Origin of the sequence: Cohaesibacter gelatinilyticus, from assembly GCF_900215605.1 — a bacterium.
Classification (GTDB): domain Bacteria; phylum Pseudomonadota; class Alphaproteobacteria; order Rhizobiales; family Cohaesibacteraceae; genus Cohaesibacter; species Cohaesibacter gelatinilyticus.
In genome coordinates this window covers 1-57,101 of sequence record NZ_OBEL01000006.1, presented here as the reverse complement: position 1 = coordinate 57,101, position 57,101 = coordinate 1, and the positions used below count along the sequence as shown (strand labels likewise).

The following is a 57,101-nucleotide window of genomic DNA, read 5'->3' as shown; positions in this document are numbered from 1 at the left end:
CTGCAATTGGGTCCAGCATTCGGCCGAGAGCGGATTGGACATTGAGGATACGGGCAAGATAGCCATCAAAGAAGTCGGTGATAGCGGCTGCTGCGAAGATACCCAGGGCAGTCCAGCGAGCAGTGTCCGAATCTGGCCAAAGCATGCAGATAACCAATGCGGGAACGGCTAGAATACGGCCAAATGTCAAAAGGTTCGGCAAGCTGAACGTGGTTGACTTTTTCATGAAAGGCTTTGGTCCTCTCTGTCCGCCGGTCTGGCATGGAATTGGGGTGTTGCCCGATCTTGCTTCCTTCAAAGCATGATCCAAGGATCAGGTCAATGCGACTTGTCTCAAGCAATTGGACTGAGGTGTTTTTTTGCCAAATGACGTTGTATAACTTATCGTTATATCAGGGCGAGTGATGGAGATCGAGCCTAGTCATCTTGAAAATAGGCATGGATGGTGCGGGCCATTTGGTCGGAAATGCCCTCCACGGCCAGAAGATCTGAAAGAGCGGCCTTGGTTACAGCTTTGGCGGTTCCAAAATGATGTAACAGAGCCCGTTTTCTGGCGGGGCCGATGCCGGGAACATCGTCAAGGCCTGTTTTGCTGATCTGGTTTGAACGGCGGGTACGATGGCTGCCAATGGCATAGCGATGGGCTTCATCACGCAGACGCTGAATGTAATAAAGAACAGGGTCACGTAAGGGCAGCATGAAACTGTCCCGACCCGGCATGAAGAATTTTTCACGCCCTGCGTCCCTATCCGGACCTTTGGCAACGCCAACAAGTGGTAGATCCGTGATACCCAATTCCTCCAATGTTTCGCGCACTGCATTGAGCTGACCAAGACCGCCATCGATCAGTAGCAGGTCCGGCCATGGAGGAGCGTCATTGGATGGTTCTGAGTGTGGATCGGTATCGGAGCTCTCTCCCTTGGGACGTGGACCATTTTCTTTGAGAAGCCGGGAGAAGCGGCGGGTCATGACTTCGCGCATCATGCCATAATCATCACCCGGTGTAATGGTCTCCGATTTGATGTTGAACTTGCGATATTGGCTTTTCATGAAGCCTTCGGGGCCGGCAACAATCATACCACCTACGGCATTGGTGCCTTGTATATGACTGTTATCGTAGACTTCAATGCGGCTCGGAGCTTCCTGCAAGTTCAGAACTTCGGCCAGCCCTTCCAACAGGCGCTGTTGGGATGCTGTCTCTGCCAGCCGTCGTCCCAATGCTTCGCGTGCGTTGGTCATGGCGTGATCGACTAGCTCTTTCTTCTCTCCACGTTGTGGCGTTACGATCTGAACCTTGAAATCAGATCGCGAGGTTAGAGCATCTCTGATCAATTCGGCTTCCGGCAACTCATGAGAGAGCAGGATTTGACGTGGAATTGGCTTGTTGTCATAGAATTGTACCAGAAACGGGCTGAGAATGTCGACTTCATTCAGGCTTTTGTCTGCGCGTGGGAAATAGGCACGGTTGCCCCAGTTCTGGCCGGTTCGGAAGAAGAAAACCTGAATACAGGTCTGGCCGCCTTGCTGGTGACAGGCAAAGACATCGGCTTCCTGCAAGGTTTGCGGATTGATTCCTTGATGAGCCTGAATTTGTGTCAGGGCTGCGATACGATCGCGGAACATTGCAGCCTTCTCGAAATCCAATTCATCCGATGCCTGTTGCATCTGATCTGCCATGTCCTTCTGCAGATCCTGACTTTTACCTGAGAGAAATTGATGAGCCTGATCGACCAGTTCGGCATAATCTTCCAGAGAGATCTCTCCGGTACATGGGGCTGAACAGCGTTTGATCTGATATTGCAGGCAAGGCCGAGTTCGGCTCTCATACATGGAATCGGTGCAATTGCGGAGCAGAAATGCTTTTTCCAGTATATGAATGGTTTTGTTGACTGCACCAGCAGACGCGAATGGACCATAATATTTGGCATCTCGCTTACGAGCACCACGATGTTTGGCAATTTGTGGGGCTTCGTGATCCTTGCCAATCAGAATGTAGGGAAAGCTCTTGTCATCTCTCAGTAAAACGTTGAAGCGTGGTTTTAGCCGTTTTATGAGATTGGCTTCCAGCAACAGGGCTTCTGTTTCTGTTGCTGTATTGACAAATTCCATTGAGGCAGTGAGGTGAATCATCCTCAGGATGCGTGTGGATTGGTTGTTATGGCGTGCATAGTTTGACACGCGTCTTTTCAGATTACGAGCCTTGCCGACATAGAGAACATTCTCTTCTGAATCCAGCATGCGATAAACGCCTGGCGTATTGGGCAATCGGCGTACGAAATCTGCGATCACACCAAAGCCTGTAAGCTTCAGTTCTGAAGCACTTTCACCATTGTCAGGAATCTCGTCGGAAATTTCGCTCATAGCACCATTTTAGAATGCGTCCCTGAAAAGTAGAAGCACTTTTCGGATGAGGACTTGCTTCAATAGGAGGGCTTAAAAGACTTCTGACAATTGGGTCATCCAGAAATGCTTCAAGCGGGACAAGGCCGCCAGGACGATCCAAATGCAGCCGTAACAACACGGCCACATTGTGATCTACGAACGGACCTAGTGATCAAAGACCAGAATGATATAAACGGCATAAATTGCCAGCATTGCCAAACCTCTGATCTTGGTCAGGCGCATGCACCAAAGCGCCACAGGTAACATAAGTGCCGAGCTTGCCAACATGATCCATAGGTCAAATTCCAGAATTTCATCTGGTACCGGAATATCGATGACAGTTGCTGTCAGACCCATGATTGCCAGGATATTGAAAATATTGGAGCCAACCACATTGCCGATAGCGACCGCTGACTGGTTGCGGATCGCCGCGACCATGGTGGTAACCAATTCTGGTAAGGACGTGCCGATGGCGACGACTGTCAGGCCGATTGCAGCTTCCGAGACACCCCAGGTTCGGGCGATCGCGCTTGCTCCATCAATGGTGAAGTGACCGCCAATGGGCAGGCCAATCATGCCAACAATGGTAAAGAGAATGGCAAGGCCAAGGTTTTTTGGCGCTTCTTCCAGCATATCCTCATCCACAAGGTCACTTCCCTGGCAGTTTTTCGCTCGGCGAGACGTCCAGACTGTCCAGGATAAAAAGAAGCCCAGCAAGGCCAGAAGAATGATGCCTGCGGTGATGTCCAGGACCCCCTGCCAGCACAATGCAGTGAAGATGATGGAGACCGCCATCATGAAAACGGTGGAAGATCGAGTGCCACTTTCAGAACATTGCGTGACCCGGATCAAAGCTGGCATACCCAGAACGAGCAAGACATTGGCAATGTTGGAGCCGACCACGTTACCAATTGCAATGCCAGGGACACCTTCAAAGGCAGCTTTCATGGAAATGATCAATTCGGGTGCAGAGGTGCCAAAGGAGACAATGGTCAGGCCAATCACCAAAGGCGGGATTCCAAACCTGGTAGCAAGTGCGATTGCGCCTCTTACCAGAAGATCACCTGCGATGAGCAGCAGGATGAGCCCCCCAATCAAGCTAAAATACATGAGCATCTGTCAGCAATGGTCCATTTTTACCGGTTTTAGGAGCAATGGGTGATCTTGCGATCATGAAATGCTCCAGTTTTTGTTCGACGTGCTTCCTTATCCAAAAAATTGTGCAATTTTTTGAGAAGGTGCCTAGGCAGATGGGCTGGTTTTCTCCTCTGCCATGCTTTGCGGATTGTCGTTCATATATAGGAGGTAGGGTGCCGGTTTGAAACCGTCTGCGGACTACATCTGCATAATATTTAAAAAAATCACAGACTTTGGCGTTAACCGGCAAAGTCTGCTCTGATTGTTGCGTCGGTGAGGCCATGATTTTGCGGCTATTATCAATTGTCTCCATCCAGGATGTCACCAATGCCACCGAGAATCGAGCCTTCGCCCTGGCGGGAGCCGCCACCCTGAGGCATGGACATATACATGCGACCTGCCAACCGGGAGAAAGGTAAGGATTGCAGCCAGACCTTGCCGGGTCCACGCAGTTTGGCAAAGAAGACGCCTTCACCACCAAAGATCATGCTTTTGACCGACCCAGCCCGTTCGAGATCAAAATCGACGCCAGCAGTATAAGCCGCGATACAGCCTGTATCGACATGCAGTTCTTCACCGGGCGCCAATTCCTTTTCGATGATGGTGCCACCAGCATGGATGAAGGCCCAGCCATCACCTTCCAGTTTTTGCATGATGAAGCCTTCACCACCAAACAGACCGGTCATCACTTTTTGCTGAATGTGAATGCCAATGGATACACCCTTGGCGGCAGCAAGGAAACTGTCTTTCTGGGCAATGATCGTGCCGCCGAACTCGTCCAGCTTCAAAGGAACAATGTGACCTGCATAGGGAGCAGCAAAGGCTACACGCACCTTGCCGGAACCATTATGGGTGAAGACTGTGGTAAAGAGGCTTTCGCCGGTGATCAGACGTTTGCCCGCGCCGACAAGCTTGCCGAAAAAGCCACCACCCTGCGGCTCTGATCCATCACCAAAGACCGTGCTCATTTCGATGTCGGGATGCTTGAACATCATGGACCCGGCTTCAGAAATGGCAGATTCACCCGGGTCCAGTTCAATCTCGACAAATTGCATTTCGCTGCCTTTGATCTCGAAATCGATATCATCGGCGATCTGACCTGACTTTACATGGCGGTTGGACTGGATGGAGGGAATGCGGCTCAGTGACATGGGACAATCCTTATAAGATAAGAATGAGAGTTGGTTTTGCAGCTTTTCTTGTGTCAAGACCAGTTCTCAAATTCCATAGGTAAAACGTATCGTTTTTATGACGCGTCAGGATTGAGTTTGGTTTGCTCAAAAGCAGGAATTTTTGCTTCAAATTCATCTAACCAGCTTGCTAGCTTTGGGTGGCTATCACGCCAATGGCTTGAGAAGCGTAAATCACGATAGCCAAGAGCGCAGGCGAGAGCTATATGACCAATATTGATGCCGTTTTCCATGGATGGACAATTGTCTTCCAGCCAGATCATTGCGCGATCCACTTTCTCGGTCTGATAATCAACCCAATCCTGGCTGCGCTCATTTTCGGGCCGCAGGCGGCTTTCATAGACAATCAGGATTGAAGCATCCATGATTCCATCAGCCAGAGAGTGCAAAGTTTGAGCCTGACGGCGCGCTGCGCCACATGCGGGAATAACAGACTTTTCAGCAATCTCATCGAGATAGTCGATAATCACGCGGGAATCATAGATGGCTTCCCCATTGTCCAGAATGAGGATGGGAATTTTGCCCAATGGGTTTTGCTGACGCAGGCTGTCATCCGGGTCTTTGGTATCGCTATTCTCGACAGTGATCTGGTCATACAGACCCAGGATCTTGGCGGCGATTTTGACTTTGCGACCAAAGGGAGATGGGGGAGAGGAGCGAAGTTTCATAAAATCTCCAGTGGTTTGTGATGCCAGCTGATAAAGGTTCGGGAATTGGTGGGCTTGGGACGAAATACCTTGTGCGCTTTGTTTAGCGAACAGAACGGCAATAGGCTCCATGGATTTTCCATGGATCACGGCCGGAAATACAGGCTTCTACTCCGTAAGAAAAAGATGCGAACCCCGTATGTTGCTCGATCACATAATAGACGGTCTTTTTGCGGCCATGTTCTGTGTAACCTTTTGCACGACAATAGCGCTGAGCGATGGTCCGGGGACCATTTTCGCGAAGCTTTGTCTGGCGGGTTTTGGTGAGTTGAGTGATTGGGTCCCCTGATTGGACAACATTCTTCTCCCCGATAAATAACTGGTGACTGACTTTGGCGAGCACGCCTGAATCGTCGCAGGAGGGAAGGGCATGAGCATGGGCTGGGCTGCTGGTGATGAGTGCGCTTGAAATTGCAGCGCAAGCCAAGGTAGATAATTTGAAATTGGTCATGAAAAACTCCGATTATTCTCCCGTTTTATCTCAAGCACAGTGGGTGCTTCGCGATCATGCGTCAAGGCTCAATTCGCCTGCAACAAGGCAGAATTGGCAATTGAGGCCGTGAGATTAGCGAGCGGAGAGAATGCGCAGTTTGTCCTTGTTGCGGCACATGCCGCGCAGAGCTGAGCGACTACAGGATTTATAGTTGCCCTGTTTGTCCATACAGATGCGAATTTCGCGTAACTTTTGGCGTTTGCAGGTCACGACGATGCCATCCGATGGTATGTTCGGATTGGCTTCCAGCAGATCATTGCGGATCTGTCTGACAGTTTTCAGAATTGGGCGATCAAGGCTGACGAGGCTCTCCGGGCGCTTGAGCTTTTTGAAGCTTTTTACCGCCAGACGGAAATATTCCAGGGATGATAGGCCTGTGCAGGTACCATGCTTTTTCCATTCATGATGAATGAGACCACGGCTTGGTGAGAATTTCAGCATCTGGTCGACAAGTTTTCGTGATGGCTTCTTGAAGCTGGTATCGCAATATTCAGGGTAGCCTTTATCATATTGTGGCCAGAGACCATGCACCACAAATCCATAGCGCCGATCCGAATAGCATTGCAGCTTATCCCGTCCCTTCTTGCCATCATCCGCACAATAAGAAGGAGACCAAGACAGTGCGAGCAGATAATAGTCAAAATCGCCTGCTTTTTGTGCGCTGGCTGATGATCCAAGGGTCAAACCAACCAACAGGGTAGAGAAAAGGGATAGCAATCGGAGCATGGCGGCCTCTTATTGTCTGATACGAACCGTTATATGGATTTGTATTCAGCGATCAGGATCAGTCACACGCCTTGAGATTAGCTATTTTGGCTCTGAAATCCACTCAAGATGATGACGATTAGCGGTTTGCCCCAGTCTTTTTGCGAGGAAGGGCAGCAAAATCTGCAATTCATTGTAAAGCGAATAGGGGGGATTGATGATGAACAGGCCAGAACCATTCAGACGCTTTGCGGTATCCAGCTTGTTGATGACCAGCTCGGCTCGAAGTATATTTGGCTGGTCCATATCTTTCAGATATTGTACGGCTTCTTCGATCTCCCGGCGCGCCTTGATGGGATACCAAAGGCAGTAGATGCCAGTTGCGAAACGTTTGAACCCTCTTTGGAAGTGATGGATCATGCGCTGGTATTCATGTTCTTCCTCGAACGGGGGGTCGACCAGAACAATGCCCCGGCGCTCCTTGGGTGGAAGATCCGAGCGTAGTGATACCCAACCATCGTCTTCGCGGATATGAGCCCGACGATCACGGCCGATATTGATTTTCAAGGTTTCAACGTCATCTGGATGCTTCTCAATGAAGGTGAAGCGATCTTGTTCACGGGTCAATGACTGAATGAGGGCGGGAGATCCAGGATAAGTGGACAGGGATCCATCGGGATTAAAGCCTTTGACCTCATCCAGATAAGGGATCAGCAGTTCCATAACATCTGCCGGAATTGCTTCTGCCTGATCTCCGATGATACGACCCAAGCCGTCTTGCCATTCATTGGTTTTGCCTGCTTGCTCGCTTTTCAGATCGTAAAGGCCGATTCCAGCATGGCTATCCAATACATAGTAGGGTTTTTCCTTCTTGTTCATGTAAAGGAGGATTCGGGACAGGATGACATGCTTGAGAATGTCAGCGAAATTGCCGGCGTGGTAGATGTGGCGATAATTCATGGCTGACAGGTCCTTATCATAGCGATCGCAGCACTGCTTGGAGTTCGAGCGCCATGAGTTAGCATTCTCTCAATGGAATTCCAACAGAAATGAAGTGCCCAATGACCTTATTGTATATATTTGAATATACGTAATTTTCTATTTCTGCTTTATACTTGCTTTTATTTGAAACTATAAATTGATGTTCGTTAAGTATCAACTCGCCGATTTTGGGTTTTATATCATTTTATATTCAAGTTTTGCTCCAGCAAAAAAGGTGGATGGAATGCGGAAATCCGGAATTTTGGCAATGGGATTGGGCCTGATGATGTTGAATATGGGTTCAGCAATGGCCTGGACCGATAACATCAGACCTGATCAGGATGTGAATACAATCTGCGAGTTGAAAGCTGGCGGACAATGTACCGGTGCAGTTCGCATCGAAGCCAATCTGGAAGGTCAGGATCTGAGCTATGCGTCCATGCCGACCATGCGCTTGGATCGGGCAAACCTGAAGCGAGCCAATCTGTTTGGTACCATTTTGCAATTGTCCAATTTGAAGGAAGCCGATCTGACGCTGGCCAATCTGGAGCGTGCGCATTTGCATGCAGTGAATTTACAGCAGGCAAATTTGAGTTTTGCCAATTTGAGCCAAGCGAACTTTCTGGATGCAGATTTGCGCGGAGCGAATTTGACAGGCGCAAACTTGACCGGAGCGATCTTTACCAGTGCCAAGCTGGGTGGCGCGCTCTGGCCGGATGGTCGTGTCTGTTCAGATCAATCTGTTGGGACGTGCGACTGAGTGATAGAAAAACGAGACGAATGAAAGGGCCTCAATGGTTGATCCATTGGGGCCCCTTTTATCAAGTGATCTGAAAATTCTGATCAGAGTGTCAAAAAGTGCTTTGGCATGAAGGGCACATCCGTATCACTTGGTTTGACCCCCGCTGCTGTCAGCATGGCATGAACTTGACCGCGATGATGGGTCTGATGGTTGAAGAGCTGAATGACAAGCATGTTTTTGGGTTTTGTCACCTGACAACCCATTGCCCCCGAAAACCAGCTTAAATCTCCATCAAACCAACTTGCATCTACCTCGTGAGCCCATTGCAAGATACGCTCATCAAAGGTTTTGCGCTCTTCACGGAAGCTTTGCCAGTTCTTGATGTTTCTGGCGGATTCCGGAATACCTCCTGCTGGTTCCGGAGTGCCTGCGAAGCGGTGCATCCAAATTCTGTCAGCCCAATAAAGATGGGACAGGGTTTTCTCGATTGAACCGAAGAATGCACCCCGATCCAGCCGTCGGTCTGAGCTGGACAGACTGTCTGTGGTTGAGAGAAGGTTTTCATTCTGCCAGAGATTATATCTGGCCATCATCAATACATAGTCTTTGTTGGTCATGATTAATCCTTGGCTCGTAGTCGAGCGCCTTGGATGGTAATGGAAATGGTGAGCAGAGTTTGGTCAGATTTAACCTTCGGGGGCGGTTGCTTTTCCCGCAGCCTGACCTTTTTCGACTTCTTCTACGAATGGAAAGATGATCATGTCGCCTTCGCCGGTATTGTCCTCGCAATCACCAGACAAACCGACCTGAATGATATGGAAGTGGCCTTTTTTCCAGCCATACAGGGAGAATTGGCGGCAAGAACTGGCCTCGCCCTGTTTCGGGACTTCCGAGCGTAGATATTTGTTCTTTGGGTCCCAGACAGGTTTTTGCAATTGGGTAGAGGCGAACCAGCCCAGCTTTGTATCCAATTTGGGGAAAGATAGAAGCTTGGCCCATTTGGGGCGTTCATCTTCTACCTGATAGAAGCGATAGGAGTCGCCAGACAGGCCAGTGGAGCAGACGAAGCCATATAATTTATGAACGCCCAGATCAATGATGAGTGCTTTATCCAGAAGTTCGTCATTGTCGATATCGGCCAGCCAGCAACCCATGGTCTGGCGGTGACCATCCAGCAATGTTGCGGGAATTGTACTGTCCAAAGCTTGAGCAGAACCAACTGATGTCAAGCCTGTGAACAGGGCAAGAAGAGGTGCGATGTGGCGTTTCACCATGAAGTCTCTCCACCAGCGGAATGGCATATTCAGAGCCTATAGCCTAGAATCACTTCAACCCATGGTCGGTTATTCCTACTTGTGTGGCAAGAGCTTGCTGGGAATTTCTTGTTTGCTATGACGTCTTGGTCAGATCGTTGCTGCCATTATGACAAAGGAGACGAGAATTGGCAGGATGGACCATTCCAGCAGAGCGGTTTTGTCACCAAAAGAGCATGGGAGGACTGTTTGCTCTCTGGTGTCGTGGTTCTCTTGTTCTGTCATGATCATCCTGCCTCCTTCTTTGCTTTCATTCTTTAGACGATGCGAAGTGACTATTGGTTCACTGTCTTGTTTTCCGGTTTGCTTTTCTCTTTCACTGGGCTAAGCATGAGGTAATAGAAAAGGCCAAAAGCTGGTGAACGCGTATGTTTGCCTAAAGCTACTTGTCATTCATGAAGACAGGAAGACATTATGAAAGTTGCCATTATTCCCGTAACGCCGTTTCAGCAGAATTGTACCCTTGTTTGGGATGAAGAAACCGGCAAGGGCGTCGTGATTGATCCGGGTGGGGACATGGACAAGATCCTGTCGGTTCTGGAAGAGGAAAAGATCGATGTTGAACGGATCCTGATCACCCATGGCCATATTGATCATGTCGGTGGTGCTGTGGAGCTGCGCGATGCGCTGGATGTCGATGTGGAAGGTCCCCATGAAGCGGACCGGATGCTTATGGAACGCGTAGCAGATCAGGCTATTCAGTTCGGCCTGCCAAGTGCGAAACCATGTGAGCCTGATCGTTGGCTCAATGAGGGTGACCAGGTCGATATTGCTGGTATGTCCTTTGACGTATTACATTGTCCGGGCCATGCGCCGGGACATGTGGTGTTCGTCAACAAGGACGCCAACTTCGCTATCGTTGGCGATGTCTTGTTCAATGGCTCAATTGGCCGCACCGATTTGCCTGGTGGCGATCATCAGACCTTGTTGAACTCCATTCGCGACAAGTTACTCCCATTGGGAGATGATGTGACCTTTCTGTGTGGTCACGGCAATCATTCCACGATTGGTGAAGAACGGCGCAACAATCCATTCCTGCAGGGCTTGTAAGGGAATCCAAGCGGAAAATCCCGTAACCTTTCACCTGAAAAGGAGACGCTATATGAGCAAGATTGTTTTCTCCAAAGAGGAACGTGCCATATTGGTGGAGAAGCTGCAGGGCTATTTTCGTGAGGAAATGGATCAGGATTTGGGGCGATTTCCAGCAGAATTTCTGCTCGATTTCCTGATTGAGGAAATGGCTCCCTATTTCTATAATCGCGGGCTATATGACGCCCGTGCGGTGCTTATGAAGCAGATAGATGCCATCACGGATGGCATCTATGAAATCGAAAAGCCAACGGACTTTACGCCTCAATAAGAGCGCTCTCCGTTCAATATATCTTATTTGATAATTTGCAGGCAGACTTTGGTGGTGCCCGCATTGATGAAGCCGAGCTTGCCTGCAGCTGCCTTGGTCACGTCAATGATACGTCCTTTGATGAAGGGGCCACGGTCATTTATGCGCAAGGTCACGGCTTTGCCATTTCGCATATTCTTGACGCGTACCTTTGTGCCGAATTTCAGGCTGCGATGCGCTGCTGTCATCTTGGCTGGGTTGGCATATTCACCAGATGCGGTTTTGGATGTAAGAGCATACCAGGAAGCCTTGCCGCATTGCTCGGATGCCTTGGCATGACTTACGTCAGCAAGGACGGTCACAAAGAGGAGGCCGGCGCTCATCATCAGGGCAGCTATGGTCAGCATTTTCATTGCGGGTGTCCTTTTAGCTCGTTGTCTGCCTTCTTGATCGGGCAGAGCATTGGGCGTCGCAGAGACAGAGCTAGGGATACAAAATGGCGAGAGTGTGATGCGGTGCAACATCGTTCGATTGTTTGGTGATTGCCCGTCGGCTTGTTACACTCAAAGATAGATTGATTGTTCCATGAGAGGGGGAGAGATCATGGAAAGGAAAAGACAACTTTTGAGGTTGGGAGTGGCTACACTGATTGCAACGGCTTGTATTCTGCCTACTGGGGTGCAGGCCGCTGAACTGCGCTATGGATCAGATCAATGTTTCATACGCACCTATAATAAGGCGCATTTAGCGAAAAACCCTGCTCAGCAAGTGACGCAAATTCGCTTTGTGCATCGACCAAGCGCCTATAATTTCGATGAGGCTGCGCTGTCACAAGGCCAAGGCGGCCGAGTGAAAGAGCAGGTTGCCTTGGTTGACGTGAGATTCCGAAACCAACGTCGTCTGAAGCAAACTGTTTATTGCACCAATGAGAGTGGCGCACGATTGTGCGGTGTTGAATGTGATGGAGGCCGTTTCGCCTATCGCTTCAAGCCCAACGGATCAATGTTGATTGACTTGCGCAAGACTGGTGGCATGCTGCTTGGCAGTTTTTGTGGCGAAGAGAGTGCTGATCAATCCCATTGGTTTGGAACGAATAAGGATGATCAGCTCTTTCGGCTGGACCCGGCCGATATGTCTGCCTGTTCCGATTTGCAGTGATATCGAAAAAGGGTAGGGGGAGCGGTTATCCGCTCCTTGTTATTTTGTGGCAGTCAGGAAGAAGCCGCTTGGGCTATCTGAACTGTTTGAACGCGGCCATAGATTGGCAAAAACGTGATTCAGGCACATGCCCAGTGCTGCGTAGCGGAAGGATGTGGTGATGATATCCCAGATCACGTGGACGCGATTGCCATATCCTTCGATTGAGGTTTTGCTGAACTTTTCGAAGTGGGTTTTCAGGCCGCTTTTGGTGAAGCGGGTGAAGTCATATGGATCGCCGTGTACCCGAAACAGGAATGGGGTGGAGATCATTGCTTTGCCGCCAGGTTTAAGAACACGACGCACTTCCTCAGCTGCCTTGTGAGGGTATTGCAGATGCTCGAACACCTCAATTGCGATGATGGTGTCGTAGCTGTTGTCATCGAACGGAAGATCGTGCGCATCAGCAACCATATCAATATCATATTCATCTTCGATATCAGTACGGGTTACATCACATCCGTCCGGGATCAGATGACCATATGGATCATAGCCGGTACCCAGAACCAGAACTTTGCCGTGTGCTTTGGGAATTTCTGTGCGCAAGATGCGTTCCAACAGCAGTCGATGGCTGGTCGGAAAAATTCGCATTTTCAAGGATTGTGGTTTGCTTGGCATGGGTTCCTCCCCGACACGTTCAGTGGTGGGATGACCATAGCATATATTTTGGACTTTTCGGCTTTGACTTTGGAAATTGGTTAATGTCAACAAATGGTTAATGCGAATTTCGGGTTTTGTAATGATACAGGCTGAGGCCTGCGAGAAAGCATAAAAGCGCGCATCCCATGACTAATTCCGACAGGAGCACAAGCGGAATTTGGCTCCAGATATTGCTGTTGTTCGCAAACTGTAGAAGTTGCTTGCTGATTAGTGCGAGTGGGGTCAGTGTTACCAAGCATATAATAAAAAGAGATATGGCAGATGAAATTGGAATGTTCTTCCATTCCAATTTCCAAGGTCGATCTGGAATTTTATCCGTCGCTAAAGAGGGAAGGGTTGGCAGCCATTTACAGCTTGCGACCAATATGAAAAGCAATGTCGGCATCGTAATCAGTCGACTGGCGACCTTCTCTTCTTGCGAGACTAGCGGTGCCAGAGCTGCGGCCAAGGTGTTGGTGCCGAATAGAGCGATGGCAATGGTCATCAGGATACTGCCTGAGAGAAGCAGGCTATGCAGGGCATAGCGGCGGCTGGTTACATTCAGTTTGGGCGTCAGTGCCTGTTTCAGGCCCTCCTGGTTCAGTGTTGCCTTGTGCCAGGTAATGGCTACGGAACTGAAGGTGATGACATAAACCAGAATTTTGGCAAATGTGAAGAGGAAGAACTTGCCGGAAAATTTCATGTCCAGCCATTGGTCTTCAATTTCCAAGCTTATCCATTCAATCAGGCTGGCGCTGGTCAGGGTTGCGACAAGCCTGATCGTAGCCAATTTCCATAGGTGATGCAGATTGGTGAGCAGAAAGCGATAGCTTTCAAAGGCGAGCCGAAGTGGGGTGGTGAAGCTGGACATGGTCTGTTTGGCTCTGGCTGGAAACATGAACAAATTTAAGCCAAGACTTAGCCAGTCTGAGACGGGAATGAAAGTAGAATATGGTCAAAGCGGTCAGGCCCGCTTTGATGGATGTAATAGAGATTGAGGCTTACAGCGCTTTGTCGAGCAAGGCCTTGATCTGGCTCTGGCCGGTGCCTGCAACAATACGTCCCAGTTCTTCGTTGCCTTTGAGCAACAGTAAGGTGGAGCGGCGTGGGACATTGCGGGAAGTCGTAACTTCGTGATCGCCATATTGATCCCAATCGACATTGATGAAGGTGATGGCTTTATCATAGGCTGGGTCGCCTTTGCGCAGGCTCTCGATCACGCGTTCCTGACGAGCACAGGTGGAGCACCAGCTGGCTTTGTAATCTACCAGAACAGTTTTTCCGTCCGCGAGTGCTTGTTTGATCAGACCAGGTTTGTAATCAGTACCTTGCCCGGCAATGGCCATCGGTGCGAACGTGATGAGGGCAAGAAATGTGAGAAGAAAACGACGTGTCATCATGATGCTTTCCTTGAAGAATGAGCGAGAGTGAGTGTTTCTATAAGGCAACCGACAGATCCTGAAGCCAGATGGGTAATGCCTGAATTGCCCAGGCTTCCAGCACATGGTGGATCTTGAACAGGATCATCAGGCCAACCGTAATGAAGAGGATGCCCATAAGAGGTTTGGACTTTTCGGCGATGGTGCGTAGGGCATTGGTGCGGGAGCGGATTGCATTGCCAGCACCGAAGCCCAAGCCAAGAATGAGAGTGGAGATGCCAAGGGCGAAGAAAATCATGATCAAGGCAGCCCAAAGCAGACTTTCACCTTGAGACGCCAGTGCGATGGCACCGCCAAGTGTTGGACCGATACATGGTGACCAGACGGCGCCAAGCAACAGACCGCCAAGAAATTGACCTTTGAAGCCGGATAGATCCATCCCATGCAATTTGGCATCCGCACCAGATGCCATGCCAGCTGTGGCCAACTCGAAGCGGCGACCAAAGGTCGGGATCAGCAGGATAGCTCCAAAGACCAGCATCAGGAAGGCTCCTGCACGAGACAATGTGTCTTCGGTCAGACCAATGGAATGACCGAGTGTTGCAACCAGCATGCCGAGTGTAACAAAGGAGAGAGAAAGGCCAGCTGCAAGAGCAAGGGGGCCGCGTTTGTCTTTCGATAATGCCGAAGCCAGAACAATAGGCAGTACTGGCAGAACACAAGGATTGATGAGGGTAAGCAGGCCAGCGCCGTAGGCGAGCAGAAGTTCGGTCATTTCTATATTCAACGGAGTTGGGATGGTACGTGCCTCTGTATAGCATCCGATCTGATACACAGTGGAATCACATTCGCGCTATGTGAATGTGTTCAGGAAGTGAGTGGATAATTGATTTGCAATTGGTCAAAACCTCAGCTTCTAGATCAGTAGATGGGCATGGGAACGGAAAAGGTATGCGATTGACAGGTGTCAATTGCAGGAAATTCCGGCGCTCATATGGTGATACATGACACAGATTTACGACCTAATCTTGTGAAAGCAGGTGCAAGATGACCACTGATCGACAGAATGATCCAGAATTTGAAGCACTGTTGCAGACTTATCTTGAAATCTGCAATCATTCGCTTGCGCAAATCCAGTCGCCAGAAGTGAAAGCCATATTGGAGGCTGCTCTTTCTGAGGGAGAGGGGCAACAAACAGAGTTTTTGTTGCGGGATGATCGACCTCAAGCCAGCGTTGGCATTCATGTTGGTTCAGAGGGACTTATGGAAAGTCCAAGTAAGGGCGATAGGGATGAAAAAGCTGAACAAAAATGGGTATTTGATTATAGCTACCTGAAGTCTGTGATTGACCAGAAAGAGCTTTATATCAAAGAGCCTGAACGTCTTGACTGGTCCTGGCTCTATATGCTTGCCAAATCAGAGTGATCTGGTGAGTTAATCGCGCTCTTCGTCGTCACCATCACATGGGAAGAAACTTGAGCAAGCCTGACAAGAATAACTGGTGAGGGAATCAACATCATCGATATGGATCGTTGATTGTTTGACCGTGATATCCGTGTTTTTCTTCAGGGCTTTGAGCGCACGAGAGAAGGTTTCTGGGGTCATTCCCAAGCGTGTTGCCACCAATGCCTTGTTGTATGGCAGATTGATTGGTGGACAGGGTGTCTCACCATCCCATGCAGACTGGGGCACCAGTTTGAGCAGGAAACATCCGACCCGTTGTGGTGCGTTTTGCAGCATGAAACGCTCGATTTCACCATCCAGCTTGCGTCGATGTTCCGACATGGCCGTGATCATGTTGACGGCTACGCCCTGATGGTTCTTGATTGCTTCTTTCAGAATGCTGACAGGAATGGAGAACAGAGTGGTGTCTTCGACTGCTTCTGCGTACCAGCCATAGTCGCTCTTGCCAAAGAGGCTGTTTTCGCCAAACATTCCAAAGGTACTGAGGATATCCAGCACGGCTTCCTGACCGTCCTGTGTATCACGGAAAAGCTTTACCCAACCTGATTGTACGATGTAGAAATTGTGCGCGACATCATCCGGAGCACAAATCATTGTGCCCTTCTTGATCTGTCGTTGATTTGTATGAGCGCAGAAATGGTCAATTATCTGCTCATCAAGGCCATTGAACAATGGCACCTGATGCAACAGCTCAGATGTTTGCACTGGTCTACTCGCACTATGATCTTATGATCCCGAGATCGACCATATACGGCTTTCTGCTTAGAAAGCAAGTTATTGTTTTAAATTGCAAAGCTTTTATTTTGTTATTTTTCAGTCACTTAAATGACATAAAATAACAATCTATAGTTGTATTTTATGTTTTTCGTCTCTTGGGTTTTGGATAGGAGCGCCCACCTTTGGGTATAGTGCGGTCGGTACCAGGACCCATATCATCCAGATCAGGCTCCTGGATGCGGGTGCCTTTGGGCAGGTTGGCCGACTTGCCGTATTTTTTGTCGCCCTTGTAGCTACCTGCCTGATTTTCAATGGAAGATTGGCGAGCAAGGGGATCATCGGCAATGGCAAGTTCGGTTTCGCGCAGGCGCTTGACCTCGTCGCGCAAACGGGCCGCCTCTTCGAATTCCAGATTACCAGCGGCCTCTTTCATCCGATTTTCCAAGTCCTCGATATGGGCTTCCAGGTTATGGCCAATGGAGGCCGGGCCTTCTTCTGCCATGCCTTTGTCAACGGTGACATGATCGCCCTCATAGACCGAGCCAAGAATATCGCCGATATTTTTCTTCACTGTTTGCGGCGTGATTCCGTGTTCTTCGTTATAGGCTGTCTGCTTTTCACGACGGCGATTGGTTTCGCCAATGGCGCGCTCCATGGAGCCAGTCATGCGGTCGGCATAAAGAATGACCTTGCCGTCTGCGTTACGGGCTGCACGACCAATGGTCTGAATGAGGGAAGTTTCCGAGCGTAGGAACCCTTCCTTGTCTGCATCGAGAATGGCGACAAGACCACATTCGGGAATATCCAGACCCTCGCGTAGCAGGTTGATGCCGATGAGAACATCAAAGGCACCAAGGCGCAGGTCGCGTATGATTTCGATCCGCTCCAGCGTATCGACATCGGAGTGCATATAGCGCACGCGGACGCCTTGCTCATGCAGGTATTCAGTCAGGTCTTCTGCCATGCGCTTGGTCAGAGTTGTGACTAACGTTCGGAAACCAGCAGCGGCCTTTTCTTTCACTTCACCCAGTAGATCATCCACTTGCGTGGTGGCAGGGCGGATCTCAATGACTGGGTCAATCAAGCCAGTTGGACGAATGACCTGTTCGGCAAAGACGCCGCCTGTCTCTTCCATCTCCCATTTTCCCGGGGTGGCGGAAACGGCGACGGTTTGCGGGCGCATGGCATCCCATTCCTCAAAGCGCAAAGGACGATTGTCCATGCAGCTTGGAAGGCGGAAGCCGTATTCGGCCAAGGTTGCTTTTCGTCTGAAGTCACCCCGATACATGGCGCCGAGCTGGCCTATGGTGACATGGCTCTCATCGATGAAGATCAGAGCATTGTCGGGCAGATATTCAAACAAAGTGGGAGGTGGTTCACCTGGAAGACGTCCGGTGAGATAACGGGAATAGTTCTCAATGCCAGCACATGCACCGGTTGCTTCCATCATTTCCAGATCGAAGCGGCAACGCTGCTCGAGTCTCTGGGCTTCCAGTAGACGGCCATGGGCGTTAAGTTCTTCGATGCGTTCAGCCATCTCCTTCTTGATGCTTTTAATCGCCTGATTGAGCGTTGGGCGTGGGGTTACATAGTGTGAGTTCGCATAGAGCTTGACGAATTCGAGCTCCCCGGCCTTTTTGCCGGTGAGAGGGTCAAACTCCATGATTTCTTCGATTTCGTCGCCAAACATGGAGACGCGCCAGGCGCGGTCCTCATAGTGGGCTGGGAAGATCTCGATGATGTCACCGCGAACACGGAAGTTGCCGCGCTGGAAAGCTTGATCATTGCGTCGATATTGAAGCGCGACCAGATCAGCCATCAATTGGCGCTGATCAATCTGGTCACCAACCTCAATCTTGAAGCTCATCTCGGTATAGGTCTCAACCGAGCCGATACCATAGATGCACGAAACCGATGCGACGATGATTACGTCATCGCGTTCCAGTACTGCACGGGTGGCGGAGTGGCGCATGCGGTCAATCTGTTCGTTGACGCTGCTGTCCTTCTCGATGAAGGTATCGGTGCGCGGCACATAGGCTTCTGGCTGGTAATAGTCATAGTAGGAGACAAAATACTCTACCGCATTGTTCGGGAAGAAGCTTTTGAACTCGCCATAGAGCTGTGCTGCCAGTGTCTTGTTTGGTGCCAAAATTAACGCCGGGCGCTGGGTCTTGGCGATGATCTGCGCCATGGTGAAGGTTTTACCAGACCCAGTCACCCCAAGCAGAACCTGTGTGGCTTCACCATCCTTTACACCTTCTACCAGATCGGCAATGGCGGTGGGTTGATCGCCAGAAGGCTCGAATTCGGTAACCAGATCAAAGGACACACCGCCTTCGGATTTTTCCGGTCTGTCCGGGCGATGAGGGCGCCATGGTTCGGCATCCATGAATTCCGGACGGCCATGCTCGATCAGCTTCTCCAGAGCGGTGACGGTTTCCGTGACCCCCGAGCGATCAGAGCTTTTCTTTTTCTTCTGAGCCTTTTTGCGTTCCTTGGTGACACGTTCCAGCTCTTCAGCTTTTTCCAACGAGATATCAAGACCGGCAACAGGATTCTGACCGCCAGCAGCCTTTTGGCGGGCGGTGACATCCTTATCATCTGGCTTGGCTTTGCGGGTGCGCTTTGGTTTGGCGGGGGGCGTTGTTTTTGTTTCTACGCTTTGGGCTATCTCGTCAGCCCAGCTGGAAATGGAATCGGACAGAGGCACGCCTTCAAATGCGGCTTGTGGGGCTTCTCCCATGCCGTCTGGTTTTGTTGTTTTCCCAGAATTGCTGTCTTTTTTCGATGCCATGAAAGCCCCTTTGCTCGTGGGTTATTGGATCAAGCGAGCATGAAACAGAATTGCCCATCAGATGGGCGAACCTCGGTCAATATAAGGGAACAAAGAGGGAATAAGAAGAGCCATTCCATAGGAATGGGGAAATTTATGTCTCGTCTGGCTGTCGGAACGGAGATGCCAGCTAAGACTATTGAAGACATTTGCAAAAGATCTTTTTATTATGTATATTCGAAATATATAAAATATCAGTACAGATGAAGATTGGATCTGATTGCTGATATTTGATGCCGACATTTTGGAACTCTCTGGAGTGGTGACAAAGCGGTTCTCCGTTGCCATTCCGACAACTGAGGCTGCTTCTTAAACCTTCTGGTTGGAAGCAGCCTTTTCTTTTCAGTTATTTTGCTCGGCGAGTTTTTTGGATTTAATGAATTTTTGGAATTGTGGCAGCAATTCCACCAGCAGAATGGAAGAAAAGATCATGGCGCAGCCAAGCCATTGGTCGCCTGTCAGGGTTTCTCCGAGAATCAGGGCACCAAACAATGCGGCAAACAGGCTTTCTGTGGAAAGCAGAATAGCAGCATCGGACGGAGCAGTATAACGCTGCGCAATTGCCTGCAGGGTGAAGGCAAGCCCAACGGACATGAAGCCTGCATAAAGCAGTTCTTTCCAAGCTCCTACGATATTCTGCGTGGACAATGGTTCGAGCATCAATCCCAGAACCAGCCCTATGATGCCGGAGGTCAGGAATTGCAGGAAAGCGACGCTTAGCGGATTTCCATAGGTGCTGACCAGTCGTCCAAGCAATAGAATCTGCAAAGCCCAGAAAAGAGCTGATGCGATCATCAGCAAGTCACCTTCAACAAGGCCATTCAGACCACCTGCCAGCAGATAAGTGCCAGTCAGGGAGATGGTGACGATTACCCAGATAATGGGGTTTGGTGCCTGACGGAACAGAATTAAGCTCAGCAAGGGTGTCAAGATCACATAGAGTGCGGTCAGGAAACCCGCATTGGTGACCGTGGTGGTCAGGAAGCCATATTGCTGAATGATCGTCGCGATGAAGAAGATGACGCCGACAAAAATGCCTTGATAATGTCCTTTGGCCGGGATCGGGTTGGGGCTTCTTTTCCATTCCCAATAGGCAAATGGCGCAACTGCCAAGGCTCCCAACAGGAAACGAATGCCCGTAAAAGCAAGCGGGCCGATATTGTCCATGGCCGTGGATTGCGCAACAAAGGCGGCACCCCAGACAATGGCAGCAACGAGCAACAGCAGATTGGCAGTGAGACGCGACATGGCAACACCTGCGAAAACGGAAATCAAAGAGGGAGTTATTTGTCTTCCCGCAGAGAGTTGGGGAAGATCTTGTCCTATCTCATGATTGCAGGCAGCTCAAGAATATTCTTTAGTCAATCGCTCAATCTGCAGGTGCATTGCTGGCAATCTGTGTTCTGGACGTCTGCTTGGCATGCAGAATGAAGCGCTGGTCTGTTGGGGTGATGCTGTCAAACGGCCAGCAAGACACAAGCACCAGTTCAGGTTCATAGCCGTCCGCTGAGAGGCCTGATTGATCCCATTGAGCGATGCGGGATTGAGTGATCTCATAATCGAATTTTTGACCATCGGCCGATGTGAGTGAGAGCTTGTCGCCGATCTTGATATCCTTCAGGGCCTTGAAATGGGTATCACGATGAGCGGAGATGATGGTGCTGCCATTGCTTCCGGGTTGAGCGGATTGATTGAGGAGAACCGGTCCAAAAGCCAATCCCTCACCGCCGGCCTCTTTGAGGATGATGGATTTAAGCCCCAAAGATGGAATGGAGAGTTGGGCGACAGGCCAGCTATCGGCCCAACTCCAAGCTTTGTGATTTTGACCCGTTTGCAGACTTTTGACCCAAGCACGCTCTAGTAGTATTTGCGCCAATTGTGCTTTGGCCGGAATCCAGAGCCCATGCGCAACAAGCATCATCCCTGTGAGAGTGATGAGGCCAGCCAGCCCCAGAATGACTTTTCGGGGCTGACGAGGATGATGCCTGTTGCGGGTCGAGGAGCTCATTTGATCTGATTTCCTGTTCAGGCTGTCGGTCTGCGGTTGCGCCAGGCAAGGAACAGACCGAAGATCATCAGGGAGAGACCACTGTAAAGCGCGATCTGAGCGTTGGTTGCTGTGCGTGGCAGTGGAATGGAACGTTTCTGACTGCCAAGTTGTGCCGTGCCTGCTGTTGGTGGTGCTGCCTTGCGCGCCAGCATCGGGGTGGCTTGAGAGAATAGAGCCATTTGCTGCGGCGCGGCTTCCAATGCAGCTTCGATCTGCGGGTCTGCACTTGCAGGAGTATTTGGAGCCGTGGTTGGGGCAGGAGTTTTGCCTGGTGCCTCGTCGAAGATCTTGTCGAACTGCCAACCGTCCGGCAAATTCAAAGGAACTTTTTTGCTGTTCAATTCTTCTCCGCTTGGGCGAGATGGAGTGACATCGACAGCTACGAGACTTGTGAGACGGGTGACCAGATGATGATCCAAGCCCAATTTCTCGATTGCCTTGTCGATGATTTCATATTGATTGGAAAGCAGGCGATCACTTTCCAGCTGACGGATCTTGCGGCGGGCCCACAGTTTGTCGATCGCGTTTGAATCTGCTGCTTTGCTGAGATCCAGCTTCACTGACCAAGGCTGATTATCAAAGCGTCCGGTCAGGGTCATGTCTGATCCCAGATCCTTGGCCTTGATGGCAACGACCAGAGGGTCGCCAAGATACAGATCGGGTAGGGGATTGGGGGCGATCTCGGCATCCTTGGCATTGGTCATGCTCAGAGCCAGATCGGTGGCGACAGGGTTGGAGAGCTTGGCGAACAGTTCCGCCATCTTGCTTTTCACGTCAGTGACCGAGTTGATATGAGTGAAGGTGCCTTTGCCCTCTTCAGCTGCGCGGGTCATGAAGAAGGTGTTGGGGGCAGAACCAATGCCGACCGTGAAGATACGAGAGCGGCCTTTACCTTGTTTGATGATTTCAAACAATTGTCTTTCATTGCCGATGGCACCGTCGGTCAGGAAAACCACCTGACGCAGAGTTGGAGCTTTCGGATCTGCATCCAGCAATGCTTGCTGCATGGCGGTTGCCATCTCCGTACCACCTTCGGCTTTCAATGCCTGAACCCAGCCTGTGGCTTGCGCTATATTGGTGGCGTTGACTGCGACTGGCTGCAGGAATAGCTGATCCATTTCATGGTTGAAGCGGATGACATTGAAGCGATCATGTGGCTTCAATTTCTGCAGTGCTGAAATCAAACTGGCTTTTGCCTGTTCCATGGAGGGCCCCGCCATGGAACCGGAATTATCGATTACGAAGGTGATGTCGCGAGCTGGTTGAGCGAGGCCCTCAACCAATTTGTATGGTGGTGTGATATAGGCGAGTAGATAGTCCTCGCTTGCCTTTTTGCTTGCTTCACTATCGGATTTTGGTGTGAAGGTCTGTTTGAACAGGCCGATTTGCGGTGTTTTGCCCGGCTTGCTTTTCCAGCTCAAGACAAAATCGCGATCTGCGGGAACGGCCTCCTTGGCAAGAGAGAGCTTTAACTCGCTCTCGCTTTCATTGGCGATATTGACCTTGTGGTTCTCGGATGTGACATCGGCAAGAGCAAAACCGGCTTTGAGATCGACCGAGAGGGTGACCGGATTGGTTTTGGGCTCGGTTTCAGGATCGAGAACTGGAGAAGTGATGGCATCACGGTCTGGTACGGGATCGGTGCTACCCCAGCCGGAGCCATCTACTTTGTCAGATGTGTAGTCAACGCTTGGCTTCAGCGGTTTTGCTGCAGGATTATAGCGGGGTGCAACAACCAACGGCACGCGCAGGGAGAACGTATTAGCGGAGCGCTGGATGGTCTGTTGATATTCGATCTGAACGGTGATGCTCTCTCCCGGACCGATATTGGCAACGCTGTTGGTGAAGATGTTTGGACGGTTCTGTTCCAGCAGCGAAGCTTTTTTGCCTTCACGCTTGGCTTTCTCGTAAATTTCTCTGGCTTCAAGTTTTTTCTTGATGATGCCTTCGATATATCGATCACCAATCTTCATGCGCAACTGGTCAACCGCAGAATCCGTTGGCAGCGGGAAGACATAGACACCTTCCAGCCATGCGTCGGATGGGTTGAGGAATTTCTGCGTGATGATGGTTCTGGCGATGGGGCCGGTAACATCGACTTTGATGTCACTGGCCACACGTGGGGCTTCGATATAGCGGCCGGGCTCCTTGCTTTCAAACAAAAGGGCACCGGTTTGCATGTCATTGGGTGTTACCAGACGAGGCATGGTTTGGGCATCAGGCTGGCTCGCCAGTTGGGGGTGACCGGTGGCGGAATGAGCGGGATTGGAAGCGACAACAAAGCCGGTTGCCATCATGCTTGCATAAACAATTGCCCAGATCTTGAAGCCTTTGGAAATGGATCTTTCGCGTTTTCGCTTGGCAGACAGATCAATGGAGTGGCGTTTTCTTGATTTTCGTTTTGGCAATTGATTGGGCATGACAAGTTCCGCTTATTCTTATGATGACAATAAGCCATATAAACAAGCGAATGGGGCTGTCTTTTGCGGCAATCATGGCCAAAGCGGACAGTTTTTGTGACCATTTTGGGGCAACAAGCCTAAGCTGAATACACCCTGATCAATTCGCAGTGTGTAGGAGGAGTGCGTAAAGCAGCTTTACGTGTGTGTGATTATTTGCTAGTTAATTTCGAAAGTTTGAAACTATTTGGAGTTAACCCATGTGTCTTGATCGCAGCATGTTTGCGTTTGCCGGGGTGATGATTTTGGTGTCTGTTGTTTTGACCCAGTTCGTGCATCCGGCTTTCTTCTGGTTCACCGTCTTTGTCGGTGCCAATCTTTTGCAGTCTGCCTTTACTGGTTGGTGCCCTGCCGCCATCATCATGAAGAAACTTGGCGTGAAGCCTGGTACAGCTTTCAAATAAACATTGCTTGGAGCTGATATTGAAAAGGCCGCCGGAGTAATCCGGCGGCCTTTTGTCTTCTCTGTATGTCTTGGGGGAGGAGGTTACTTGCGTAACTTGTCCGGCTCCTGCTCTTCCAGATAGGCTTCTTCTGCCTCGGTCAGCTCGATATTCTCATAACCGGTGACCATGGTCTTGATGTAATGGAAGACCGTCTTGCCCGTTGTGGTCATATAGATATGGATTGCAACGAACGTGATCATCAGGAAGGCAGCTGCCGTATGAATGAAGGCAACGCCCTGAAAGATGGTATTGGCACCATCGATATGTGACCAGGCGGAATAGAACAGATACGCCAGGCCTGACAACCACAGAGCTGGGCCGATGATGACCATGAAGGTCAGATAGGCCAGCGACTGAAGGGCATTCTGTTTGCGCTTCAGGCTCTTGGAATAAGGGTGAGGTGCCCCGGTCAAAATCCCAATGGCATAGAATTTTATGACGTCGAACAGACCCTTGTTATTGGGCAGGTAATGACGCCATTGACCGGTGGTGAAATTCCAGAAGGTGGTGAAGGTCCAAAGAACAATCAGAGCAATGGCCCCGAAGGTATGAAGCATGACCGCTTGTGGGAACGGGATCACTCCGATCGTGCCATGCAGATTGAAGCCGGTGAAGGCCAGAATGAAGATCAGCAGGGCTTGAGACCAATGCCAGAACCGCTCGTAGCGGGTATAGATTTTCACTGCACGCTTTGTCGTGTTCAGCTCTGATGCCTCATTGGCTTGCGGAATGGATGCAATGTCAGTCATGATGTTATCCTTCCCGAGTGATTGGTTTGCGATTGCGCAGAACGAAGCGCAACAGGCCATGGAGCAAGACGCCCAGGATGGTCAGGCCAAAGGCGAGATATCCCAACCAGTCGAGCCATTTGAAGCTGTCGCGACCGGGGATATAGACCCCTTCAATGCCTGCCATGCGGCCATTCCTGGTATGGCATTCCTGACAATCGACGGCTTTTTCCTTCGGAGCCACCATATGGGTGATGGGCCAGAACATGTTTGTGTCGACAAAGTCGAATTTTCCGGAATAATCGTGACCGGAATAATCCATGCCCGCTTGAATGGCTTTTGGCCAATCGAAGTTGGTCCAAAGCGATGTGTCATCCTTGCCAAAGACATGGGTATAGACCAGTTGGCTTTTCTCAACGTCGTAGGGCTGACGAGTTTCCATGCGCTTGAAGGGCCAGATTTTGGATTGACCGTCATTTGGTGCGCCCAGGATTTCGTTCAGCTCGACCGTTTTGGTTGGGTCGATCTTGTCGTCGACCAGCTTGTACTGGAAGTTGCCATTATACCAGGCATAGTATGGTTGGATATTCTCGCCATATTCGAAGTTGCCCTTTTGGGACATGTAGCTTGGATGGCCGTGGTCATCCATGATCTTGAATGGCTTGCCATCCTTCAACTTGCCAGCGGTTGACCAATCCCATTTGGTCTTGGTGGCAACGCCACCACGGGCAAATTCCGGGATATGGCAGGTTTGACAAGCAATTGTGTCGGTGTGGTTGTTCAGCTTGATGGCTTTGAGATTGTTGCCCGGATGGGGTTTGTCTGAATGACAGCTTTCGCAAGAAGCAGTCTCCGCCATATGTCCCATCTTGGCCATCTTGGCAGTTGGCGCTTTCTTGGCATCCTTGCCTTTTTCGACATTGCTCTCAGCAGAGCTGCCATAGCGGGAGCCTGGCCATTGGTGACCGGAGCCGGAGTGACAGGCCGTACAGGCCATGTTCAATCCGTCTTCCTGCATATGAACATCCAGTTCCTTGCCAGGATGGTTCAACGAGCTGTCCAGATCGCCATGCTTTACCGCATCGCCACCACCACCATAATAGTGACAGGAGCCGCAATTCTCGCGCTGCGGATTGCGCACGGACATGGCAGCCTTGGAGAGATTGGGCGGTTGCTTGATTTTGCCTTTCCAAGGAGCGGGTTCATACAGTGGATGGCCTGCCTTGGTCGGGAATTTGGAATATTTTGCGGTTTCAGCGTGGCAGACCAAACAGTCAACGGCTTCAGGTTCGCTTGGTGGTGGTTTGCGCACATCGGTCCAACCATAGCCTGCATGGCAAGAGGTGCAGCGTGGCTCATTGGATGCCACATTGCCGCAAAAAGCATTGATGACGCTTTTCTTGCCAAGGGTCTGGCCGGTGGTGGGATTGGTATATTCCCATTTCCAGTGAATGGAATCGTGGATCTGATCTGCTGCTTCAGTATGGCAGCTGAGGCAAGCATTGGTGACTTCCGGACCAGACTTGAACTCCTGTTGCAGGATTTCAAATTTGCTATGGTCAGCGGTGCCACCTGGCTTCTTGCCAGATAGTTGCAATTGGCTTGTCTGTGCCGGTTGCGATGATTGTGCTGAAGACTGGGCGGCATGAGCGCCGGTCCACGCAACTGTCACCCCTAATGGGGCTAGGGTGTAAAGGGCCAGTACTACTGCTAGATATGCAGATACGAAGCGCTTTTTCACCCGTTTTGCAGTGTCCGCCATTGGGTCCTCCGAACGGATGCAAATGGGATAGCAAAACAACTCCCCGACTGGTCTCAGCAGAGTTGCGCGATATCTGATTGATATCTCGTATCTTTTGAGCTTTCTGGTTTTTTGAAAGGGCTCCAGATACGCCCCGGTCCATGGATAATTATAGATCCTGACATTCATAAGTTCGAATATTAAAATTTGGTCATAAAGTCACAGGTGTTTGTGATTAGGTCATATGGATTAGATCCGGATTGGCTACTAAATCCTACGGTTGCATACATTTGTTTCGCAGCTTTTGTGCATGAGACACGTCTGCACTCAATATTGGCCAAAAAAGCCGGGTTGAACCTGTCACGCGCCTTGAATTTCCGCACTTTGTGCACTAGGGTGCGGGCGTCGGAAAGCTGGGTAGTTTTGCTGACTTGGCTTTCACGTCTTTTTCTTTTCCAAACAAATGTTGGAGGGCTCCATGAGCTTTATCGCCGAGCAGCTTTCGCGTGTAAAACCTTCTGCGACCATCGCAGTGACAAACAAGGCACGTGAACTCAAGGCCGCTGGTCGTGATGTCATCGGTCTGGGGGCAGGGGAACCTGATTTCGATACTCCGGAAAATATCAAGCAAGCCGGTATTGACGCGATTACTCGTGGAGAGACTAAATACACAGCTGTTGACGGTATTCCTGAGCTGAAGACTGCGATTGCTGCCAAGTTCAAGCGCGAGAATGGTCTGGATTACGAGCCTGCCCAGTGTTTCGTGGCGCCGGGCGGTAAGCCGATTATCTATAACGCAATGATGGCAACCATCAATCCTGGCGATGAAGTGATCATTCCCGCGCCATATTGGGTGTCCTATCCTGATATCGTTCTACTGGCTGGGGGTACACCGGTATCGGTGGAAGCAACTCTGGAGAATGGCTTCAAACTTCAGCCGGAACAGCTGGAAGCTGCCATTACTGAGAAAACCAAATGGGTGATGTTCAACTCTCCCTCCAATCCGTCTGGTGCGGCTTATACTCGCGATGAGCTGAAAGCGCTGACTGATGTTCTGGTCAAGTATCCTGATATCTGGATCTTGTCCGATGACATGTATGAGCATCTTGTCTATGACGATTTTGAGTTTGTGACCCCAGCACAGGTGGAACCATCTCTCAAGGATCGTACCCTGACCATGAACGGTGTTTCCAAAGCCTATGCGATGACCGGCTGGCGGATTGGCTATGCGGCTGGTCCTGTGGAACTGATCGCGGCCATGCGCAAGATTCAGTCCCAGTCCACTTCCAACCCGACCTCCATTTCACAATGGGCGTCTGTTGAAGCGTTGAATGGTCCCCAGGATTTCATCTCTGAGCGTGGTGCTGTCTTCAAGGCACGTCGTGATATGGTGGTTGAGAAGCTGAACGAATGTGAAGGCCTGACTTGTCCGACGCCGGAAGGTGCCTTCTATGTCTATCCGTCTTGTGCTGGTACCATCGGTAAAACAGCACCATCCGGCAAAGTGATAGAAACTGATGAGGATTTCGTCACCGAGCTGCTTGAAGGCGAAGGTGTTGCCGTGGTTCAGGGCTCTGCCTTTGGTCTGGCCCCTTACTTCCGTATTTCCTATGCGACCTCCACAGAAGCTCTGACCGAGGCTTGTGCCCGCATCAAGCGCTTCTGTGCAGCATTGAAATAAGCTCGATCAATATGACTGACTGATGAGCGGGCCGGTCTGATGGATCGGCTCGTTTTGTTTGGGCTGGTTGATCGGTATTTTCCAGTGACCAAAGATGTGATATTTGCCAAATTTTGCGATTGATCAATTGGTACGAACGCTTTTGCGCTAAGCTGTTTTTATCGTTTCCGGCGATGGGATTAGGTATCCGGGACTTTTTTCGTTAAAGTTGGTTTCAGGGCATCCAATCGCCATTTCATCTCGTGTTTCTTCTTGGATGGTTTTGGGCATTTGAGGATAAAATGCGGATGGAAATTATGTGAACATAACGAAAACAAAAATGCCGAATGGGTTGGTTTCTGGCTGGCCGTGAGGGCAGGAGCAAAAGGAGATAGGTCATGGGACAAAATGGCAAAAGAGTCGAGGGTCCACGATGCGTAGCAATCGTCGGGCCCTTTGGTAGTGGTAAAACAACTCTCCTGGAAGCATTGCTGGCGCGAACCGGAACCATCAATAAATTTGGTTCGGTTGATAGCGGTGGTTCTGTCGGTGATGGATCCGACGAAGCTCGTGCTCATCATATGTCCGTCGAGGCAAATATCGCCGAGGCGGATTTTTTAGGTGATACTTATACTTTCATTGATTGTCCGGGTTCGGTGGAGTTCCAGTTCGAGAGCCAACCCGCTTTGTCTGCTGCTGATATTGCCGTGGTGGTTTGTGAGCCTGATGAGAAGAAATTGCCAGCCCTGCAATTGATCCTGAAGACTTTGGAAGAGCGCAATATTCCGCGCATCCTGTTCCTCAATAAAATTGACAAATGTACCCGCCGGGTTCGCGAGATGCTGGAAGTGCTGCAACGGGCCAGCTCCACACCACTTGTGCTGCGCCAGATCCCGATTTGGAAAAACGATATTGCCATTGGTTTTATTGATCTCGCTTTGGAGCGCGCTTTCATCTATCGCGAGCATGCGCCCAGTGAGATGATTGAAATGTCCGACAGTGACCACGCGCGTGAATTGGAAGCCCGTTACAATATGTTGGAAACCCTGTCTGATCATGATGATGTTCTGATGGAGCACCTGCTGGAAGATATGGAGCCGCCACAAGATCAGGTTTTTGATGATCTGATTGAAGAAATGCGCCAGGGGCAGATTGTGCCGATGCTGATTGGCTCTGCTGAGACCGAGAATGGTATTCAACGTTTGATGAAGGCTCTACGTCATGAAGGGCCTGGTGTTGCAACCACCACCAAACGTCTTGGTATTGATGAGAATGCCAAGGATGAAGCCATCGTGCAGGTGATGAAGAGTATTCATACACCTCATGGTGGCAAGCTTTCCATCTCGAGGGTTCTGAAAGGCTCGCTGAAAGATGGAAGCGTCTTTTATGGTGAAGGCGGCAAGGAAGTTGGTCGTGTGTCCGGGCTGTTCCATGTACAGGGTCAGAAAACCATCAAGGACAATGTGGCGAGGGCAGGGCAGGTTATTGCGCTTGGTAAACTGGAAGGCGCACATACCGGTATGACCCTCTCAACCGAGAAAGATGGAATTGATCCTCTTGAGATGCTTGAGTTGCCTGCGCCTGTCTATTCCATGGCCATCAAACCCAAAGAGCATCGTGATGAAGTGAAGCTCTATGCAACACTACAAAAGCTGGTTGAAGAGGATCCATCTCTGCGTATCGCGCAAAATCAGGATAGTGGTGAGACCTTGCTTCACGGTCAGGGCGAGATGCATCTGCGTGTTGCGGTTGAGCGACTGGAAGGCAAATATAACATCAATATTGAGCATCATAAGCCATCTGTTCCTTATAAGGAGACGATTCGAAAACCCACAGAAGTACGTGGTCGTCATAAGAAACAATCTGGTGGCCACGGTCAGTTTGGAGATGTATTGCTGGACATCAAACCTCTGAGCCGTGGTGAAGGATTTGCTTTCTCTGAATCCATCACGGGCGGTGCAGTGCCAAAGCAATATTTCAGCTCTGTAGAGAATGGCATCAAGGATGCATTGGCCAAGGGTCCAATGGGCTTTGAAGTGGTGGACGTTGCCGTTAATCTGTCAGATGGGTCATATCACAACGTTGATAGCTCTGATCAGGCATTCCGTTCTGCAGGTAGCCTTGCCATGCGTGAAGGACTGCCCGATTGCAGCCCGGTTCTGCTAGAGCCAATCATGAATGTGAAGATCTCGGTGCCAAATGATGTGACTGCCAAGGTCAATACCATTGTGGCAGGTCGCCGTGGTCAGCTTATGGGCTATGATGCCCGACCTGGTTGGCCTGGTTGGGATCAAGTGGAGAGCTTGATGCCGCAATCCGAGATCAGTGATTTGATCATTGAGTTGCGCTCCATTTCAGCAGGTGTTGCGAGCTTTGAAGCCAGTTTTGATCATATGCAGGAATTGACTGGTCGTCAGGCTGATATGGTTCTGGCTGCCAAGCAAGCGGCGCAGTGACTGTTGGTTAAAATATGATGGTGAGAACGGGGCCGTTTGCGGCCCCTTTTTTGTTGCCGATGGCAGCGTGGAAGAATCGAGAGCATATCTCACAGATGTCACACAAGAACTTGAATTGCTTGTGTTTGGGGCTGTGGGTAGTCTGGCGACAGAATTTGAACTGGAGGTTTTCATGTTGATCAAGCGCCTGCCTTCCTGGATTTTGCCTGAGAGGGCTGCGACAGATGAAGGAATTTATCTGAACCGGCGAAAGTTTATGACCAATTCCAGCCTGATGATCGGTGGAGCTGCGCTGACCCTTGCTGGTTGTAGCGATCAAAGTAGCGATGGTTCAGATGCTGTAATCAGTCAATCTGCCAGCACTTCCGATTTTGTTGACCCAACGATGGATCTTTATCCTGCAAAGCGCAATGATGCTTATCAGATCGAGCAGGCTCTGACGGATGAGACTGTCAATTCGACCTATAATAATTTCTATGAGTTTGGTTCACACAAGCAAATCTCCAAAGCGGCACAGGCCTTGAATATTCGTCCATGGACCGTGAAGATTGATGGCATGGTGGAAAAGGAGATGGAACTGGATATTGATGCCCTGATCCGTTCCATGCAACTCGAAGAGCGTCTTTATCGCCATCGCTGTGTGGAGGCTTGGTCCATGACCATTCCCTGGACCGGATTTGCCTTCAAGGATCTGATCGCCAAAGCCAAGCCTCTGTCCGGCGCGAAATATATCCGTATGGAAACATTTCAGGACCCATCTGTTGCAACGGGGCAGAAGCAGACCTGGTATCCATGGCCTTATGTGGAAGGGGTTACCATGGAAGAAGCTTCCAATGATCTGGCATTCCTTGTAACAGGTGCTTATGGCAAGCCTGCGGCCAAACAGTTTGGTGCTCCACTTCGTTTGGCGCTGCCGTGGAAATATGGCTTCAAATCCATCAAGTCGATTGTGCGTTTCACCTTTACCGACAAACAACCTGTCAGTTTCTGGGAGAAGCTGGCAGCACGGGAATATGGCTTCTGGGCAAATGTGAACCCGGAAGTGGATCATCCGCGCTGGTCTCAAGCGACCGAGCGGGTCCTGGGGACCGGTGACCGTATTCCGACCAAGATCTTCAACGGATATGGTGAGCAGGTCGCTCATCTCTATAAAGATTTGGATCTGCCTAAAACCGTACTCTATCGCTAACTGGTAAGTATGTGCCCTGTCAGCGCTGTGGCAGGGCACATACTTCCGAGCGGGTCAGAAAACGCTGACCGGTGCCGTTATCGAGTGAGAACATACCGCCATTGCCCGGTATGGCATCGATGATCAGATGAGTATGACCCCAGCGCTCGCCCTGATCTTGGTTGATGTAGAATGGCACACCTGCCAGGTCTCCCAGCAACATATCGCTGTTACCGATGATGAAATCGGACTTTTCAAAGCACATGGGTGCACTGCCATCGCAGCAACCACCGGACTGATGGAAGATCAATTCCGGGCCGTATTTCTCCTTAATGATGCTGATCAGCTTCAAGGCACTTTCAGTGGCTTCGACCGTAGGGATGGGGGCTTTTTCGGACATGATTGGCTGGCTCCTTGTTCTGGTTGTCAAACGACCGGGCATCAAGGAGGGATGTCCGGCCGTATTGCATCTGGGTTTCTGATGGTGTGGGGACGATCAGAAGAAGCCCAGTGCATTGTCATCGTAGGAGACCAGCAGGTTCTTGGTCTGGCGATAATGGTTGAGCATCATCTTGTGGTTTTCACGACCAATGCCGGACTGTTTGTAGCCACCAAAGGCAGCATGTGCCGGGTAAGCGTGATAGCAATTGGTCCATACACGGCCTGCCTGAATTTCACGGCCCATACGGAAGGCACGGGTGCCGTTGCGGGTCCAGAGGCCAGCGCCAAGGCCATAGAGTGTGTCATTGGCTATTTCCAAGGCTTCTGCTTCATCCTTGAAGGTGGTGACCGAGACGACAGGGCCAAAGATTTCTTCCTGGAAGACACGCATCTTGTTGTGACCTTTGAAGATGGTCGGCTCGATGAAGTTGCCGTTCTCCAAACCTTCGCTCATCTTGGCAGCATTGCCACCAGTCAGCACCTCTGCGCCTTCCTGTTTGCCGAGTTCCAGATAAGATGTGATCTTTTCCATCTGTTCGACAGATGCTTGGGCACCGATCATGGTGTCCATGGACAGCGGATTGCCCTGTTTGACTGCCTTGGTGCGGGCAACTGCTTTCTCGATAAAGGCGTCGGCAATGCTTTCCTGCACCAGAACACGACTTGGACAGGTGCAGACCTCGCCCTGATTGAGAGCGAACATGGCAAAGCCTTCGAGGCATTTGTCAAAGTAGGCATCATCCTGTTCCATAATATCGGCGAAGAAGATATTCGGGCTCTTGCCACCCAATTCCAATGTGACCGGAATAATGTTCTGGGATGCGTATTGCATGATCAGGCGACCGGTCGTGGTCTCGCCGGTGAAGGCGATTTTGGCGATGCGGCTGGAAGAAGCCAGAGGCTTGCCAGCCTCCAGGCCAAAGCCGTTGACGACGTTCAGGACACCTGCTGGCAGCACATCAGCGATCAGCTCCATCAGAACCATGATGGAAGCCGGGGTTTGTTCTGCTGGTTTCAGCACGATGCAGTTGCCTGCGGCGAGGGCGGGAGCGACCTTCCATGTTGCCATCAATAGCGGGAAGTTCCATGGGATGATCTGTCCAACCACGCCCAGAGGCTCGTTGATGTGATAGGCATAAGTGTTGGCGTCAATTTCGCCAATGCTGCCTTCTTCGGCACGAATAACGCCTGCAAAATAGCGGAAATGATCAACGGCCAGTGCCAGATCAGCCGCGATAGACTCGCGGATTGGTTTGCCGTTATCAAGGGTTTCTGCCACAGCCAGAAGCTGGGTGTTCTGCTCCATGATGTCGGCGATTTTCAAGAGCATGTTCGAACGATCAGTGATGGAGCTTTTGCCCCAGGCAGGGAAAGCAGCATGGGCTGCGTCCAGAGCGGCCTCAATGTCATCTGCGTTGGAGCGGGCAACTTCACAGAGGATTTCGCCGGTTATTGGAGTTGGGTTGGCGAAATATTGGCCGGATTTTGGCTCTACGAATTCCCCATTGATGAAGTTGCCGTATTTGGCCTTGAAGGGAAAGTCGACACCGAGATGAGATGTGTCCAGAGCAGCACTTTTGTTGTTTGGCGTGACAATATTCATAATTTTCCTCCCAGAAAACTGTCATTGCGAAAAAAAGTTCAAACCTTGCTATGGAAGAAGCGTGCCAACTTGTAAGTCCTTGAATTTGTGTAAATGACCATGAGAGAAACTGTCACACCTGCGTTACACATTGCGCCATTTGTCACTCAGGCGATGCGTAACAGTGACAGGAAACCGATTTTGTGCGGTTTGTCGCATAACTGTTTCGGTGTTAGTGTTCATCGGTGACCATTGATAAATGAACGAACTCGACAAATCGGGCGACATTTTTGAGTGGTTCCGGGAGGAAAATTTGGCATTGATGAGCAGACAGCGCTCGGGGCTATTGCAACGGGACCGATCCATGATTTTGTCGTCTTGGGAACGGTGCCGGAATGAGCATGGTCTGGAGAAAGAGCATGAGCAGCGCGAGACCGTTGTTCGGCGCGAGCGTGTGCGCGATTCCATAGAAAGTCTGGGACCACTTTTTGCTGCTTGTCGTTCTCAGGTGCAACATATTTTCCAAAATATCGTTGGTTCCGGCCATGCGGTCATCCTGACCGATAATAGCGGTACAATTATTGATTTCTCTGTTCAATCAGATCTGGAAGCCTTGTTTCGCCAATCCGGTCTGCGTCGTGGGGCGGATTGGAGTGAGGATAGGGAAGGGACCAACGGTATTGGAACAGCCATTACCGAGAAAAAGTCAGTTACCATTTATCGTGACCAGCATTTCTATCGCAATCATGCTGCTTTGACATGTACAGGTGCGCCCATACTGGATGTTGAGGGGGAGGTCTTGGCCTTGTTCGATGTCTCTTCGATTGGCCGCAAGGATGATCTGGATATTTTGGCTCATACAAGAGCTTTGCTGGAAATGTCCGCGCGCCTGATTTCACGCCGCAATTTTCAGGATCATTTTTCCGATCAATGGATTTTGCGTTTTCATCAGGATGCAGATCGTGTGGGTTTGCTTGAAGAGGGTCTATTGGCGTTGGATCATAATGGCCGAATTGTCGGGGTTGATGAAATGGCGCTGTCGCATTTAGGAGCGAATGATCGTGGAGAGCTGATCTCTATTGGCGTGGAAGATCTCTTTGCCATGAAGGCGGACAAACTGGCCGAGAGCCTTTCGCAATCCGGGAGACAGGCGCAGGAATTATGGTTGGCAGGCGGCAATAACCAGCTGGAGCGCAATCTACATGCGCGTTTGGTGGAACCAGCAAGTCTGTCAAAGCATTCCGGTCTTGCATTTCGTTCCAACGGTTCGGCCAAGCCTGTAAGGCGTGCTTTGGACCCTGTAGCAAGACCAGTTTCTCGGATTTCTGATGACTCTGTAAATGTCAGACAATCCGCTCTCAACCAGATAACAGGTTCCGATCCGTCATTGCAGGTCCTGGCGAAGAATGCGCTTAAATTGTTTGAACATGATGTGCCGCTATTGGTGACGGGTGAGACTGGTGTTGGCAAGGACAGTTTTTCACGGGCATTGCATGAGGCAAGCAGTCGTTTTGAGCACCCATTTGTTGCGGTGAATTGCGGAGCATTACCGGAAAATCTGATTGAAGGGGAATTGTTCGGCTATAAGGCGGGAGCTTTCACCGGAGCACAGGAAAAAGGTTTCAAAGGGCAAATTCTGGCGGCGAACGGAGGTACTTTGATGCTGGATGAAATTGGCGATATGCCTCTTTCTGCCCAGACCCGCCTGCTACAGGTCTTGGAACAGCGTAAGGTGATGCCATTGGGAAGCAGCGAAGGGATTGATCTGGATATCCGTCTTATTGCTGCTACTCATCAATCGCTTAAGGAACTCTGTGCTCAGGGCAAGTTCCGTGAAGATCTTTATTTTCGGCTTTGTGGATTCACTGTCTCGTTGCCCGCTCTTCGCGAGCGTGAAGATCTGGCCGGTCTTGTTTCCAAGTTGAGTGAAGGGCGGCAATTGGAGAATGAAACAGATTTTGATCCTGATGCAGTACAGATGCTTAGAAATTCCACATGGCCGGGTAATATCCGTCAGCTGAAACATGTGCTGAAAACGGCCATTATTCTTGCGGATGAAGAACCGATTCGACCAGAGCATTTGCAGATGGGACCGATGGGCGCGGTTCTCCGGCCTCCAAGCATGGGTGATGATTTTGTGTCTGAGCATACGATCAGCCAAGAGCTTGGTTCTGGTTTGCAAAGCAACCTGCAAAAGACAGAGTATGAGACCATTCTATCGCATTTGAGGTGTGCCAAGTGGAATGTCAGCAAAGCGGCTCGTTCTCTTGGTCTATCGCGCAATACACTCTATCGGAAAATGAAAATCTACAGCATCAACCGCCATTGAGGTGACGGGTGTGGCTGGCTTGCAAGGTGATTTGTCAGATTGGAAATCTGGACAAAAAAAAGCCGGACTAAAAAGTCCGGCTTAAAGTCAATTCCGTGCAAAGCACGGAGCAATCACCTTCCAGAGGGGAACAGCTGGCTACAACTGACATCACTGGGAGGAGGAAGTGACGTCGTTGCCATCAGCTGAGACGTATATGCGCCTTTGCCGATAGATTTACAAGACGTTAATCTGCAAAGCAGCCATGCAAAAAACGCATGGCTTTAATGTTAGGTGATTTCAGATATAATGGTCGGGTAAAATATTATACGCAGAGTCAAAAAGACCGGGTCATGCCCGGTCTTTTTTGTCTGGTTATCTATTGAGGCCAGTCAATAATGCCAGCTGGCTGCCTTGGAGAGGAGAAAATCGCGCAATGCATTGATGCGCATGGAGTTTTTCATCTCGGAAGCATAGACAAAATAGGTTTGGAAGCTTGGCATGTCATGCTCGGTCAGTAGTTGAACGAGATTATCACGAGGGTGGACAACATAGTCAGGCAACATGGCAATTCCAGCACCTCGCATGACTGCGCTACGAATGGCGAGAATGTTATTCACCTTCAAATCGACTTTTCGTTTTTTGCTGCCCGGCATACCGGCACGTTCCAGCCAGTTCATATCCTTTAGGTAGTTTGGGGCATTGTCGCCAAAGGCAATAAGGCGATGACCTTCCAACTCTTCCAATGTTTGGGGGTGACCATTCTGTTTCAGATAGCTCGGGTGCGCAAAGACGTGAAAGTGTACTGTGAAGAGCTTTCGTTGGATCAAATCAGGCTGTGTTGGTTGATGCAAGCGAATGGCGACATCTGCCTCGCGCATGCCAAGGTCGAGATCTTCATTTTCCAGCAATAGATTGAGCGATAGATCGGGATACAGATCCATGAATTCCGGTAAATGCTGTGTGAGCCATGCCGAGCCCAGGCCAACAGTTGTGGTGACACGCAGCTCGCCCGTTGGCTTCTCCTTGGAATCAGTCAGATGAGTTTTGACTGTCTCCAGCTTCATCAAGACGTCATGAGCCGTTCGGTAAAGAAGTTCTCCTTGTTCGGTCAGGATCAGACCACGCGCATGGCGATGAAAGAGTGTGACACCAAGATCGAACTCCAGTGCACTGACCTGGCGAGAAATGGCGGATTGGCTCATATGCAATTTGTCACCTGCATGGGTGAAACTGCCTGCATCAGCTGCTGCATGGAATATACGAAGCTTGTCCCAATCCATTGGTTCCTCCCGGTTGGGCTGTATAAGGTGGTTATACTCTTTGGGCGACTTTATACGAAAGTATAGCCAAATGTTTGACCAACGTAAGATGAGCAATCATGATGGGGAAAATCAATTGTCATTTTCCCCATCTCATTTCATGATCTTCAATCTTCCTGCTCGGCGAGGAAACGCTCTGCTTCCAGTGCTGCCATGCAGCCCATGCCGGCAGCTGTTACCGCCTGACGATAGATGTCGTCGGTCACATCGCCTGCGGCATAGACGCCGGGAATGGATGTAGCCGTGGAATCTGGTGCAGTCCAGATATAGCCATTATCCTGCATTTTCAACTTGTCTTTGAAGAGTTCAACGGCAGGGGCATGGCCGATCGCGACGAAAATTCCATCGATATCCATATCTTTGGTTTCACCGGTTTTGACATTCTTGATACGGGCACCTGTGACGCTTGGTGGGAAGCCTTCCTTGCCCAGAACTTCATCCAGAACGCTATCCCAGATGATTTCGATCTTCGGGTTTTTCTTCAGACGCTCAATCAGGATGCGTTCGGCGCGGAACTCGTCACGACGATGTACGATGGTGACCTTGTCAGCATGGTGAGTGAGGTAGATTGCCTCTTCCACTGCTGTGTTACCACCACCAATGACCAGAACTTCCTTGCCACGATAGAAGAAGCCGTCGCAAGTCGCACAAGCAGAGACACCAAAGCCTTTGAATTTTTCTTCTGATTCCAGACCCAGCCAGCGTGCTTGGGCACCGGTGGCGATGACCACTGCATCAGCAGTATATTCAGTGCCGGAATCACCTTTTGCTTTGAAAGGTCGGGAAGACAGATCAACATCGACAATGTGATCGGTGACCATTTTGGTTCCGACATTGGCTGCCTGTGCCTTCATCTGTTCCATCAGCCATGGACCCTGAATCTCTTCTGCAAAGCCGGGGTAATTTTCAACCTCGGTGGTGATGGTTAGCTGACCACCTTCCTGCATGCCGGAAACGAGGGTTGGTTCCAACATGGCTCGGGCTGCGTAGATGGCGGCAGTGTATCCGGCGGGACCGGAGCCGATGATCAATACTTTGCTATGCATTGTGCTGTGCGTCTTTCTGGTTGTGGTCTGTCGCCGAAGGTCAAGTCTGGGATGGTCTCAGCCTTTTTTGTCGATGATCAGTCGGCGCAGTTCATCTGCAATGAGTTCTGTTGAATCTATGGGGGCTCTGGAGCCAGTTTCAAGGGGGGAATCGAGCAGATGCACAAGAGGTTGACGTAAAAGCTGTGTGATTGTGATTTTAAGCTTCTCGGGATAGGCATCCGGTTCGAAAATATAGACCGGAGCGGGTGTTGCCAGAACATCGGAGAGCATGGAGTGAGAATCTGCGGTAACGATTATGGTGTCCGCCAGAGACAGCATGGATAAATAGGGGTTGTCACCTTTGCCATCCCAGATCCAGTGCGTCCGGCCACGCAGGGCCTTTGTCACCTGATTGAGAAGATAGGGGGGGGTTCTTCGAGAAGGCGTGACCATCACCGACATGTTGGACGGAAGTTGATGGTCCAGATAATGGGCGAGCCGTTTTGCTGCTGCCTGACCAAACTTCTCGTTCTTGGTATCGCCACCAAGGACCAGAGCGACACGAGGTCCGGGTAGATGATGGATGGCTTGTGGACCGCTCTTTTGCGCGTGAGTTAATACTTCCGGGGTGATGCGATGCGGTCCGGTGAGTGTTACCATCACGTTGTTACCGCGCCTTTTGTCGTGGAATGGGACCCAAATCAGATCAGCACCTGTATTGTTGCAGCGCGGATCTTTCAAAAATAGTGTGACCGTATCGGGAGATGCTGTCTTTAGAGCCCGAAGGTAAGCAACTGTTCGTCTGCCAGATGCAATCGCAATGTCGGGATAAGGCCCGGCAATCGGTGATTTTGGCTGGTTTGGTCTGTCAGACGGTGCTATAGGCCCCCATGGCATAGCCCAGACCCAGGGGCGTCCAGGTGCAACATGACGTATTTCGATCTGTCCGCCTAGTCGTTCGGCCACGCCCAGGCACTGATTTTCATCACCGGGCTTGCCGTCGCTCAAGATCCAGATTTTTTGCTCAGCTTGGGTAATAAGACCAACTCCTTGCTGTGGCGGTTTTACGAATCATGCTCTAGAATGATAATCTGTTTCTCAAATGCGAACAAAAATATGTCATATCTTTCTCTTTGTGTCTTAAAAGGGCAAGATAACGGACCGGGATAGGCCGATCCAATGACCATTAACAAGAAACGAGGCTGCTTTGAAAGCGAGACTTGATCCGATTGACTGGAAAATCCTCAAAGAGTTGCAGGATGATGGACGGATTACCAATGTAGAATTGGCCAAACGAGTGGGGATTTCGGCTCCTCCTTGTTTGCGTCGTGTTCGTGCATTGGAAGAAGCGGGCATTATCAAAGGCTATCGTGCGATTGTGGATGAAAAGCAGGTTGGCTTTGACGTGACCGCGATTGCTCTTGTTGGACTGCACAGTCAGGCTGAGGCCGACTTGGTGGCTTTTGAAGAATTGGTTCGTTCCTGGCCACAGGTACGTGAGTGTTTCATGCTGTCCGGTGATATTGATTTCGTCCTGAGATGCGTAGCCAGCGATCTTCAGGCGTTTCAGTCTTTCGTCATCAATGAACTGACATCTGCACCCAATGTGGATAGTGTCCGTACATCTCTGACCATTCGCCAGTCGAAAGACTATCCCAATGTTCCAATTGAGATAGATGAATAAATGCTCGATGCTCTTTGAGAGCATTGAGTGTTGCCTATCAGGCATCAAAAAAAGCGCGTCTCCCATTGGGAGCGCGCTTTTTGCGTCTCTTGCCTCAATGTGAGGTCAGACATACTTGACCGCGAGGATCTCGTAGGAACGCGCGCCGCCAGGGGCTGCTACCTCGACACTGTCCTCTTCTTCCTTTCCGATCAGGGCGCGAGCGATAGGGGAGGAGAGAGAGATCTTGCCTTGTGCGATGTCAGCTTCCATATCGCCAACGATCTGGTAGGTTTTTTCTTCATCTGTGTCTTCGTCAACAATGGTGACGGTGGCGCCGAATTTGACCTTGGAGCCAGACATTTTGGCCACATCGATTACTTCTGCGCGGGAAAGCTTGTCTTCCAGCTCTGCAATACGACCTTCATTCAGGCTCTGCTGCTCTTTCGCTGCATGATATTCAGCATTCTCGGACAAATCGCCATGGGCGCGGGCTTCCGAGATGGCGGCGATGATGCGAGGGCGCTCTTCAGCGCTACGTTTTTTCAGTTCAGCTGCCAGAGCTTCATGCCCTGCCGGGGTCATTGGGATTTTTTCCATAGCCTCGGAGTGCCTCCTGAGTCATAGCGGGCAGTCAGCCTGCCCTATAAAAAGTTTAGCGTTCCGGAGAAGGAATCTCCGAAACGCAATCGAATTGGACCGCAATTTTGGCCAAGCTTATTTGGAAGAGAAATAGTCTTGAAGTGGTTGGACTTCAATATTCCCCTTGCTATAGGCCTCAATGCCCTGCGCTGCGGCTTCCGCTCCAGCGACAGTTGTGTAATAGGGCACTTTATTCAAAAGTGCAGCGCGGCGCAAATCACGGCTGTCCGAGAGGGCTTTTGCCCCCTTGGTGGTGTTGAAAACCAATTGCACTTCACCGTTTTTGATTGCATCGACGATGTGTGGACGGCCCTCCAGCATCTTGTTGATTTTCTCGCACTCGATACCATTCTCAGTCAGATAACGCTGCGTTCCGCCCGTAGCAATAATGCGGAAACCGGCATTTTTAAGGCGGCGGACTGCGGAGAGAACCCGAGGCTTGTCGTCTTCCTTGACGGATACGAAAGCTGTGCCATCAGTCGGAACCTTGACGCCAGCGCCGAGCTGGGATTTGGCAAAGGCAATTGCGAAATCCTTGTCCAGTCCCATGACCTCACCGGTTGAGCGCATTTCTGGCCCAAGTAGAGTATCGACGCCCTGGAAACGAGCGAAGGGGAAGACTGCTTCCTTGACTGCGATGTGATCTGTCTTTGCCTGATTGATCTCGAAACCGGAGAGCTTTTCGCCGGTCATGACACGAGATGCAATCTTGGCAATCGGAGAGCCAACGGTTTTAGCCACGAATGGAACTGTACGAGATGCACGAGGGTTCACTTCGATGACGTAGATTTCGCCATCTTTTACCGCATATTGCACATTCATCAGGCCGCCGACATTGAGGGCCAGAGCCATTTCACGGGTCTGACGGGCCAATTCTTCCTGAATTTCATCAGACAGGGAATATGGCGGCAGGGAACAGGCAGAGTCACCGGAGTGAATGCCAGCTTCTTCGATATGCTGCATGATACCGCAGACAACCACTTCATCACCGTCGCACAGACAGTCAACATCCACCTCGATAGCTCCAGACAGGTAGCTATCGAACAGCAGAGCGTTCTGTGCCAGTACAGCGTTGATCTGACCGGTCTTGTCGTTTGGATATTTCAGGCGGATATCTGGTGGTACCAACTCGGCCAGTGTCATCTGAATATATTTCTCGAACGCTTCTGGAGTGCGGACGATTTCCATGGCGCGGCCACCCAACACATAAGATGGGCGCACAACAACCGGGAAACCGATCTGCTCGGCTACGATGCGTGCCTGCTCAATGGAGTAAGCGATGCCGTTGTTCGGCTGTTTCAGATCCAGTTTGTAGAGCAGTTTCTGGAAGCGATCACGGTCTTCTGCCAGATCGATAGCGTCTGGAGAGGTGCCGAGGATCGGAATGTTGGCATTTTGAAGAGCCTGAGCCAGTTTCAGCGGGGTTTGGCCGCCGAATTGCACGATCACACCTTCCAAAGCGCCATTTGTCTGCTCTTTTTGCAGGATCTCGATGACATCTTCGGCTGTCAGAGGCTCGAAATAGAGACGATCAGAGGTGTCATAATCAGTGGAAACCGTTTCCGGGTTACAGTTGATCATGATGGTCTCATAACCAGCATCAGCCATGGCGAAGCAGGCGTGACAGCAGCAATAATCGAACTCGATGCCCTGACCGATGCGGTTTGGACCACCGCCAAGGATGGCAACTTTCTTGCGATCGGAGACTTGAGCTTCGCAAACCAGTTCGCCGTTGAATGGCATCTCGTAGGTGGAATACATATAAGCGGTCGGAGATGCAAACTCTGCTGCACAAGTATCAATGCGCTTATAGACAGGGCGAACATCCAGTTCCTGACGCTTGCGTACGACATCCATGGTCTTGATGCCTGCCAGCTCGGCAAGACGATCATCAGAGAAGCCCATGCTTTTCAGCTTGCGCAGATTGTCAGCGTCTTGTGGCAGGCCATGAGCGCGAACGCGCTCTTCCATGTCAACGATGCCCTGGATTTGTTCCAGGAACCATGGATCAAACTTGCAGCTGTCGAAGATCTGCTCATGGCTGACACCAAGGCGCAGAGCTTGAGCAGCTTTCAACAAACGATCCGGTGTGGCTTTGGCAAGAGCAGCGCGAATGGCGTTCTTGTCATCGCCCTGACCAAGGCCTTCGATTTCAACCTCATTCATACCGGTCAGACCGGTTTCCAGACCACGGAGGGCCTTCTGCAGTGATTCCTGGAAGGTACGGCCGATGGCCATCACTTCACCTACGGACTTCATTGCAGTGGTGAGGACAGGCTCGGCGCCCGGGAATTTCTCGAAGGCGAAACGAGGGATCTTGGTGACCACATAGTCGATGCTTGGCTCAAAAGATGCCGGGGTTGCACCACCGGTGATGTCGTTTGCCAGCTCGTCCAGTGTGTAACCAACCGCCAGTTTGGCTGCGACCTTGGCAATCGGGAAGCCGGTAGCCTTGGATGCCAGAGCAGAAGAGCGGGATACGCGTGGGTTCATCTCGATAACGATCAGACGGCCATTGGCCGGATTGACAGAGAACTGAACATTGGAGCCGCCGGTTTCGACACCGATCTCGCGCAGGACTGCCAAGGAGGCATCGCGCATGATCTGATATTCTTTGTCGGTCAGGGTCAGAGCTGGGGCAACGGTGATGGAGTCACCGGTATGCACGCCCATGGGATCGAGGTTCTCGATGGAGCAGATGATGATGCAGTTGTCGTTGCGATCCCGCACGACTTCCATCTCATATTCTTTCCAGCCGATGATGCTCTCTTCTACCAATACTTCGGTAGTTGGAGAGGCATCGAGGCCGCGCTCGATGATTTCCAGATATTCTTCGCGGTTGTAAGCTACGCCGCCACCGGTGCCGCCCATGGTAAAGGATGGGCGAATGATGGCTGGCAGGCCGACGACATCCAGAGCTTCCAGAGCTTCCGGGATATTATGCGCCAGACGGGAGACTGGTGTGTCGAGACCGATCTTGTCCATTGCCTTACGGAACAATTCGCGATCTTCCGCCTTGTCGATGGCTTCAGCCGTTGCTCCGATCATCTCAACATTGAATTTGTCGAGGGTGCCCATCTTCTTGAGAGATAGGGCACAGTTCAGCGCGGTCTGGCCACCCATGGTTGGCAGCAGCGCATCCGGACGCTCTTTCTCGATGATTTTGGCGACAATTTCCGGGGTGATCGGCTCGATATAGGTCGCGTCCGCCATGTCCGGGTCGGTCATGATGGTAGCCGGATTGGAATTGACAAGGACAACTCGGTATCCTTCTTCCTTCAGGGCCTTACAGGCCTGAGTGCCGGAATAGTCAAATTCGCAGGCCTGACCAATAATAATTGGTCCGGCGCCGATGATCAGGATGGATTGGATATCAGTACGCTTAGGCATCGTTTATCGCGCTCACGTCTAGGCACCGCGCTCCTTCTTCAAGGAGGCCTGCTGGTTTACAGGGCGGGTGTGCAGATGAGATTTGGATCGCTATACCGAAATATTGTCGGTAACGCCATAGGTTTTACGAATTTTTTTGCCGCCAAACCCCATCTTTTCACTCTGGAAATGATGGATTGGTACAATTACGTGCCTATCGTTGCCTATTTGCGGCTGTTTGACCAGCTCCGTTGACTTGGCACCTGACGGTAGGTTCGGCTGATTGGCAGGCAGGTTTCGTCGTTCAAGTGGACAAAAAGCCGTCCTTCACGAGTCTCGATCCTTTCCACAGCGGCATCTGCTACCCAGTGCGAACGATGGATGCGCGCACCTGCATAATCTTCCAACTCTTTCACTGCATCTCCAAGGCGCATGAGAATCAACTCTTTGCCCTTGGTGGTTTTAACTTCCAGATAATGGTCCTGGCTTGAGAGCCAGAGCAGATCTCTTCCCAAATGCTTCGGCAAGCGATCAAAGAAGGGGCTGGAGATGCTCTTTGGTTGCTCTGTATCCGTTGTGCTGACCAGTGCCTCATCAAGTCCTGGTTGATCTGCTGATGACTGGCGGTGATGCCACAAGGTGTAGAGCACAGAAATTAAAATGGTCAGCGGAGCGATATGGCTCAGGAGCGACAGGAAATCAGGAAGGCTGTTGATGGCTTGCGGATTGGTTGAATAAGGCAGGGTCAACCGGTTGGCCATGACCACGATGAAAGCCAACGGGGTCGCACTCATGCAGCCAGCCAGAAATGCCCCTGTTACTTCCATGCGTTTGGTTAGCGGTTGCATCTTCTTTTTCAGAAATTGCTCAATCCCGATGGCAAGGGATGCGGTTAGAAGCCAGGCTGCGAGATTGATCAATCCCCAATAGAAAATGCGGATCACAAGTGGAAACAGGTCATAGGTACTGAACGGCCCGGTCCAGATGAGAAGTGCTGATGTTAGTGCATATCCAATTGCCAATCTGGTCAAGCTGCCTTTTGCGGAAGAGCGCTTGCCACTCGTATTTCCATTGTCATTGGTATCTTGCTGTTCACGATGCGTGAAAGGTGCTGAGGCCTGATTTGGGGGAGTAGGCACGGTCATTGGCGGATTTGCTGGCTCATTCGCGAAGATGGATTTGAATCAGATCACCATTATGAGCATCGCTTGTCCCACGTAAAGAAATTTGACGACCCTTTGCCAAGAAATAGAGCGAAAGCGTCAATGGGGATATAGGAAATTGATGGTTGGTTTGCACTTGTATTCAGCACTTGGAGCTTTGCTGCTTGGTGGTTTGCTATTCTGGATTCCAAAAGGAACGTTCGCGCATCGGTTGATGGGGCGTATTTGGATGATGTTGATGCTGGTCACAGCTCTATCAGCATTCGGATTATCGAGCGGTATGATGCTGGGGATGTATTTTTCGCCTTTACATGGATTGGCCATCTATACCCTTTTCATGCTGTGGAATGCCTATCGCTATGTTCGCGCCGGGCATATCGGTGCGCATAGAAAAGCTGTTTTGGGCCTCTATTGGGGTGCGTTGGTCATTCCCGGAACCATTGCAGTGCTCTGGCCTGGACGTTTTCTCAATCAACTGGTGATGGGTTGGATTGAATTGATGTGATACCTGAATCTAAGTCTTGTGATGCTTTTCAAACTCAAATCCAAGAGCTTGCGTATCAAGAGGATCGGGAGAGAGGGAATAGGTGGCTTCTCTCAAGTAAGTCATCAATGCTTTTGGGTCTGATGCCAATGGATCGAGAATGTCTCTTCCAATTGGATTACCGATGGCGATTCTGACCTTGGTATCGAGACGTTTTTTGAATTCTTTCAAAAGCAGACCCATTCTCAGTGTGTAATGCAGGTGGCTGGCGATCTGAAACAGCCTTGATGTGTGACCATCAAAGAAGAGAGGCACGACCATTGCGTTGGATTTTGTAATCATTCGGGCTGTGAATGTGCGCCAGGTAGGATCCATTGGAAAGGTGAAGGGACCTACACTGGTGCTGACTGTCCCACCGGGAAAGATGCCAATGGCACCATCATTGGCCAGATAATCAAGAGCTGTCTTGCGGACTTCGATATTCTGTCGAACGGCTTCCTTGGTTTCATCAAAACGAATAGGTAGAATGATTTTGTTCAGATCTTCCGCCTTTCGGAAAACCTGATGGGCCAATATTCTGAAATCTCCGCGTTGCTGGGAGAGAATATGCCCCATCATCAACCCGTCGAGAATACCATAAGGATGATTGGCTATTAGAACAAGCGGCCCACTTTCGGGGATCATATTCAGAGAACCTGAGATAAGTTCCAAGGACAGGCCATAGCGTTCTGCAATGACCGACCAAAAATTCCTGCCTTTGGCCACATCTTGTTCATAGCCTTGTGCGCGTCTGATCAATTGCAACCGGCCGGTGGAATTTTCCAGAAGGCGGATCATGGCACGGCCGGATTTGGACTTGGCAGAACGGGAATAGCTTATGTCACGGGCGATATGCCGATGGGAGAGCATGGTAAACTCGATCCTGGTCTTCTGATTATTCCGGAGAAATACATGTCCGGTTTGCTTGACCGTGAATCCTGCATCTTGCTTGTGACAAATGTATGAAGATGAATTGGAGTGTTGTTGGTTGCGTCAATCACAACCTGAGAGCGGAAATGCATATATTGTTTCCGCTTATGTTTTGTGGCTTGGAAATGTACGTTTTCGGGTCAGTCAGATAGATTTTTGAGATCCAGTTTTTGGGGGCTTTTGCCGTCATAGTCACTGATGCCAATGGAAATGGCATAACATGCAAGACGAACTGATTTGGGAATCGTGACTGTTTTTCCGTCTCTGGCGCCCTTTTCATAATACTGAATCATACGCTTTTTCAGCCCCAGAAGGTCAGCTGCATCTTTTTGCTTCAATCCTAAAGATCTGCGCCATGCACGGAACTGGGTTGCAGGCATATGATCTTCTTGATGTTTTTCTTCTGATTTGGACACGATACTAAGCCACCGCGCAAAAAGTGCGCCTTATTGGTTGACAAAAATGCACAAAGTGCACATATTGAAAGCATAAGTGCACTCTGTGCAGCTTATTCACCTCTATTTAAAGCCTAGAGGACTGTTATGGTCAATGGGCGTTTTGGTGTAATTTGCACACAATCGGTGCCATGGTGAACAGGGAAGCATGATCCCACTCTTGATGAAGGAGAAAGGCAATGTTGGCCAATCTAGTAGCAAGTCGGGAAGCCCTTGGTGTCCGTCGTCGTTGTGACGTTCATGAAGTTGCGAGTTTCCGCTGCGTTGTAGCGCGTTTCTTCCGGTCATGGTTCTAAACTGACCGATCGGAGTACGAACTGAGTGTCGTCGAATGAGACTGACATATCGGAATGAAGTAAGGCCCGCCAAGTGCGGGCCTTCTTTTGTTTGCAAGCTGCTTTGCTTTCATGAGAACTTGTGGGTATTCTTGATACAAATTGGGAAAGGTATGCCGAGCATACTACAGCTGCGACTTTTAAGATGAATATATAGGGGCTCATATGCGTTGGCGTGGGCGTCGCGAAAGTGACAATGTAGAAGATAAACGTGGGCAAAGCGGCCGGACTATGTCTCGCGGTGGGTTTCGCTTGCCGATTGGACGGGGGCGTGGGACAGGAAAGCCGAGCCTGACCTTTCTGATCATCGGTGGGGTGGTTCTATGGCTGATGGGCGTCAATCCCATGGAGATCCTTTCCATCATGATGGGGGGCGGTGGCAGTATTACCCAGCAACAGACACAAGTTCCGCGTCAGACTCAGGCACCATCTGGTGGGCGTAGTGGAGCTTCCGATGAATTGTCCTCTTTTGTCAAAGTGGTGCTGGCGGAGACCGAAGATGTCTGGGGCGCGATCTTCAAACAAGCCGGGCAACGTTATCCCGAACCAAGGCTGGTTTTGTTTTCCAATCAGGTACAGTCTGCTTGTGGGTTTGCTTCATCTGCAACCGGGCCTTTTTATTGCCCCGGTGACAAGAAGGTTTATATCGATCTCGGCTTCTATCGTGAACTGAAAACCCGCTTTGAAGCGCCCGGAGATTTCGCGCAAGCCTATGTGATTGCTCATGAAGTCGGGCATCATGTGCAAAATATCACCGGTGTTCTGCCTGAATTCAATCGCAAGCGTCGCTCAATGAGCAAGCTGGAAGCGAACCAAATGTCGATCCGAGTTGAATTGCAAGCTGATTGCTTTGCCGGGGTCTGGGCGCATTATACAGGTCAGAAGGGTTTGCTTGAGGCGGGAGATCTGGATGAAGCCTTGAATGCCGCTACTCAGATTGGTGATGATGCCCTGCAGCGTCGTACTCAAGGCTATGTTGTGCCGGAAAGCTTCAATCATGGGACATCTGCTCAACGCAAGAAATGGTTTGCTGTTGGATATGACAGCGGAAAGGCGGGGCGTTGTGATACCTTTTCTGTGACCAACCCATAATTGCTGTTTTGAAGTGGATATAAGAAAACCCCGGTAGCGATGCTGCCGGGGTTTTTATTTGTTTCATCGAATCTGTCTGGCTTATTCAGCCTCCAGCTCCATGCCTTTTCTTTCACGCATCAGGTTGGTGAAGCGGGTAAAGAGGTAGTGGCTGTCCTGCGGACCAGGGGAAGCTTCTGGATGGTACTGAACTGAGAAGACCGGCTTGCCACTGACACGCAGACCACAGTTGGTCTGATCAAACAGGGAAATGTGGGTCTGTTCCACGCCTTCTGGCAGGCTGTCACCGTCGACCGCAAAGCCATGGTTCATGGAGGTGATTTCCACCTTGCCGGTTGTCTCGTCCTTCACCGGATGATTGGCACCATGATGGCCCTGATGCATCTTCTTGGTGTCAGCACCCAGTGCCAAAGCCAGCATTTGGTGACCAAGGCAGATACCGAAGAGCGGAATGTCAGCTTTCAGTATAGCTTGAATGGCTTTGACGGAATATTCGCCGGTAGCCGCTGGGTCGCCTGGGCCATTGGATAGAAAAACACCATCTGGATTGTAAGACAGGATTTCTTCACCAGTCGCGGACGCGGGCAATACGGTCAATTTGCAACCCTGATCAGCCAGCAGGCGAAGGATGTTACGCTTGATGCCGTAGTCAATGGCTACCACATGGAAATCAGGATCAGACAAATCACCATAGCCTTCATCCCAAACCCAAGGTGTTTCTGTCCAACCAAACTGATTTTTGGTGGTTACGTCTTTGGCCAGATCTGCACCAACCAGACCATTCCATCCAGCAGCTTCTGCTTTCAACGCATCTAAGTCGAAATTTCCGTCCGGTGCGTGAGCGATCACGGCATTGGAGAGGCCTTTTTCACGAATCAACGCGGTTAGCGCCCGGGTGTCGATATCGGCAATGCCGATGATGCCGCGTTGTTTTAACCAACCATCCAAATGGCGGGTTGCGCGATAATTGGAAGGCTCGGTTATATCGGTCTTGATCACTGCTCCGCGTACGCCAGATGGTGCGGACATGTCTACGGTTTCGGAATCTTCGTCGTTGGTTCCGATATTGCCGATATGAGGGAATGTGAAAGTAACAATCTGCCCTGCATAAGATGGGTCGGTCAGGATTTCCTGATAACCGGTAATGGCGGTGTTGAAGCAAACCTCGGCTACGGCAGAGCCTGTGGTACCGATGCCTTGGCCTTCAATCACTGTGCCGTCAGCCAGAACAAGCAGAGCGGTTGGTTTGATTTCCTGCCACGGGGCGGGAGTGGTTGGTGCTGTTTGAGCCATGTCTTTTGCGTCCTGCGAGCTGTTGGATCCGGATGCCGTCTTGAATAGGGTGCAGGCAAAGGTTGGTCGGGCAAGCCCGGCTGTATTTTGCCTTGTTTATTCAAGATGGGAGACGCGCAGGGTCAGGGCACACTCATTTTGTCTATTCTGCGATGGCAGATTTGCGAAACGACAAGAAGAAAAATCGCTTAAATGTGGTTCATCCGCAAGATTTTTCGACATAGTCGCTGTGCAAATCTGCCTCGCCCTTCGGGTTTACCCTGAAACATCCATCCATCGTATCAATGACTGCAATAAGGGAACCACCCTTATTTTGTCCTTGATCCTTCTAGCTGAACCTTTCAAGGCAAACAGAATTGTACGAAATGGGTGTATCCTGACCCTCTTCTCAAGCGTGATGAATTAGGCCAATTGTGGGCAAAGGTCAATCATCGGAAGGCGATGGAATGTTGTTTTGCAGCTATTTTCAGCAAATTTCATGAGGCATTTGGGCTTTTGAACTCTATATAATGGCAGTAGGGGCGGTTTTGATGCTTTTTACGGGATGTTGCGTAAACTGTGTTGCTGGCTTGCAAGCTGCCTTTAGTCGATGTATTTAGCTCAGACTGATTGTTGAACAGGATGGTTCCCATGCGCGAGCGGATTACAGAAGGTCTGAAAGAGGCTATCAAGGCTCAAGACAAGCGTCGGATGGCGACTTTGCGACTGGTGAGCGCTGCGATCAAGGATCGTGACGTGGAAGCGCGCGGGAATGGCAAGGAGCGCGTCGGTGACGACGAATTGCTGCAGATACTGGCAAAAATGGTCAAGCAACGTGATGAATCCATTCGCATTTATGAAGAAGCTGGTCGTCTGGAGCTTGCCGAGCAAGAACGCACCGAGATGTCAATCATCAAGGAATTCCTGCCTCTGCAGATGAGCGAAGAAGACGTACTGGAAGCCTGTAAGGTTGCAGTCGACGAGACTGGTGCCTCCGGACTGCGTGATATGGGCAAGGTTATGGGCGTGCTTAAAGAGCGTTTCCCCGGTCAGATGGATTTTGGTAAGGCCAGTGCGGTTGTCAAGAAACTGCTGATGTAGGCATTATCCCGGGCTTTTTCTGTTTTTTGAAAGTGACTGGCGTGCTCATGTTTTGTGAGTGCGCAAGAGTTGCTTTTTACGTTTGTTCCAAGGATGATTGGTCTCAAGCCCGTTTGAGGCCAAAAGTGAGTGATTTGGATGAAAATTCCGCCAAGTTTGCTGGATGATATTCGAGATCGTATCTCGGTGTCCGATGTTGTGGGGCGCAAGGTCAAACTGCGCCGCCATGGGCGGGAATATATGGGGCTGTCTCCCTTCAATAAGGAAAAGACGCCCAGCTTCACCGTGAATGACCAGAAGCAATTCTATCATTGCTTCTCCTCTGGCAAACATGGTGATGTTTTCAAATTTCTGATGGAAACAGAAGGGCTGTCTTTTCCTGAAGCCGTGGAGCGGCTCGCTGGGGAAGCAGGGATTGCCTTGCCATCTCCTGATCCACAGGCCCAACGTCGGGAACAGGAAAAGGCTTCGCTCTATGACGTCATGGAGATGGCGACCAAATATTTCCAGCTGCAGTTCTCATCTGATCTGGGTCTGGAGGCGCGACGCTATGCCAATGGGCGTGGTTTGACTGCCGAGACGCTTTCGACCTTTCGGTTTGGCTTTGCTGTCAACAGCCGAGATCATTTGAAAAGCTATCTGCTACAGCGCGGAGTGAGTGAAGCGGATATGTTGGCCACCGGTCTGGTTATCAAACCTGATGATGGGCGTCCGACCTATGATCGATTTCGGAATCGGTTGATGATCCCGATTGAAGATGAACGGGGCCGTGTGGTGGCATTCGGTGGTCGTATTCTGGACCCGGATGGGAAGCCGAAATATCTCAATTCGCCAGAGACCAAGCTCTTTCATAAAGGTTATATGCTGTTCAATGCCAAACGGGCCCGGCAGGCAGCTTATGAGGCGAAAGCTGCGATTGTCACCGAAGGGTATATGGACGTGATTGCCCTGCATCAGGCAGGTATTCCTTATGCTGTGGCATCTCTTGGTACAGCTTTTACAGAGCATCAGATCGCCCAACTTTGGAAATTGGCCCCGGAACCTTATATCTGTTTTGATGGTGACCGGGCGGGCCGTGCTGCGGCCAATCGTGCGATAGAGCGTATTCTGCCGCAGTTAAAGGCTGGTTTTTCTTTCCAGTTTGCTTTTATGCCAGAAGGGCAAGACCCGGATGACGTGGTCAAGCAAGGCGGTTCCAATGCTTTTCATGAATTGTTGGCAAAAGCGTTGCCGCTTTCAGATGTTGTGTGGCAGCGGGAACTAAACGCAGGACCGACAGATACCCCTGAGCGCAAGGCCGCGTTGGAGAAGCGCATCGAAGATTTGCTACGCAGCATTCAGGATGAGCGGGTCGCACGACAATATCAGATGAGTTTCAAATCAGCTCTTTCCAATCATTTCTGGCTGCAATCGCGCCAGCAGAGAGAGCAGAAATTTACCGGTGGTGGCGCAAGAGCGGGTAGAGGTGCTGGCGCCAATGCTGCCCTGGCTGCATCCAGCAATGTGTCACGCGTTCCGGAAGCAGGACAATTTACGGAATTTGAGGAAAATATTCTCGGACTTTGTGTGCATATGCCTTCCTTGTTCGAGGACTATGCCGAGCAGATATTGTCTCTTTCTTTTCATAAGCCGGGGCTGGAGCCTTTCAAACAGGTTTTGGCCCACCTCATTCTCGATGAAGAGGTTGAGCATTATTCAGATATCTATGCCAAGGCTCCAGGTGAGCTGGAGCCCTTGCTGCAGGACCTGCATGGGAAAGGTTCACAGGATGAGGATGGGAAACGGACCAGTCCATTTGGCTGGCGTTTGGCCAGTCGGTCAAAGGTTCCGCAATTGGCCTATTCCCCCGGACGGATATTTCTGGAACGGCTTATGAGTTACTGGTTGTCGGTTTTGGAAGTTCGTGATGTTCAGGCGGATCTGGAGCAGGAAACGGCTCTTGCCTTGTCTGATTGTGATGCAAGCGATGCTGCTTTCGAACGTATTCAGGCGCTGACACAGGAAGTGCATCGTCGTCGGGAGGAGAATGCCCGAGAAGATCAGGAATTGACTGATGAATATGCGAAGATGAAGAGTGCTGGCGTTCAGGCGACTCTTTCTGATTGCCTGGCAGAGCTGGCCGAGAAAAGTGCAGATTGAACCTGATCAATACACTGATTGGCGCTAAATCCTTGAAAATGATTCGAAAAATGCAAGAATCGGGCAGATTTTCTTGGATTAGGGGTTGCCGAATCGAATCACTGCGCTAAATATCAGAGTTCGGCAGACCCAAGCGCCAATTTGTCAATATGGCGAGAAATGATTGATTGCTGCCTCAAACTTGCATTGGATCAAGAAACCGGAGATTTGTTGATTTCTGGCCGTGTTTCCTTTTGTGGATAGCATTTGCCTTTCAGGCCGATGGTCTGGGGACGAATTTGCACGGTTAAGAGGCGTTTAATATCCCGTTTGGTAAAACTGGTCTGATAATCCTGACAAAGCCATGTGATTTCAGAGATGAGAAGTCATATGGAAAACCCTTCAGTGGACGAATGCGAGCTAGAGCATTCGTGGAGACAGGAATGGTTACGAAGGCAACACAGAGCGACGATAATAGCAAAACAAGCGAAGGTGGTGATGCGCCCTTGCTTGATATGACAGCTTCTGCTGTCAAGCAGATGATCAAGACCGCCAAGAAACGCGGCTATGTGACCTATGATGAACTGAATGAAGTTCTGCCTTCCGATGAAGTGTCTTCCGAGCAGATCGAAGATACCATGTCCATGTTGTCTGACATGGGTATCAATGTGATTGAAGCGGAAGAAGCAGAAGATGGCGAGAATGCTGCCGCCAGCGCGACTACGGCCGTTGCACAGGTAAAAGGCTCCACCGCTGTTGCCAAAACATCGGGAGGTAAAGAACCTACCGATCGCACCGACGACCCTGTGCGCATGTATTTGCGTGAAATGGGATCGGTTGAGCTTCTGTCTCGCGAGGGCGAGATTGCGATTGCCAAGCGTATCGAAGCTGGGCGCGAGGCCATGATTGCCGGGCTGTGTGAAAGCCCGTTGACCTTTCAGGCTATCATCATCTGGCGCGATGAATTGGTCGAAGGCAATATCCTGCTACGTGATATCATCGATCTCGAAGCCACTTATGCCGGACCAGGCAATGAAGAGGATGAAGACGAGGATGAAGATGGTGATGCTGGAGAAGCGGGCGCTGTAGAAGCGGCTTCGACAACACCGGCAGCAGCAGATGCGGGCCCTGCCAAGACCAATGATGAAAAGGCAGAGGGTGAAGAAGGTTCTTCCGAAGAAGATGACGAAGATGATGATGACTTGGACAACAACATGTCTCTTGCTGCCATGGAGGGTGAGTTAAAGCCCAAAGTGTTGGCCATCTTCGATCAGATTGCTGAAGACTATAAAAAACTTCGCCGTTTGCAGGATCAGCTGGTTGAGAACCGCATGATCAGCAAAGGCCTTTCTCCTTCTCAGGAGAAACGCCATGACAAGCTGAAAGAAGACATCATCGTTGAGGTGAAAAGTTTGTCTTTGAACCAGAACCGTATCGATGCTCTGGTTTCCCAGCTTTATGACATCAACAAACAGTTGGTTGGTCGTGAGGGCCGTTTGCTACGTCTGGCTGAAGCTTATGGTGTCAACCGTTCCGACTTCGTCAAGAATTATCAGGGCCATGAGCTGGATACCGTTTGGAATGAGCGTGTGTCACAACTTCCTGGTCGTGGCTGGAAAGACTTCATCGCGCATGAAGCGGATCGCATTGATGAGCTTCGTGAAGATATTCAGATGTTGGCAACAGAGACCGGTCTGGAAATTGGTGAATTCCGCCGTATCGTTTCCTCCGTGCAGAAAGGCGAGCGTGAAGCTCGTCAGGCCAAGAAGGAAATGGTGGAAGCCAATCTGCGTCTGGTTATTTCCATTGCCAAGAAATATACCAACCGTGGTCTGCAATTCCTGGATCTGATTCAGGAAGGCAATATCGGTCTGATGAAGGCCGTAGACAAGTTTGAATATCGCCGTGGTTACAAATTCTCGACTTATGCCACCTGGTGGATCCGTCAGGCTATTACCCGCTCCATTGCGGACCAGGCACGGACCATTCGTATTCCGGTGCATATGATCGAGACGATCAACAAGATCGTTCGTACATCGCGTCAGATGCTTCATGAAATCGGTCGTGAGCCGACACCGGAAGAGCTATCTGAAAAGCTGCAGATGCCGCTTGAGAAGGTTCGCAAGGTTCTCAAAATTGCCAAGGAACCTATCTCCCTCGAAACTCCAATCGGGGATGAGGAAGATTCGCATCTGGGTGATTTCATCGAAGACAAGAATGCCATTCTGCCTATCGATGCTGCCATTCAGGCGAACCTGCGTGAGACCACGACCCGCGTTCTGGCGTCTCTGACGCCACGTGAGGAACGTGTTCTTCGTATGCGTTTCGGTATCGGCATGAATACCGACCACACTCTGGAAGAAGTTGGTCAGCAATTCTCGGTGACCCGTGAGCGTATTCGTCAGATTGAGGCAAAGGCGCTTCGTAAACTCAAGCATCCAAGCCGCTCTCGCAAACTGCGCAGCTTCCTTGATAGCTAGAATCAGGTCTTGCAAATATTGAATCATAAAGGCCGGACAAGTTGTTGTCCGGCCTTTGTTTTTTGCTTTCACTTAAAGTTCTGAATCTGATTCAATCTTTCCTCTCACGGCTATTCCTGATCTAAGGGATCAGGGCCTGCGAGCGCGCGCATTCTTTGTGCGAGTTCTGGTCCAAAAAGTCTGCAACTTTTCGGGAAAGCGCAGTACGCTCGCCTATCAGCCGTCACAAAAGCTTTGCTTTTGTGGATCTTAGTATCAAGGTGAAGCATGATGGTTGCGAGATGATCAGTTATCCAGTTCCCAAGTTGTATTCACATTGATGGATAGAGACAGGGAACCTTCGGCGACTGGCACGGGAGCGTCCATGGCCATTTCCATGCGAGCGGCTTTCATCATCATCGGACGCGGGGCATTATAACCACCGCTCTCGGAGAGTGATTTCAGACGTTTGATTTTTACGCCCAATTCGGTCGCATAGAGATTGGCTTTTGCCTTGGCGTCTGCGAGTGCTGCTTTGCGGGCTTCTTCCAGTTTGGATTTCTTGTTGGAAACATCGAAGCGCAATCCGGACATGTTGTTAGCTCCGGCTTCAACCAGAGCAGTCAGGACTGTGCCGATTTTGGCAAGGTCACGGATCTTGACCGTCAGTTGATTGTTGACATTATAGCCGACAATCATGGGCGGTTTGTTTTCGCCCTTGCGTGGATAACGCATCTCCGGGTGGATATTGAAGTTGCTGGTTTGCATATCCTTCTTGTCGATGCCCGCTTCTTCCAATGTGCTGAAGAGCGCTGCCATCTTGGAATTGTTATCTGCCAGAGCCTGTTTTGTGGTTTTGGAGCGAGAGTGGACACCTGCGGAAATTATGGCGAGATCCGGGGTCATCTCGACCATGCCAGTGCCATTGATGGAAATGGTGCCGGCCTGCTGTTCGGCTGCCAATGATGGACTGACCATGAGAGGAATAATTGCGGCCAAGGTGATCAGATATTTTTTCATCAAGCTCTCCTGAATAGGCACCCGTCTGTCTTCAAGCTCTGCATTATGGAAGGAAACAGAGCTGTTTTTTATGAGAGCAACGTGAGGGCGCATTGTGGCTGTAATACGACCTTGATAACCGGGTTGTTGCTATTCATGTGTCAATCCACTGATAGCTTCAAACTTGTCCTGTCAGGGGCTTGCTTGCCGAGACAAATCGGTATAGACAAAATGACTGAATTGGATGGGCCTGTAGCTCAACTGGTTAGAGCCGACCGCTCATAACGGTCTGGTTGGGGGTTCAAGTCCCTCCGGGCCTACCATTCTTTTCAATAACTTAGCTAGAAAAATGCGGATGGCTTGCGGGTTCAAT

52 protein-coding genes and 1 tRNA gene (1 of these 53 running past the window's edge) are annotated in these 57,101 nt (G+C 50.5%); 17 read left to right on the top strand and 36 right to left on the bottom strand.

Annotated features, from left to right (window positions below):
- The 9 genes from pgsA to CRO57_RS19735 all read right to left on the bottom strand — a co-directional run.
- Nucleotides 1-226, bottom strand: partial view of a CDP-diacylglycerol--glycerol-3-phosphate 3-phosphatidyltransferase gene (gene pgsA, locus CRO57_RS19775; protein WP_097155246.1) — the beginning only. The gene continues 350 nt to the left of window position 1, outside the view; 226 of the gene's 576 nt are visible here — the first part of the coding sequence; its start codon is at nt 224-226; its stop codon lies beyond the left edge, outside the window.
- A gap of 191 nt (nt 227-417) precedes the next feature.
- Nucleotides 418-2,361 (bottom strand): excinuclease ABC subunit UvrC, encoded by a 1,944-nt coding sequence (gene uvrC / locus CRO57_RS19770; protein ID WP_097155245.1) that lies wholly within the window; start codon nt 2,359-2,361, stop codon nt 418-420.
- 186 nt (nt 2,362-2,547) lie between these two features.
- The gene (locus CRO57_RS19765) at nt 2,548-3,492 is read right to left on the bottom strand and encodes a calcium/sodium antiporter (protein WP_244580164.1); all 945 of its coding nucleotides are present in this window, start codon (nt 3,490-3,492) and stop codon (nt 2,548-2,550) included.
- Entirely contained in the window at nt 3,482-3,832 is a 351-nt protein-coding gene (locus CRO57_RS19760; protein WP_097155243.1) for a hypothetical protein, read from the bottom strand. Before CRO57_RS19760 ends, CRO57_RS19765 begins: the two co-directional genes overlap by 11 nt.
- Nucleotides 3,819-4,670 (bottom strand): TIGR00266 family protein, encoded by an 852-nt coding sequence (locus CRO57_RS19755; RefSeq protein WP_097155242.1) that lies wholly within the window; start codon nt 4,668-4,670, stop codon nt 3,819-3,821. The genes CRO57_RS19760 and CRO57_RS19755 overlap by 14 nt, the downstream gene beginning before the upstream one ends.
- Before the next feature lie 95 nt (nt 4,671-4,765).
- A complete protein-coding gene (locus CRO57_RS19750) occupies nt 4,766-5,377 on the bottom strand; it encodes a glutathione S-transferase (protein WP_097155476.1) in 612 nt (203 codons plus the stop codon).
- Nucleotides 5,378-5,459: 82 nt separating this feature from the next.
- Nucleotides 5,460-5,867 carry a hypothetical protein gene (locus CRO57_RS19745; RefSeq protein WP_097155241.1) on the bottom strand — a complete coding sequence of 136 codons (408 nt, stop codon included), beginning with the start codon at nt 5,865-5,867 and terminating at the stop codon, nt 5,460-5,462.
- A 114-nt stretch (nt 5,868-5,981) separates the two neighbouring features.
- A complete protein-coding gene (locus CRO57_RS19740) occupies nt 5,982-6,635 on the bottom strand; it encodes a ribonuclease T2 family protein (RefSeq protein ID WP_097155240.1) in 654 nt (217 codons plus the stop codon).
- Between the two features lie 81 nt (nt 6,636-6,716).
- Nucleotides 6,717-7,574, bottom strand: coding sequence for a 23S rRNA (adenine(2030)-N(6))-methyltransferase RlmJ (locus tag CRO57_RS19735; protein WP_097155239.1), 858 nt, complete (start codon nt 7,572-7,574; stop codon nt 6,717-6,719).
- Nucleotides 7,575-7,839: 265 nt separating this feature from the next.
- Between CRO57_RS19735 and CRO57_RS19730 the strand changes: the two genes are divergently transcribed.
- The gene (locus CRO57_RS19730; RefSeq protein ID WP_170956182.1) at nt 7,840-8,355 is read left to right on the top strand and encodes a pentapeptide repeat-containing protein; all 516 of its coding nucleotides are present in this window, start codon (nt 7,840-7,842) and stop codon (nt 8,353-8,355) included.
- Between the two features lie 83 nt (nt 8,356-8,438).
- Here CRO57_RS19730 and CRO57_RS19725 read toward each other — a convergent pair whose 3' ends face one another.
- From CRO57_RS19725 to CRO57_RS25270, 3 genes are all read right to left on the bottom strand, one after another.
- The gene (locus CRO57_RS19725) at nt 8,439-8,954 is read right to left on the bottom strand and encodes a DinB family protein (RefSeq protein WP_097155237.1); all 516 of its coding nucleotides are present in this window, start codon (nt 8,952-8,954) and stop codon (nt 8,439-8,441) included.
- A gap of 69 nt (nt 8,955-9,023) precedes the next feature.
- Nucleotides 9,024-9,611: a hypothetical protein gene (locus CRO57_RS19720; protein ID WP_097155236.1), complete on the bottom strand. Its 588-nt coding sequence runs from the start codon at nt 9,609-9,611 to the stop codon at nt 9,024-9,026.
- 129 nt (nt 9,612-9,740) lie between these two features.
- On the bottom strand, nt 9,741-9,875 hold the full coding sequence (locus CRO57_RS25270) for a hypothetical protein (RefSeq protein WP_280176199.1): 135 nt from the start codon (nt 9,873-9,875) through the stop codon (nt 9,741-9,743).
- A 189-nt stretch (nt 9,876-10,064) separates the two neighbouring features.
- On the opposite strand from CRO57_RS25270, the gene CRO57_RS19710 reads away from it, so the two are divergent.
- Both CRO57_RS19710 and CRO57_RS19705 read left to right on the top strand, forming a co-directional pair.
- Nucleotides 10,065-10,700 (top strand): MBL fold metallo-hydrolase, encoded by a 636-nt coding sequence (locus CRO57_RS19710; protein WP_097155234.1) that lies wholly within the window; start codon nt 10,065-10,067, stop codon nt 10,698-10,700.
- Nucleotides 10,701-10,752: 52 nt separating this feature from the next.
- Nucleotides 10,753-11,010, top strand: a complete 258-nt coding sequence (locus CRO57_RS19705; RefSeq protein WP_097155233.1) for a DUF2164 domain-containing protein — start codon at nt 10,753-10,755, stop codon at nt 11,008-11,010.
- A gap of 23 nt (nt 11,011-11,033) precedes the next feature.
- Here CRO57_RS19705 and CRO57_RS19700 read toward each other — a convergent pair whose 3' ends face one another.
- The gene (locus CRO57_RS19700; RefSeq protein WP_097155475.1) at nt 11,034-11,375 is read right to left on the bottom strand and encodes a septal ring lytic transglycosylase RlpA family protein; all 342 of its coding nucleotides are present in this window, start codon (nt 11,373-11,375) and stop codon (nt 11,034-11,036) included.
- A 217-nt stretch (nt 11,376-11,592) separates the two neighbouring features.
- Between CRO57_RS19700 and CRO57_RS19695 the strand changes: the two genes are divergently transcribed.
- Nucleotides 11,593-12,147 carry a hypothetical protein gene (locus CRO57_RS19695; protein ID WP_141401283.1) on the top strand — a complete coding sequence of 185 codons (555 nt, stop codon included), beginning with the start codon at nt 11,593-11,595 and terminating at the stop codon, nt 12,145-12,147.
- A 39-nt stretch (nt 12,148-12,186) separates the two neighbouring features.
- On the opposite strand, the gene CRO57_RS19690 is transcribed toward CRO57_RS19695, so the two are convergent.
- From CRO57_RS19690 to CRO57_RS19675, 4 genes are all read right to left on the bottom strand, one after another.
- The gene (locus CRO57_RS19690) at nt 12,187-12,804 is read right to left on the bottom strand and encodes a class I SAM-dependent methyltransferase (protein WP_097155231.1); all 618 of its coding nucleotides are present in this window, start codon (nt 12,802-12,804) and stop codon (nt 12,187-12,189) included.
- 97 nt (nt 12,805-12,901) lie between these two features.
- A complete protein-coding gene (locus CRO57_RS19685; RefSeq protein ID WP_097155230.1) occupies nt 12,902-13,723 on the bottom strand; it encodes a hypothetical protein in 822 nt (273 codons plus the stop codon).
- A gap of 103 nt (nt 13,724-13,826) precedes the next feature.
- Nucleotides 13,827-14,225, bottom strand: a complete 399-nt coding sequence (locus tag CRO57_RS19680) for a thioredoxin family protein (RefSeq protein WP_210200949.1) — start codon at nt 14,223-14,225, stop codon at nt 13,827-13,829.
- A 37-nt stretch (nt 14,226-14,262) separates the two neighbouring features.
- Nucleotides 14,263-14,979 (bottom strand): cytochrome c biogenesis CcdA family protein, encoded by a 717-nt coding sequence (locus tag CRO57_RS19675; RefSeq protein ID WP_097155229.1) that lies wholly within the window; start codon nt 14,977-14,979, stop codon nt 14,263-14,265.
- A gap of 272 nt (nt 14,980-15,251) precedes the next feature.
- Here CRO57_RS19675 and CRO57_RS19670 point away from each other — a divergent pair, with 272 nt between their 5' ends.
- A complete protein-coding gene (locus tag CRO57_RS19670) occupies nt 15,252-15,629 on the top strand; it encodes a hypothetical protein (RefSeq protein WP_097155228.1) in 378 nt (125 codons plus the stop codon).
- Nucleotides 15,630-15,638: 9 nt separating this feature from the next.
- On the opposite strand, the gene CRO57_RS19665 is transcribed toward CRO57_RS19670, so the two are convergent.
- The 5 genes from CRO57_RS19665 to CRO57_RS19645 all read right to left on the bottom strand — a co-directional run bounded on the left by CRO57_RS19665 (nt 15,639) and on the right by CRO57_RS19645 (nt 23,688).
- Nucleotides 15,639-16,373 carry a Crp/Fnr family transcriptional regulator gene (locus CRO57_RS19665; protein ID WP_141401282.1) on the bottom strand — a complete coding sequence of 245 codons (735 nt, stop codon included), beginning with the start codon at nt 16,371-16,373 and terminating at the stop codon, nt 15,639-15,641.
- 151 nt (nt 16,374-16,524) lie between these two features.
- Complete coding sequence (gene uvrB / locus CRO57_RS19660; protein WP_097155226.1) at nt 16,525-19,179, bottom strand: excinuclease ABC subunit UvrB; 2,655 nt, start codon at nt 19,177-19,179, stop codon at nt 16,525-16,527.
- Nucleotides 19,180-19,560: 381 nt separating this feature from the next.
- Complete coding sequence (locus CRO57_RS19655; RefSeq protein WP_141401281.1) at nt 19,561-20,466, bottom strand: DMT family transporter; 906 nt, start codon at nt 20,464-20,466, stop codon at nt 19,561-19,563.
- A gap of 121 nt (nt 20,467-20,587) precedes the next feature.
- Nucleotides 20,588-21,226 carry a class GN sortase gene (locus CRO57_RS19650; protein WP_097155224.1) on the bottom strand — a complete coding sequence of 213 codons (639 nt, stop codon included), beginning with the start codon at nt 21,224-21,226 and terminating at the stop codon, nt 20,588-20,590.
- 17 nt (nt 21,227-21,243) lie between these two features.
- A complete protein-coding gene (locus tag CRO57_RS19645) occupies nt 21,244-23,688 on the bottom strand; it encodes a marine proteobacterial sortase target protein (RefSeq protein WP_097155223.1) in 2,445 nt (814 codons plus the stop codon).
- 239 nt (nt 23,689-23,927) lie between these two features.
- Between CRO57_RS19645 and CRO57_RS19640 the strand changes: the two genes are divergently transcribed.
- On the top strand, nt 23,928-24,131 hold the full coding sequence (locus CRO57_RS19640; protein ID WP_097155222.1) for a YgaP family membrane protein: 204 nt from the start codon (nt 23,928-23,930) through the stop codon (nt 24,129-24,131).
- Between the two features lie 83 nt (nt 24,132-24,214).
- Here the strand turns inward: CRO57_RS19640 and CRO57_RS19635 are convergent, their stop codons facing one another.
- Entirely contained in the window at nt 24,215-24,922 is a 708-nt protein-coding gene (locus CRO57_RS19635; RefSeq protein WP_097155221.1) for a cytochrome b/b6 domain-containing protein, read from the bottom strand.
- A gap of 4 nt (nt 24,923-24,926) precedes the next feature.
- On the bottom strand, nt 24,927-26,663 hold the full coding sequence (locus CRO57_RS19630) for a tetrathionate reductase family octaheme c-type cytochrome (RefSeq protein WP_097155220.1): 1,737 nt from the start codon (nt 26,661-26,663) through the stop codon (nt 24,927-24,929).
- A 457-nt stretch (nt 26,664-27,120) separates the two neighbouring features.
- On the opposite strand from CRO57_RS19630, the gene CRO57_RS19625 reads away from it, so the two are divergent.
- The 3 genes from CRO57_RS19625 (at nt 27,121) to msrP (ending at nt 31,947) form a co-directional block, all read left to right on the top strand.
- The gene (locus tag CRO57_RS19625; protein ID WP_097155219.1) at nt 27,121-28,323 is read left to right on the top strand and encodes a pyridoxal phosphate-dependent aminotransferase; all 1,203 of its coding nucleotides are present in this window, start codon (nt 27,121-27,123) and stop codon (nt 28,321-28,323) included.
- A gap of 377 nt (nt 28,324-28,700) precedes the next feature.
- A complete protein-coding gene (locus CRO57_RS19620) occupies nt 28,701-30,758 on the top strand; it encodes an elongation factor G (RefSeq protein WP_097155218.1) in 2,058 nt (685 codons plus the stop codon).
- Nucleotides 30,759-30,930: 172 nt separating this feature from the next.
- Nucleotides 30,931-31,947: a protein-methionine-sulfoxide reductase catalytic subunit MsrP gene (msrP, locus tag CRO57_RS19615; RefSeq protein ID WP_097155473.1), complete on the top strand. Its 1,017-nt coding sequence runs from the start codon at nt 30,931-30,933 to the stop codon at nt 31,945-31,947.
- A gap of 19 nt (nt 31,948-31,966) precedes the next feature.
- Here the strand turns inward: msrP and CRO57_RS19610 are convergent, their stop codons facing one another.
- Complete coding sequence (locus CRO57_RS19610) at nt 31,967-32,326, bottom strand: DUF779 domain-containing protein (RefSeq protein ID WP_097155217.1); 360 nt, start codon at nt 32,324-32,326, stop codon at nt 31,967-31,969.
- Between the two features lie 96 nt (nt 32,327-32,422).
- Complete coding sequence (exaC, locus tag CRO57_RS19605; RefSeq protein ID WP_097155216.1) at nt 32,423-33,970, bottom strand: acetaldehyde dehydrogenase ExaC; 1,548 nt, start codon at nt 33,968-33,970, stop codon at nt 32,423-32,425.
- A gap of 343 nt (nt 33,971-34,313) precedes the next feature.
- On the opposite strand from exaC, the gene CRO57_RS19600 reads away from it, so the two are divergent.
- Nucleotides 34,314-36,278, top strand: coding sequence for a sigma-54-dependent Fis family transcriptional regulator (locus CRO57_RS19600; protein ID WP_170956181.1), 1,965 nt, complete (start codon nt 34,314-34,316; stop codon nt 36,276-36,278).
- Between the two features lie 371 nt (nt 36,279-36,649).
- On the opposite strand, the gene CRO57_RS19595 is transcribed toward CRO57_RS19600, so the two are convergent.
- The 3 genes from CRO57_RS19595 to CRO57_RS19585 form a co-directional block, all read right to left on the bottom strand.
- Entirely contained in the window at nt 36,650-37,540 is an 891-nt protein-coding gene (locus tag CRO57_RS19595; protein ID WP_097155214.1) for a LysR family transcriptional regulator, read from the bottom strand.
- Between the two features lie 146 nt (nt 37,541-37,686).
- Nucleotides 37,687-38,625, bottom strand: a complete 939-nt coding sequence (gene trxB / locus CRO57_RS19590) for a thioredoxin-disulfide reductase (RefSeq protein ID WP_097155213.1) — start codon at nt 38,623-38,625, stop codon at nt 37,687-37,689.
- 57 nt (nt 38,626-38,682) lie between these two features.
- Nucleotides 38,683-39,615, bottom strand: a complete 933-nt coding sequence (locus CRO57_RS19585; RefSeq protein ID WP_170956180.1) for a mitochondrial fission ELM1 family protein — start codon at nt 39,613-39,615, stop codon at nt 38,683-38,685.
- 199 nt (nt 39,616-39,814) lie between these two features.
- Between CRO57_RS19585 and CRO57_RS19580 the strand changes: the two genes are divergently transcribed.
- Entirely contained in the window at nt 39,815-40,291 is a 477-nt protein-coding gene (locus CRO57_RS19580) for an Lrp/AsnC family transcriptional regulator (protein ID WP_097155211.1), read from the top strand.
- A 105-nt stretch (nt 40,292-40,396) separates the two neighbouring features.
- On the opposite strand, the gene greA is transcribed toward CRO57_RS19580, so the two are convergent.
- From greA to CRO57_RS19565, 3 genes are all read right to left on the bottom strand, one after another.
- On the bottom strand, nt 40,397-40,870 hold the full coding sequence (gene greA / locus CRO57_RS19575) for a transcription elongation factor GreA (protein ID WP_097155210.1): 474 nt from the start codon (nt 40,868-40,870) through the stop codon (nt 40,397-40,399).
- 117 nt (nt 40,871-40,987) lie between these two features.
- Nucleotides 40,988-44,302 (bottom strand): carbamoyl-phosphate synthase large subunit, encoded by a 3,315-nt coding sequence (gene carB, locus CRO57_RS19570; protein WP_097155209.1) that lies wholly within the window; start codon nt 44,300-44,302, stop codon nt 40,988-40,990.
- 203 nt (nt 44,303-44,505) lie between these two features.
- A complete protein-coding gene (locus tag CRO57_RS19565; protein ID WP_097155208.1) occupies nt 44,506-45,426 on the bottom strand; it encodes a LytTR family DNA-binding domain-containing protein in 921 nt (306 codons plus the stop codon).
- A 139-nt stretch (nt 45,427-45,565) separates the two neighbouring features.
- On the opposite strand from CRO57_RS19565, the gene CRO57_RS19560 reads away from it, so the two are divergent.
- Nucleotides 45,566-45,949 carry a DUF2306 domain-containing protein gene (locus CRO57_RS19560; RefSeq protein WP_097155207.1) on the top strand — a complete coding sequence of 128 codons (384 nt, stop codon included), beginning with the start codon at nt 45,566-45,568 and terminating at the stop codon, nt 45,947-45,949.
- A gap of 9 nt (nt 45,950-45,958) precedes the next feature.
- Here the strand turns inward: CRO57_RS19560 and CRO57_RS19555 are convergent, their stop codons facing one another.
- Together CRO57_RS19555 and CRO57_RS19550 are read right to left on the bottom strand one after the other, a co-directional pair.
- A complete protein-coding gene (locus CRO57_RS19555; protein ID WP_097155206.1) occupies nt 45,959-46,837 on the bottom strand; it encodes a lysophospholipid acyltransferase family protein in 879 nt (292 codons plus the stop codon).
- Between the two features lie 200 nt (nt 46,838-47,037).
- Nucleotides 47,038-47,277: a helix-turn-helix domain-containing protein gene (locus CRO57_RS19550; RefSeq protein WP_097155205.1), complete on the bottom strand. Its 240-nt coding sequence runs from the start codon at nt 47,275-47,277 to the stop codon at nt 47,038-47,040.
- A 575-nt stretch (nt 47,278-47,852) separates the two neighbouring features.
- On the opposite strand from CRO57_RS19550, the gene ypfJ reads away from it, so the two are divergent.
- Nucleotides 47,853-48,779 (top strand): KPN_02809 family neutral zinc metallopeptidase, encoded by a 927-nt coding sequence (ypfJ, locus tag CRO57_RS19545; RefSeq protein WP_097155204.1) that lies wholly within the window; start codon nt 47,853-47,855, stop codon nt 48,777-48,779.
- Nucleotides 48,780-48,860: 81 nt separating this feature from the next.
- Here ypfJ and carA read toward each other — a convergent pair whose 3' ends face one another.
- Nucleotides 48,861-50,072, bottom strand: coding sequence for a glutamine-hydrolyzing carbamoyl-phosphate synthase small subunit (carA, locus tag CRO57_RS19540; RefSeq protein WP_097155203.1), 1,212 nt, complete (start codon nt 50,070-50,072; stop codon nt 48,861-48,863).
- Between the two features lie 630 nt (nt 50,073-50,702).
- Between carA and CRO57_RS19535 the strand changes: the two genes are divergently transcribed.
- From CRO57_RS19535 to rpoD, 3 genes are all read left to right on the top strand, one after another.
- Nucleotides 50,703-51,152, top strand: coding sequence for a GatB/YqeY domain-containing protein (locus CRO57_RS19535; protein WP_097155202.1), 450 nt, complete (start codon nt 50,703-50,705; stop codon nt 51,150-51,152).
- A 138-nt stretch (nt 51,153-51,290) separates the two neighbouring features.
- A complete protein-coding gene (dnaG, locus tag CRO57_RS19530; protein WP_097155201.1) occupies nt 51,291-53,291 on the top strand; it encodes a DNA primase in 2,001 nt (666 codons plus the stop codon).
- A gap of 422 nt (nt 53,292-53,713) precedes the next feature.
- Nucleotides 53,714-55,750: an RNA polymerase sigma factor RpoD gene (rpoD, locus tag CRO57_RS19525; protein ID WP_097155200.1), complete on the top strand. Its 2,037-nt coding sequence runs from the start codon at nt 53,714-53,716 to the stop codon at nt 55,748-55,750.
- A gap of 285 nt (nt 55,751-56,035) precedes the next feature.
- On the opposite strand, the gene CRO57_RS19520 is transcribed toward rpoD, so the two are convergent.
- Complete coding sequence (locus tag CRO57_RS19520; protein WP_170956179.1) at nt 56,036-56,749, bottom strand: SIMPL domain-containing protein; 714 nt, start codon at nt 56,747-56,749, stop codon at nt 56,036-56,038.
- A gap of 225 nt (nt 56,750-56,974) precedes the next feature.
- On the opposite strand from CRO57_RS19520, the gene CRO57_RS19515 reads away from it, so the two are divergent.
- Nucleotides 56,975-57,051, top strand: a tRNA-Ile gene (locus CRO57_RS19515).
- Nucleotides 57,052-57,101: the final 50 nt, after the last annotated feature.

Bases quoted from the DNA above. Each gene is read 5' to 3' on its own strand.
- uvrC (WP_097155245.1), bottom strand. From the start codon at position 2,361: ATGAGCGAAATTTCCGACGAGATTCCTGACAATGGTGAAAGTGCTTCA.
- CRO57_RS19765 (WP_244580164.1), bottom strand. From the start codon at position 3,492: ATGTATTTTAGCTTGATTGGGGGGCTCATCCTGCTGCTCATCGCAGGT.
- CRO57_RS19760 (WP_097155243.1), bottom strand. From the start codon at position 3,832: ATGGAGACAATTGATAATAGCCGCAAAATCATGGCCTCACCGACGCAA.
- CRO57_RS19755 (WP_097155242.1), bottom strand. From the start codon at position 4,670: ATGTCACTGAGCCGCATTCCCTCCATCCAGTCCAACCGCCATGTAAAG.
- CRO57_RS19750 (WP_097155476.1), bottom strand. From the start codon at position 5,377: ATGAAACTTCGCTCCTCTCCCCCATCTCCCTTTGGTCGCAAAGTCAAA.
- CRO57_RS19745 (WP_097155241.1), bottom strand. From the start codon at position 5,867: ATGACCAATTTCAAATTATCTACCTTGGCTTGCGCTGCAATTTCAAGC.
- CRO57_RS19740 (WP_097155240.1), bottom strand. From the start codon at position 6,635: ATGCTCCGATTGCTATCCCTTTTCTCTACCCTGTTGGTTGGTTTGACC.
- CRO57_RS19735 (WP_097155239.1), bottom strand. From the start codon at position 7,574: ATGAATTATCGCCACATCTACCACGCCGGCAATTTCGCTGACATTCTC.
- CRO57_RS19730 (WP_170956182.1), top strand. From the start codon at position 7,840: ATGCGGAAATCCGGAATTTTGGCAATGGGATTGGGCCTGATGATGTTG.
- CRO57_RS19725 (WP_097155237.1), bottom strand. From the start codon at position 8,954: ATGACCAACAAAGACTATGTATTGATGATGGCCAGATATAATCTCTGG.
- CRO57_RS19720 (WP_097155236.1), bottom strand. From the start codon at position 9,611: ATGGTGAAACGCCACATCGCACCTCTTCTTGCCCTGTTCACAGGCTTG.
- CRO57_RS25270 (WP_280176199.1), bottom strand. From the start codon at position 9,875: ATGACAGAACAAGAGAACCACGACACCAGAGAGCAAACAGTCCTCCCA.
- CRO57_RS19710 (WP_097155234.1), top strand. From the start codon at position 10,065: ATGAAAGTTGCCATTATTCCCGTAACGCCGTTTCAGCAGAATTGTACC.
- CRO57_RS19705 (WP_097155233.1), top strand. From the start codon at position 10,753: ATGAGCAAGATTGTTTTCTCCAAAGAGGAACGTGCCATATTGGTGGAG.
- CRO57_RS19700 (WP_097155475.1), bottom strand. From the start codon at position 11,375: ATGATGAGCGCCGGCCTCCTCTTTGTGACCGTCCTTGCTGACGTAAGT.
- CRO57_RS19695 (WP_141401283.1), top strand. From the start codon at position 11,593: ATGGAAAGGAAAAGACAACTTTTGAGGTTGGGAGTGGCTACACTGATT.
- CRO57_RS19690 (WP_097155231.1), bottom strand. From the start codon at position 12,804: ATGCCAAGCAAACCACAATCCTTGAAAATGCGAATTTTTCCGACCAGC.
- CRO57_RS19685 (WP_097155230.1), bottom strand. From the start codon at position 13,723: ATGTTTCCAGCCAGAGCCAAACAGACCATGTCCAGCTTCACCACCCCA.
- CRO57_RS19680 (WP_210200949.1), bottom strand. From the start codon at position 14,225: ATGATGACACGTCGTTTTCTTCTCACATTTCTTGCCCTCATCACGTTC.
- CRO57_RS19675 (WP_097155229.1), bottom strand. From the start codon at position 14,979: ATGACCGAACTTCTGCTCGCCTACGGCGCTGGCCTGCTTACCCTCATC.
- CRO57_RS19670 (WP_097155228.1), top strand. From the start codon at position 15,252: ATGACCACTGATCGACAGAATGATCCAGAATTTGAAGCACTGTTGCAG.
- uvrB (WP_097155226.1), bottom strand. From the start codon at position 19,179: ATGGCATCGAAAAAAGACAGCAATTCTGGGAAAACAACAAAACCAGAC.
- CRO57_RS19655 (WP_141401281.1), bottom strand. From the start codon at position 20,466: ATGTCGCGTCTCACTGCCAATCTGCTGTTGCTCGTTGCTGCCATTGTC.
- CRO57_RS19650 (WP_097155224.1), bottom strand. From the start codon at position 21,226: ATGAGCTCCTCGACCCGCAACAGGCATCATCCTCGTCAGCCCCGAAAA.
- CRO57_RS19645 (WP_097155223.1), bottom strand. From the start codon at position 23,688: ATGCCCAATCAATTGCCAAAACGAAAATCAAGAAAACGCCACTCCATT.
- CRO57_RS19640 (WP_097155222.1), top strand. From the start codon at position 23,928: ATGTGTCTTGATCGCAGCATGTTTGCGTTTGCCGGGGTGATGATTTTG.
- CRO57_RS19635 (WP_097155221.1), bottom strand. From the start codon at position 24,922: ATGACTGACATTGCATCCATTCCGCAAGCCAATGAGGCATCAGAGCTG.
- CRO57_RS19630 (WP_097155220.1), bottom strand. From the start codon at position 26,663: ATGGCGGACACTGCAAAACGGGTGAAAAAGCGCTTCGTATCTGCATAT.
- CRO57_RS19625 (WP_097155219.1), top strand. From the start codon at position 27,121: ATGAGCTTTATCGCCGAGCAGCTTTCGCGTGTAAAACCTTCTGCGACC.
- CRO57_RS19620 (WP_097155218.1), top strand. From the start codon at position 28,701: ATGGGACAAAATGGCAAAAGAGTCGAGGGTCCACGATGCGTAGCAATC.
- msrP (WP_097155473.1), top strand. From the start codon at position 30,931: ATGTTGATCAAGCGCCTGCCTTCCTGGATTTTGCCTGAGAGGGCTGCG.
- CRO57_RS19610 (WP_097155217.1), bottom strand. From the start codon at position 32,326: ATGTCCGAAAAAGCCCCCATCCCTACGGTCGAAGCCACTGAAAGTGCC.
- exaC (WP_097155216.1), bottom strand. From the start codon at position 33,970: ATGAATATTGTCACGCCAAACAACAAAAGTGCTGCTCTGGACACATCT.
- CRO57_RS19600 (WP_170956181.1), top strand. From the start codon at position 34,314: ATGATTTTGTCGTCTTGGGAACGGTGCCGGAATGAGCATGGTCTGGAG.
- CRO57_RS19595 (WP_097155214.1), bottom strand. From the start codon at position 37,540: ATGGATTGGGACAAGCTTCGTATATTCCATGCAGCAGCTGATGCAGGC.
- trxB (WP_097155213.1), bottom strand. From the start codon at position 38,625: ATGCATAGCAAAGTATTGATCATCGGCTCCGGTCCCGCCGGATACACT.
- greA (WP_097155210.1), bottom strand. From the start codon at position 40,870: ATGGAAAAAATCCCAATGACCCCGGCAGGGCATGAAGCTCTGGCAGCT.
- carB (WP_097155209.1), bottom strand. From the start codon at position 44,302: ATGCCTAAGCGTACTGATATCCAATCCATCCTGATCATCGGCGCCGGA.
- CRO57_RS19565 (WP_097155208.1), bottom strand. From the start codon at position 45,426: ATGACCGTGCCTACTCCCCCAAATCAGGCCTCAGCACCTTTCACGCAT.
- CRO57_RS19560 (WP_097155207.1), top strand. From the start codon at position 45,566: ATGGTTGGTTTGCACTTGTATTCAGCACTTGGAGCTTTGCTGCTTGGT.
- CRO57_RS19555 (WP_097155206.1), bottom strand. From the start codon at position 46,837: ATGCTCTCCCATCGGCATATCGCCCGTGACATAAGCTATTCCCGTTCT.
- CRO57_RS19550 (WP_097155205.1), bottom strand. From the start codon at position 47,277: ATGCCTGCAACCCAGTTCCGTGCATGGCGCAGATCTTTAGGATTGAAG.
- ypfJ (WP_097155204.1), top strand. From the start codon at position 47,853: ATGCGTTGGCGTGGGCGTCGCGAAAGTGACAATGTAGAAGATAAACGT.
- carA (WP_097155203.1), bottom strand. From the start codon at position 50,072: ATGGCTCAAACAGCACCAACCACTCCCGCCCCGTGGCAGGAAATCAAA.
- CRO57_RS19535 (WP_097155202.1), top strand. From the start codon at position 50,703: ATGCGCGAGCGGATTACAGAAGGTCTGAAAGAGGCTATCAAGGCTCAA.
- dnaG (WP_097155201.1), top strand. From the start codon at position 51,291: ATGAAAATTCCGCCAAGTTTGCTGGATGATATTCGAGATCGTATCTCG.
- rpoD (WP_097155200.1), top strand. From the start codon at position 53,714: ATGGTTACGAAGGCAACACAGAGCGACGATAATAGCAAAACAAGCGAA.
- CRO57_RS19520 (WP_170956179.1), bottom strand. From the start codon at position 56,749: ATGAAAAAATATCTGATCACCTTGGCCGCAATTATTCCTCTCATGGTC.